Here is a 57671-nt window from a genome sequence, read left to right as displayed (position 1 = left end):
CCGTCCTCCACCAGCTCGCCGAAGGCCTTGATGCGGTGGCGGATGCCCTTGGTGTAGTCGAGCCGGTCGACGCCGAGCAGCACCGTCTTCGGGTTGCCGAGGCTCTCGCGGATCTCGCGCGCACGCTCCTGCACCTCGGGCTTGCGGGCGATCGCCTCGAAGCTCTCGGCGTCGATCGAGATCGGGAAGTGCCTGGCCTCGACGTGGCGGACCGTGATGCCCTTGCGGCTGCGCGGGGCTGCCGGGTCGTCCACCGGGACGTCGATCGTGGTGCCCTTGGTCGTGTAGCCCTTGATGTGGCGGACCGCTCGGAGGAAGTCGCTGGCGTCGTCGTGGCGCTGGAAGCCGATGACGTCGGCGCCGAGCAGCCCGTCGAGGATCTGCGCACGCCACGGCAGCTGCGCGTAGATGCCGACCGGCGGGAACGGGATGTGGTTGAAGAAGCCGATCGTCAGGTCGGGGCGCTTGGCGCGGAGCAGGGCCGGCACGAGCTGCAGCTGGTAGTCCTGCACCCAGACGATGCCGTCCTGCTCGACGATCTCGGCGATCTGCGCGGCGAAGCGCTCGTTCACGCGCTTGTACGCGTTCCACCAGTCGCGGTGGTAGCTCGGGTGCTCGATGACGTCGTGGTACAGCGGCCAGAGCGTGTCGTTGCTGAAGCCCTCGTAGTACTCCTCGACGTCGTCGTCGGAGAGCGGGACGGGGACGATGTGGATGCCCTCGTTGTCGAACGGTGCGACCTCGACCTCGGCCTGCCCCACCCAGCCGACCCAGGCTCCGTCGTTCGCGCGCATCACGGGTTCGAGGGCGGTCACGAGGCCGCCCGGCGAGTGCCGCCAGCCCTCGTTGCCGTCCTGGTCGACGACGCGGTCCACCGGGAGTCGGTTGGAGGCGACGACGAACGAGTAGCGGGTCTGTTCGGTGCGGTCTGCAGGCATGGGGTGGTGTGATCTCCGTTCCGCCCGGCCGGGGCCGGGTGCGTCGGGTGCGTCGGTGCGTCGGTGCGTCGGGTGCGACGGCCGGCGTGGTGCGCCGGGTGGTCCGGCGTGCTGCGCCGGGTGCGCTGCCGAAGTTACCAGCGTGGGGACAGCGTATTCACGGCGGATCGGCGGTTCCGCTACGCTGCAGGCACGTGTCGGGGGGACACGGGTGCTGGAGTGCGGCGCCGGCCTCCCGGTCGGAGAGGACCCCCAGCCGTGAGCGAGAACCCGCCCAACCAGCCCGTCCCGCCGTCGCAGCCCGGTCCGGGCCAGCCCGGTACCGGCCAGCCCGGATCGGGCCAGCCCGCTTCCGGCCAGCCCGCCTGGAACGGCCAGCCCGCTTCCGGCCAGCCTGCCTGGAACGGCCAGCCCGCCTGGCAGCAGCAGCCTGGAGGCCCGCAGCAGTGGTCGGGTCAGCCCGCCCCCGCCGCGCAGCCGTCCGATGCGTTCGGTCGCTTCCTGCGGTCCGTGTCCGGTCGCGACTGGCTGGCGGCCGTGCTCGCCGCCGTCGGCGGCTGGGTCGCGGCGTACGTCGTCGCCGGGCTCTCGCTGCTCATCACCGTCGGACTGCTCGCGTCGGGCGGCAGCGGGTCGGCCGCTCCGTCCACCGGGTCCGGCACCGACCTCGGCGCGGGCTCGGCCCCCGACGTGGAGTCCCTGCTGTCCGGCGTGAGCGTCCTGCTCGGCGCGCCGGCGCAGCTCGTGGCCCTCGCCGACCTCGGCCGACTGCACCTGTCCGGGTCGATCGGGTTCCTCGGTTCCGGCTCGGGCTCGCTCGCCGTGGTGCCCGCGCTGGTGCTCGCCGCGCAGGTCGTCCTGGCCGTCGTGCTCACCCGCCGGATCCGCACGCGTGGCCTCGGCCGCACGCAGGTGCTCGTCACCGCGGTGGTCTCCGGCCTCGTCACCACCGTGCTCACGAACGTCGCCGCCGGCCTCTTCGCGATCCGGTTCCCGTCGGTGTCCGGCGCGGTCATCGAGCCGGTGCACGCCGTCGGCGCCGGCAGCATCATCGGTGCGTTCGTCATCGGCGCCCTGGCGGCACTCCTCGCCCGGCCCTCCGTCCTCGCCGGGCGCAACGTCTTCACCGCCCGCCTGCTCGGCACGCTCCGGGTCGCCGCGTCGCAGCTCACGGTCCTCGTCGTGCTGGTCGCCCTCGTCGTCATCGTCGTCGCCCTGATCGCCCAGCCGTCCTACGGCTCCGCGTTGCCGCTCCTGCTCGGCAACGTCGCGATCGGGCTGACCGCGCTCGGGTTCTTCGGTGGTGTGGGGACGTCCGGCTTCGGGTCCGCCAGCGACACCGCCTCGGTGTTCGGCGGAGCCGGTGGCTGGACCTGGCTCGTCGTGCTGTTCGTCGTCGTCACCTCGGTCGCGGCCGGGCTCGCCCTCGCCGTCCGCCGCAACGACCGGATCCGCACCACGCTCGACTGGGTCGTCACGCCGCTGGTGTGGTTCGCACTCGGTCTGCTCTGCTTCGTCCTCGGCACCGGCGTCGTCTCGTACCAGGTGAGCAGCACGAGCTCCGTGGACGGCTCGGGGTCGATCGGCATCGCGCCGTGGACGCCGATCGTCTTCGCCCTGTGGGGCGGCGCGATCGAGGTCGTCGCCCGGTACCTCGCCCCGGTGCTCCTGCCCCGCCTCGGCGGAGCCGTGGTGCTCCGGACGTCCCGCCTGGTCGGAGCGGACCCCCGCCCCGTCGTGCCGCCGGCGTTCCCGGCCGGGCCCGCTGCCGGTCAGGGTGCTCCCGTCGCCGGTCAGGGCGCTCCCGTCGCGCCCACCGCGACGGTCGACCCGGCCGCGCCCGGTGCGCCCGGCGCTCCCGTTGCGCCCGGCGCGCCTGTCGCCGCGGACGCGCCGGCTGCCGCCGCGTGGAACACTCCCCCGGCCGCTGACCAGCACGTGCCGTACCCGTCGGCCGCGCCTGCCCAGGAGCCCGCGTACGGCGTGCAGTCGATCTCCGGCACGCAGCCGGCTGCCGGGTCGCAGCCGCCCTACGGCACGCTGCCCCCGTACGGCGCACAACCGGCCGACGGGTCGCAGCCGTTCATCGGCGGTGGTGCCCCCGCTCCGGCACCGATGTCCCCGCGGGCAAAGAAGATCCTGGTCCGTTCGCTCATCGCCGGTGGCGCCGTGATCGTCGTCGTCATCGCCGGTGCGGTCACGACGAGCGTCCTCCGCGCCAACGTCTGGGGTCCGGCACCGACCGTGAAGTCCTACGTGCAGGCCATCGCCAGCGGTGACGCCGACACCGCCGCCGACCTGAGCGAGATCCCCGACGACGCGGCGATGCTCGACTCGAAGGTGCTCGGGAGCGCGAAGGACCGCCCGTCGGACATCCGCGTCGGCCGGGTCGCCCGGACCGGTGACACCGCCATCGCCACCCTGAGCTACACCCAGGACGGCAAGAACCGCTCCGGCCAGGTGTCGCTGCGGCGCACGGGCACCTCGTTCCTGGTGAAGGACGAGTGGCGTGTCACGCAGCCGCTGGCGCAGCAGGTCACCCTGACGGCCTCGGACGTCCTCGAGGGCGCTCCGGTGACCGTCGGCGGCAAGGAGATCGGGGAGATCAGCGACGGCAAGTTCACGTCCCTCGCCTACCCCGGCACCTACCAGGTCTCGGTCGGCGGGACGAAGTACTTCACCGGCGGCACCGAGCAGGTCGCCGTGGGCGCGGTCACGTCGGGCTACGTCGACTTCGCGCCGAAGGCGACCAAGGCACTCGAACAGGACGCCGAGCAGTACGTGACCGACCTCATCGACGACTGCGCCGAGAAGACCGAGCTCCGGGCCCTGAGCGGCTGCCCCTGGTACGGGCCCTACGACGCCGACGGCGGCGTGCAGTACGACGTCACGTCGATGCCCGAGCTGGAGGTCGAGGCGTCCCGCGCCGGCACCGTGATGGTGACGAGCACGAAGGACGGGAGCGTCTCGTACGGCTACACCTCGTACCTGGGCGACAAGGAGCGCGGCGAGGACTCGTTCAGCGTGAACCAGTACCTGAAGGTGCAGGACGGCAAGCTCGTCTCCGCCTACTGAGCAGGAGCCGACCGAGCGGCTCCGCAGCACCACGACGGCCGACCCGGATCTCCGGGTCGGCCGTCTCAGTAGGCTGACGAGCATGGTCAGGACACGGGCGTGGTGCAAGGGCGACACGGTCGAACGGGACTTCCCCGTCGACCGGATCTCCGACCTCGTCGCCGATCCGGACACCTTCGTCTGGATCGACTACACCGACCCGACGTCGGCCGACCTCGAGCAGATCGAGGAGGAGCTCGGCATCCACGCACTCGCGGTCGAGGACGCCGTCGAGCACGGACAGCGGCCGAAGCTCGACCGGTACCGGGACAGCCTGTTCCTGGTCGTCTACGACGTGGGCGGCACGGACGACGAGGGTGACCTGATCACGCACGAGGTCAAGGCCTTCGTCACCGAACGGGCGCTCGTCACCATCCACGGGTCCGACGTCGACACCACCCCGATGGAACACCGGCTCACGGCGAACTCCGACATCGCCGAACACGGCGTGCCCTGGCTCGTCTGGGCGCTGCTCGACGCGGTCGTCGACCGTGCCACCGACACCGTCGAGGACCTCGAGCGGCAGATCGATGCGCTCGAGGACGACCTGTTCGAGCCGGGCGACCCCCGCGAGCAACAGATCCAGCGGCGGTCGTTCCGGCTCCGCAAGACCCTCGGGGTGCTCCGGCGGCTGGTCGTCCCGACGCGGGACAGCGTCGCCTCGTTGCTGCACGGTGACGCGGAGACGATCTCGAACGGCATCCGGCCGTACTTCCGCGACGTCGAGGACCACCTGGTCTCGATCGCCGACTCCGTCGAACAACTCCGTGACGCCGTGTCGAGCGTGCTCGACACGACCCTGAACCTGGCGTCGAACCGGCAGAACACCGTCATGAAGAAGGTCACGAGCTGGGCGGCGATCATCGCGATCCCGACCGGTGTCACGAGCTTCTTCGGGCAGAACGTGAAGTTCCCGGGCGAGGGCGCCTGGAGTGGTCTCTGGGCCTCGCTCGCGATCATCACCGCGTCGTCGCTCGTGCTCTACCGCGTCTTCAAGACCCGCGACTGGCTCTGACCGCGCACGGCACCGGCACCGCCTCGGCACCGGGCTCCGCCGACGTCAGAGCGCGAGCGCCAGGACCCCGGCGACGACGGTGAGCGGCGCGACGACGCACCCGAGCGCCATGTACCGGCCCCAGGACAGGTGCACGCCCTCGGCCGACAGCCGTGCGTGCCACAGCAGCGTCGCGAGCGAGGCCCACGGCGTGATGAGGCAGCCGGCGTTGACGCCGATGAGCAGCGCCGCGTACCGGACGGCCTCGTGCCCGGCGGCCGGTTCGAGCACCAGGTACGCCGGCAGGTTGTCGATGCCGTTCGCGGCGACCGCGCCCGCACCGCCGAGCAGCAGCAGCGGGCCGGTCCCGGTGCCGCCCTGCAGCGCGTGCACGATCGGGTCGGTGATGCCCGTCGTGTGCAGCGCCTCGACCACCACGAACAGCCCGGCGGCGAACAGCAGGGTCGACCACGGCACGCGGGACACCCGGAGTTCGGACGGTGACCGGAACGCCGCGACCACGACGAGCACCACGGCGGCCAGGACCGCGGCGATCCACACGGTCACCCCGGCCGTCAGGGCGACGACGAGCGCGACGAGCACCGCGGAGGCCGCCCAGAAGAACACCGGGTCCTTCGGCGTGCGGACGGACACCGGCGAGTAGCGGCCGAACAGCTTGCCGCGGAACACCACGAGCAGGACGACGCACGGCACGACCACCCCGGCGACCGCGGGCCAGGCCATCAGCCCGGCGAACGGCAGCGGGCCGCCGAGCCCCATCCGGTCGACGGCGAGCAGGTTCGTCAGGTTCGACACCGGCAGCAGCATCGAGGCCGTGTTCGCGAGCCAGACCGTGGTCAGGGCGAACGGCATCGGGGGCAGTCCCACACGCCGTGCGAGCGAGATCACGATGGGGGTGAGGAGCACCGCGGTGGTGTCGATCGACAGGAAGACGGTGCAGAGCACGGCGAGCACGACGACCGCACCCCAGAGCCCGATGGTGCGTCCGCCACCGACCCGGGCGGCGACGTCGGCGAGGCGGTCGAACACTCCGGCGTCCGCGGCCAGCTCGGCGACGATGGTCAGTCCGAGCACGAACCCGAGGACCGGCAGGACCCGGTCGGCGAGGACGGCGAGGTCGTCGAGGGGCAGCAGCCCGAACACGACGCAGACCGCGCCGACCACGAGCAGGGCCGCTCCGATGACCGCTTGACGCACGAACGCTCCTCCGGCAGACACCGCGGCAGGGTGACCGGCGGCGCTCCAATGTACGGGCCGGTAGCGTTGTGAGCACGACGACAGGAGGCCTCTGTGCGCAAGTTCATGTTCAACGGTGCGGTGTGGAGTTCGCTCATCAGCGGCTACAGCGTGCTGCAGACCACCCGCCAGGGACCGCGCGACTGGCGGCTCGCGCTGACCTGGGTCGCGTGGCTCGCCACGACGATCGTGGCGATCGGCACGGTCGTCGAGGACGACCGCGCGGTCAAGGCGCGCCAGTAGGTCCAGACGCGGCAGGCGGTTGCAGACGCGACCGGCCTGACGGACGGGAGGCACGGTGCCAGCTGGTACCGTGCCTCCCGTCCGTCGTCCGTCCCGTGCACGGCACGCGGTCACGTCACCGGGTCAACGCTCGGACTCCGGGATGCCGGACGTCTGGATCGGCCCGGTGAAGAGCGCGCCGCGCTCGTCGTCACCGAACAGCTGCGAGTCTCCCTCTGCCGGGCGTCCGCGGCGGCGCGGTGCCGCCGCACCCGGCTCGGTGAGCTGCACCCGCTGGACCGGCAGGGCGTCCGGATGGGTGCGCTGGATCCACTCGACCATCTCCTCGCGGACGTAGCAGCGGAGGTCGAACAGGCCTCCGGCGTCGGGTGCCGTCACGAGGATGCGGACCCGGACCAGTCCCCCGACGGCGTCCGTGACCTGGAGCACCTTGACCCGGCGGTCCCAGATCGTCGAGGTGTCGAGGATCCGGTCGAGCTCCGCCCGCATGTCGGCCGGGCTCACCCGCCAGTCGAGGTCGAACTCGACGGCACCGAGCAGTTCGCTGCCGGTCCGGGTCCAGTTCTCGAACGGCGTGCTCGTGAAGTACGTCGACGGCAGCACGAACCGACGGTCGTCCCACAGGTGCACGACGACGTAGGTCAGCGTGATCTCCTCGATCCGTCCCCACTGCTGCTCGACCACGACGACGTCGTCCACCCGGATCGACCCGGAGAACGCCAGCTGCATGCCGGCGAACACGTTGCCGAGCGTGGACTGCGCGGCGAGGCCCGCGACCACGGAGATGAGGCCGGCGCTGGCGAGCACGCTCGCGCCCGCGGCCTCGACCCCGTCGAAGGTCAGCAGGATCGCGCCGACCGCGATGATGACGAGCACGGCGACGGTGAGCCGCCGGATGATGAGCACCTGGGTGCGGATGCGACGCGCCTGCCGGTTGTCGGGCACGTCGATGCGGAAGCGGTGCAGCCCGAGGTCCTCGAGGAAGATCGCGACCTGGCACGCGAGCCAGCAACCGGTCGCGATCGTGACGATCAGGAAGGCGTGCGCGACCTCGTCGCGCCACGGGTAGGCGTCGGGGTTCCGCGGGATGCTCGACGTGAACGCGATCCAGAGCAGGACCACCAGCAGCACGGTGCGGAAGGGGTGCTTCGTCCGTCGCGAGAGCACGCCGGCCCAGCGTTCCCGGCGCGCGATCGCCCGGAGGACCAGGTGCAGGACGAGGGCGACGACGGCGGTGACGAGCAGGGCGAACCCGATCGCGACGAGGAGTCGGAGGAGGATGTCCATCCCTCCATGCAAGCAACGGACGACGGTCGTCGTTCAGGTTCGGGCCGCCGTCGGCTGTGCGGACGTTCAGTCGCTGCGGTTCGACCGAACCGGGTTTTGCGTGACGCCCCGGTCCGGTGCGCATGTAGGTTCTCTCGCATGACAGCGCAGAACGACACGGGTGGCAACCGAGCGCCGGCGAACGACTTCTCGCACGAGCAGGAGGGCTACCAGCACGGTCTGAAGCCCCGGCAACTGCAGATGATCGCGATCGGCGGCGCGATCGGCACCGGCCTCTTCCTCGGTGCCGGTGGACGCCTGCACACCGCGGGCCCCGCGCTCGCGCTGACCTACCTGGTCGCCGGGATCTTCGCCTTCTTCATCCTGCGGGCCCTGGGCGAGCTGGTGCTGCACCGCCCGTCCTCGGGGTCGTTCATCTCGTACGCCCGCGAGTTCTACGGCGAGAAGTTCGCGTACGCCGCCGGCTGGATGTACTTCCTGAACTGGGCGATGACCTCGATCGTCGACACCACCGCGGTCGCGATCTACCTGCAGTACTGGTCGGCCTTCACCGCGGCGCCGCAGTGGCTGCTGGCGCTGATCGCCCTGATCGTCGTCCTCGCGGCGAACATGGTCGCCGTGAAGGTGTTCGGCGAGCTCGAGTTCTGGTTCGCCCTGATCAAGGTCGCCGCGCTCGTGGCGTTCCTCGTCGTCGCGATCATCTGGCTCGTCTTCGCGTTCCCCGTCGAGGCCGGTGGCGAGGCCGTCCGCACCGGCTTCTCGATCTGGGGCGACAACGGCGGGCTGTTCCCGAACGGGCTGCTCCCCGCGGTCATCGTGATCCAGGGTGTCGTCTTCGCCTACGCCGCGATCGAGCTCGTCGGCACCGCATCGGGTGAGACGCAGAACGCCGAGAAGGTCATCCCGCGCGCGATCAACTCCGTCGTCTTCCGCATCGCGGTCTTCTACGTCGGGTCGATCGTCCTGCTCTCCCTGCTGCTGCCGTACACGGCCTACAAGGAGGGCGAGAGCCCCTTCGTGACGTTCTTCTCGTCGCTCGGCAACCCGCACGTCGGCGCGATCGTCGGCGGCATCATGAACTTCGTCGTGCTCACCGCCGCCCTGTCGTCCCTGAACGCCGGCCTGTACTCCACCGGACGCGCGCTCCACTCGATGGGCATGAACGGTTCGGCGCCGAAGTGGACCACGAAGATGTCGAAGGGCGGCGTCCCCTACGCCGGCATCCTGCTCACGGCGGCCTTCACCGTCGCGGGCGTCGTGCTGAACTACTTCGTCCCGAAGCAGGCGTTCGAGATCGCCCTGAACATCGCCAGCCTCGGCATCATCACCGCGTGGGGCACGATCATCCTGTGCCAGATGCGGCTGCGCCAGTGGGCCAAGCAGGGGCTCGCGAAGGAACCCTCGTTCAAGCTGCCCGGTGCTCCGGTCACCGCCTGGCTGACCCTGGCGTTCCTCGCCTCGGTCATCGTCCTGATGGCGATCGACTACCCCGTCGGCACGTACACCATCGCGTCGCTCGTCATCATCATCCCGCTGCTCATCGTCGGCTGGTTCCTGCAGCGTGACCGCATCCTGCGCATCGCCGCCCTGCGCGAGGGCGTCACGGGCCCCTACCCGATCGGCGTCCGCGACCCCGCCGCCTCGGTGCGACGCGACGGCGACGGGAGCTAGCGCTCCGCTTGTCCCCGGAACGCAAGGCCCCAGCGCCGAACACGAGCGGTCCGGCACCCGTCGCTACCATCAGCGGGTGCCGGACCGCTCTCCTTCTCCCACCCTCGACCTGCAGCTCAGCTGGCGAGGTGCCTACGGACGCCTCCGGGTGTTCGCGGATCGTCTCGAGGCCGAGACCGACTACCAGCGCGAGACCCGCACCGTGGTGCCGATGGACGCGGTGCAGGGGTGGCGCCTCGGACCGTGCGACGAGGACGCCGTCTGCGTAGAGTTCCTCGCCGGACAGGACACCTACCGGGTCCTGTTGGACAGCCCTGACGAGCAGCTCGCTGCGCTGGCGATCCGGAAGGTGCTCGGACCGCCGCTGGAGTCCTGAGGACGCCGGTGCCGGGCTCCGGGGCCCGCAGCCCCGTTGCCCGGGGCCCCGCTGCCCGGGTGCCCGGATGCCCGGCTCAGTCGTCGGTGTCGACGCGGTCGGTGACGACGTCACCGGAGCCGGCGTCGATGCGCACGCTGTGCTTGGTGCCGGACGAGTCGAGCACGTCGCCCTCCCAGACGACCGTGCCGACGTGGTCGTCGAGCCCGAGCTCGGTCACGGTCCCCGCGTGCAGGTCCTGGAAGGCGTCGACGGCCTGCTTGACGCTCAGGTCGGCGGCGGCGACGAAGCGCTCGTGCTCGGCCTTGTCGTCGGCGTCGGCGGCCTCGGTCTGCGGGGTGCCGGCGACCGTGGAACCGTCGGCGTTCGTGTGCACCTCGTGCTCGGTGCCGTCCTTCGTCACGACGAGGACCTCGTAGGCGGAGGCGCCCTGCTCCTGCTCGACCGAGATGACGGTGCCCGAGCCCACCTCACCGCGTGCGGTGGCGACGGCGGCGAGCAGGGCCGTGTTCGAGCCGGAGGACGCCGAGCCGGACGATGACGAGCCGGTGCCGGTGCCGGTGCCGGCCGAGTCCGTCGCCGACGAACCGACTGAGCCGGAGCCGGCCGAGCCGGTGTCGTCGTCGGAGTCGTCGCTGGCGCACCCGGTGAGTGCGAGCGCCGCGACGATCGGCAGGGCGGCGAACGCGGCGATGCGGCGGGCGGAGGGCTTCTGGTGCTGGGTACGGAAGTTCATGTGGACGAGCATCGCGTCGGGGTGCTGAAGCAGCCCTGAAGCCGCCTGTTCAGCCGCCGAGTGCGATGCGGACGACGAACCGTGCGCCACCGAGCGGGGACGCGACCACCGTCGTCTCGCCGCCGTGGGCCCGCACGGCGTCGCGGACGATGGCGAGGCCGAGCCCCGCGCCGCCGGCGTCCCGGCTGCGGGCCTCGTCGAGACGGACGAACCGTTCGAAGACCCGCTCGCGCTCGTCCTCGGGGACGCCGGTGCCGTCGTCGTCGACCGTGAGCACCGCGGACCCGTCGTGCTCGGTGAGCGACACGGCGACGCGTGTGCTCGCGTGCCGGACGGCGTTGTCGACGAGGTTCCGGACCACCCCAGCCAACACGCGCTCGTCGCCGAGGACCCGCGCTGCCGAGATCGCCGAGCCGTCCACCCGCACCACCGGGGCGTCGCCGTGCCGCTCGGGCGCGACACCCGCCGTCGACCGTGCCCGCGCGCGGGCCACCGCGTCGAGCGCGAGGTCGTCGAGGTCGACGGGGCGCCGCGTGCGGATCCCGCCCTCGTCGAGGCGGGAGAGCTCGAGCAGCCCGGTGACCAGGTCCTGCAGGCGCACCGCCTCGGACCGCACGACGTCGGCGAGGTCCGCCACCTCGGTCCGCTCCGGGTGCGCGACGGCGACCTCGGCGTGCTGCCGGATCGACGCGATCGGCGACCGGAGTTCGTGGGAGGCATCGGACACGAAGCGCCGCTGGCTCTCGGCGGAGCGTTCGAGGCGGTCGAGCATGGCGTTCATGGTGCTCGCGAGCCGGGCGACCTCGTCGCCGGTGTCCGGGACCTCCACCCGGGCGTCGGGACGGGCCGCCCGGATCGTCTCGACCTCGGTGCGCATCCGTTCCACCGGCCGCAGCGAGCGCCCGGTGACGGCCCAGGTGACCGCGACCAGCAGGAGCACCAGCACGGGCACCCCCACGGCGAGGAGCACGACGGCGGTGCGGACCGCGGTGTCGGCCTGGTCGAGCGTGGCGCCGTAGACGAGCGTCGCCTCACCGCCGCCGGGCAGGTCCACGTCGTCCGCCACGAGCAGCCAGCGTTCGCCGTCGTGGGTCCACCGGGACTCGTCGACGGTCGGGAGGGCGTCCCCGTCGGCGTCCTCGCCGTGCGCCAGGACCGCCCCGCCGTCGCCGATCACCTGCACCAGGACGTCCTCGTAGCCGGTCACCGCGGCCGCACCGTCCGCCTCGACCCGGGAGGACACCTGCTCGAGACCCGCCTCGGCGGAGGTCCGCACGCCGTCGAGCAGCACGAGCCGCAGCACGACGACGAAGGCGACGGCACCGATCACCAGCGCAGCGAGGACGACGACCCCGGCGCCGAGGGTGGTGCGGGCCCGGACCGACCGGGCGCGCCGTGGCCGGACCGGTGCGACTCCGCTCGCACCGGGCTTCGGCCGCTCAGCCACCGTCCGCCGCCAAGCGGTACCCGGCGCCACGGACCGTCTCGATCGCGGTACGCCCGAACGGTCGGTCGAGCTTCCGGCGGAGGTGCCCGACGTACACCTCGACGATGTTCGGGTCGCCCTCGAAGTCGACGTCCCAGACGTTCTCGATGACGTCGCGCTTCGACCGGACCTGTCCCGGGTGCCGTGCGAGGTACTCGAGCACGGCGAACTCGCGGCTGGTCAGTTCGACGGGGGTCTCGCCGCGGGCCACGGTACGCGCCGCGGGGTCGACCACCAGGTCGCCGAGGGTCAGCACGGTCGGGCGCTCACGGGCACCCCGCCGGACGAGTGCCCGGAGCCGTGCGACGAGCACCGGGTGCGAGAACGGCTTGGTGACGTAGTCGTCGGCCCCCGCGTCGAGCGCCTCGACCTGGTCCCACTCGCCGTCCTTGGCCGTCAACATGAGCACAGGGGTCCAGTCGCCGTCGGCGCGGAGCTGCGCGCACACGGCCCAGCCGCTCAGGCCGGGCATCATCAGGTCGAGCACGATCGCGTCGTAGCGGAACTCACGCGCGTGCCACAGCCCGTCCACGCCGTCGTTCGCGACGTCGACCGCCCACCCCTCGGCCTCGAGGCCGCGGCGCACGCCGTCGGCGAGCCGGACCTCGTCGTCGACCACCAGCACCCGCATGGGGTCGATCCTGCCGTGCCCCGCTGAAGCAGGGCTGAAGCGGCGGGCTCAGACCAGCAGCAGGATCCCGGCGATCACGGACGCGACGGCGATCGCCAGCGCGATGAGCAGGAGCACGAGGTGCACCGTGTAGAACGTCGTCGGCTTGCCGGCGGCGTCGCGGGCACGGGAGTCCTTCGCGACGCGCTGGAAGAAGCGCGGCCAGGTGACGACGTTGAAGACGGCGCCGATGAACAGGACGACTGCGGCGAAGACGAGCACGGGACGATCCTAGTGAACGTTCGCGGCGACGATACCGGTCCGGCGACGCCGGGCGGGTGGTGCTCGGCCGCCCCCAACGCGGCCGAGTCCCGACCCGGCAGGCCACAGGATCTGTAGCACTTGCTACAGACTGTACACGGCCTGTTCGGCAGCGTCGAGGGACTACGCCGTCTCGAGCGCGGCCTCGGCGTCGGCGAGGGCGGCACGCTCGGCGTCGGTCAGGGATGCCCGTGCACCCCGGACGCCGTCGTTGATCTCGACGATGCGGCGGCTGAGCCGGGTCGCGGGGTCGTCGGTCGGCGGGTAGGCGTTGTCCACGCCGATCCGTTCGTGCAGCGGTGCCAGGCGGCGGAGCGCATCGTCCACACGGCGGGCACGGCGGCGGCGGGAGATCCGGTGCCCGACGACGAGCAGGAGCATGCCGGACGCCACGCACAGCACGGCTCCCGGCGTCGTGATGTCGTAGGGCAGCGAGAGCGCGTGCGTGACGTCCAGGTCGCCGGCGACGTGGGCGACGTCCATCACGACGACCACGACCATGCGGACGACCCCGAGCACCCCACCGAGGACCAGGACCCACAGCCCCACCAGGTCGGTGGTCGTCCGGGCTTCGGGCAGCCGGAGCACGCAGATGAACCCCGTCGCGCCGAGCGCCACTCCGAGGTAGACGGTCTGCGCGATCGAGTAGACGGTGGCAGCCGGGTGCGAGCCGGCGTCGAGCATGAAGGTCGTCGTGGTCGCGGGCTTGTCGAGCACGGTGAACGCGACGACGACCACCACGACGACCACGGCGAAGGACACCACGACCGCGTTCCGGAGCCAGGGCCGCGCCGCGCCGACCGCCTTCGCCACGCCCCACAGCAGCGTGCTCGTGCCGGCCACCATGAGGCAGTCGCTGATGACGGTCACGACGTTGAACCCACCGAGCAGCGGGTCGAGCCACCGGTACAGCGGGTCGACGTTCGTCACGATGGTGGCGGCGAAGAGCAGGAACGTGAACGCCAGGGTGCGGTCCTGCCCGCGTTGCAGGACCAACAGCACGATCGTCCCGACGATGAGCAGCACCGCCTGGACGACGGCGATGATCACCCGAAGACCCCGCGGAAGGCGCTCGGGCGGCCGCGGTGCTGGCGGATCACGGTGGCCAGGCGGTCGGCGAAGACCTCGGCCTCGTGCTCGTAGGTGTTCGAGAACATCCCCCGGGCCAGCGCACGCTCGACCTTGTACTCGGGCAGGTCGGGGATGACGTCACGGATGTAGGCGCTCTGCGGGGCGTGCTCCTGGTGCCGGTGCAGGACGTGTCCGAGCTCGTGCCCGATCACGAACGACCGGAACGTCGGCGAGGTCGTCGGGGAGATCATCACGAGGTGCGCGTGCTCGAGGGTGGCCACGAAGCCGCACACGGGTTCGGCGGCCAGGAACGACTCCTCGCGCACCACGATCGGCTTGCCGACGACGTCAGCGGCGGCGGCGACGGCCTGGTCGACGTCCGACCACCCCTCGGCTGCACCACGAGCCCAGAACGCCTCGACGAGAGCGTCGGTCATGCGACGCTCCCCCGCTGTGATTCCTCCTCGAGCACCTCGGCGATGCGCCGCAGCGCGTCGGGTGAGAGTTCGCCGGGGAAGGTCCGGGCCGCGAAGCCGCTCACGCGGGCGGACCGCAGGGACCGGACGAGGGCGAGCTGGGCACCGATCCGTTCCGGTACCTCGCTGTCCTCGAGCAGGAAGCGTTCGTCGACCTCGAAGTACCCGGCCAGCAGGCGCAGGAGCTCGGTGTCGCGGTTGCGGCGGCCGTCGCCGGAGAGCATGTAGGTCCACTTCGCCCGCGACAGCGAACCGCCGTGCGCCGCGACGTACTCCTCGATCGAGGAGAACGGCACCGGTGCGCCACGCTGCGACTCCTCGAAGTCGAGGAGCAGGTTGAGGCGGCGCGCGAGCTCGGCGGCGTCGAGCGCCCCGCCCTTCAGATCACCCGTGTCCATCTCGGACTCCTCCCCAGCCGTGTCCGCGCGACCTGTGGGTCCGGCGCGTGGACGCCATGCTAGCGCGGGTGCCCGGCACGCGCGCCGCTACCCTCGTGGGCATGCCCCGCCGCTTCCCCGCCACCGTCGCGGCACCGGTCGAGCACGAGATCGTCATCACGAAGTCGCGGTTCATCACGACCGTCGCGCCGGTGTCCGGGGTCGAGGACGCCGACCGCGTGATCGCCGAGGTCCGCCGGCGGTACTGGGACGCCCGGCACAACTGCACGGCGATGGTCACCGGCGTGCTCGGCGACCAGGCCCGTTCCTCGGACGACGGGGAGCCCTCCGGCACCGCTGGCGTCCCGATGCTCGAGGTCCTGCGACGCCGCGGGCTGACCGACGTCGTCGCGGTCGTCACGCGGTACTTCGGCGGGGTCAAGCTCGGTGCCGGCGGACTGGTCCGGGCCTACTCGACTTCGGTGTCCGAGGCGCTCGACACGGCGGTCCTCGTCCGTCGCGAGGCCCTGACGCAGGTGCGCTTCGACGTCGACCACGCCGACGCCGGGCGGCTCGACAACGTGCTGCGCGACTGGGTCCGGCACCACCACGCGACGCTCGGCCCGACCGAGTACGGGCAGGCGGCGACCTTCGAGGTGTGGGTCCCCCACGAGGCGCTCGGCGCCCTGACGGCCGACCTCGCCGCCGCGTCGGCCGGTTCGCTCGAACCCGTCATCGGCGAGGAGCGGATCGTCGACGTCCGCGCCGGCTGACGTCCGCGCCGGCTGACGTCCCCGCGGACGCAATTCGCAGTTCCTGCACACCTCGGGCGTGTCTCCGCATCGGCGCAGAAACCTGCCGCGAACGCACGAACGCCCCGACTCGATGAGCCGGGGCGTTCGTCCTGCGGTGCACCCCCTCGGACTTGAACCGAGAACCCACTGATTAAGAGTCAGTTGCTCTGCCAATTGAGCTAGAGGTGCATGTTCCGGCTTCCGTGCCGCAACGGGAATCAACAATAGCATGGGTTTTGCGCGCCCACGACCACTCGCGGGCGCACGACGCGAACAGGAGCACCATGACCGACCGTCTCGTCCCCGGCGACACCGCCCCCGACTTCACGCTGCCCGACCAGGACGGCGTCGAGCACTCCCTCGCTGCCCTCCGCGGCAAGAAGGTCATCGTGTACTTCTACCCGGCGGCGTCCACCCCGGGCTGCACCACCGAGGCCTGCGACTTCCGCGACAACATGTCCTCGCTGCAGGCCGCCGGCTACGAGGTCCTCGGCGTCTCGAAGGACGAGCAGGCGAAGCTCAAGACGTTCCAGCACGAGCAGGCGCTGACCTTCCCGCTGCTGAGCGACCCCGACCTCGCCGTGCACAAGGCCTACGCGGCCTGGGGCGAGAAGAACAACTACGGCAAGATCGTCACCGGCACGATCCGGTCCACGATCGTGGTCGACGAGGACGGCACCGTCCAGCTGCCGCTCTACAACGTCAAGGCCACCGGGCACGTGGCGAGCCTGCGGAAGAAGCTCGGCCTGGTCTGAGGGCCGGCCATGCACTGGAGGCCCGGTGCCGGTTCCGAGAACCGGCACCGGGCCTCCAGTGCGTGGCGGACCAGACCGTCTACTCGGCCGGACGCGCGAGCGCGGCCGTCACCGACCGCGACAGCACCAGCGTGATGCCGAGCAGGGCCGGGACGAGCAGTACCCAGCCGACCGCGGCGACCCGGAAGACGCCCTGGAACGCCCCGATCGCGATGGCGCCCTGCAGGACCTGCCAGACGATGATGCCGGAGCGCACCCACGCCCGGCCCTGCCACAGGCCGTTCAGCAGCGCACCGAGCCAGAGCGCAGCGATGGCGACGAGGACCGTGAGGGCGATGCCGGAGGCGATGCTCGTGGCCGGGGCGACGACCAGTTCGACGACCAGGACGACGGTCACGACCACCAGCGCGAGGAACTCGAGGCCGACCACGGCGAGCAGCCCCAGCATCGCCGGCGACCGGCGCGCGACGGGTGCGGAGGGTTCGGTGTCGTTCGGGGTGTCGTCGTGCACAGTGATCCTCCAGCATCGGAACCCTTGATTTGGCCCTACCAGTATGGAACGATATTGGAGGTCGTTTGGACGGCACGATGTGGTGTGCGTCTCCCGTGGTTCATCGCTCCTCCCCCGAGCGTCTCGCGGGCGTCAGACACGCTTCCTGCGGACTCCTCCCCACAGTTGTCCCCTCCATGCCGCATGCATGGTCAGCGGTCCGATCCCCCGAACCACGGCCCCGGCCTGCCGTTCGAGCATCGACATCAAGGAGCACCACACATGGACTGGCGTGACAAGGCTGCCTGCCTCACCGCAGACCCCGAGCTCTTCTTCCCCGTCGGGAACACCGGGCCCGCCGTCGACCAGATCGAGAAGGCCAAGTCGGTCTGTGCGCGTTGCACGGTCACCGAGATGTGCCTGCAGTACGCACTCGAGAACAACCAGGACTCGGGTGTCTGGGGTGGTCTCAGCGAGGACGAGCGTCGTGCGCTGAAGCGTCGCGCCGCCCGCGCTCGCCGCGCGTCCTGACCCCGGTCGTCTGACACCACGACGCCCGTCGTCCCCTCGGGGGCGGCGGGCGTCGTCGTGCGTGCGGTGCGGGTTCTGCAGAACACCGGTGTTCACGCTTTGAACACCGGAACGCGGGTGTTCGACCGGTGAACACCGGTGTTTTGCGATCTCGAACCGCCGGGCGGCGTCAGGCGGCGGGGGCGGTCAGCCAGCGGAACGGGATGGTGATCGTCACCTCGGTGCCGCTGCCCGTCAGGGTGTGCCAGTCGATGGTGCCGCCGAGCTCGCCCTGGATGAGCGTGCGGACGATCTGCGTGCCGAGGCCCGAGCCGACCTTGCCCTCGGGGAGCCCGACGCCGTTGTCGCGGACCTCGATCTCCAGGTGGTCGTCGAAGCGGCGGGCGACGATCTCGACCTCGCCGTCACGGCCGTCCAGCCCGTGCTCGACGGCGTTCGTCACGAGTTCGGTGAGGCCGAGGGCGAGGGGCGTCGCGGCCTCCGACGGCAGCACCCCGAACTCGCCGGTCTTCTTCGGGTGCACGGTGGTGTTGTGCGACGCGGCGACCTCGGTCACCAGCTTGAGCACCGAGTCGAACACCTCGTCGAAGTCCACGGTCTGGCTGAGCCCGCTCGACAGGGTGTCGTGCACGACGGCGATGGCGGCGACGCGGCGCATCGCGTTCTGCAGCGAGGTCCGCGCTTCGTCCGAGTGCGTGCGACGCGCTTGGATCCGCAGCAGGGACGCCACCGTCTGCAGGTTGTTCTTCACGCGGTGGTGGATCTCGCGGATCGTGGCGTCCTTGGTGATGAGCTCGCGCTCCTGGTGCCGCAGCTCGGACACGTCGCGGCAGAGCACGATGGCACCGATGCGCTCACCGTGGTCGCGGAGCGGGATCGAGCGGAGCGACACCGTGACGCCCTTCGACTCGATGTCCGCCCGCCACGGTGCGCGGCCGGTGACGACGAGCGGCAGGGACTCGTCGACGTCGAGCTGGGCGCCGATGAGCTCGGTGGTGACCTCGGCGAGGGACTTCCGCTCGAGCTCGCCCTCGAAGCCCATGCGGTTGAACGCGCTCAGGCCGTTCGGGCTCGCGAACGTGACGATGCCGGCGGTGTCGAGACGCAGCAGGCCGTCGCTGGCACGGGGCGCACCACGACGGGGGCCCGCCGGTGCACCGAGGTCGGGGAAGTCACCGGTGGCGATCATGCCGAACAGGTCGTTCGCGCTCGCGGTGAAGTTGAGTTCCTGACGGCTCGGGGTCCGCATCTCGTCCTGGTTGGAGTGCCGGGTGACGACGGCGATCGGTCGCTCGGTGGTCTCGGCGCTCTTCGCGCTCAGGCGGCGGAGCACCGGGATCGCGCGGACACGGGTCGGGGTGTCCTCGTACCAGTCCGGTTCGGCGGAGTCGACGACCCGGGACCCGGCGAAGCTCTCGGTCACCTGGCCGCGCCACTCCTCGCGGATCTCCTGGCCGACGATGTCCCGGTAGAACAGCGTCGCCGCGGAGCTCGGCCGGGCGTGGGCGACGGCCACGAACGAGCCGTCCTCGGCGGTCGGGACCCAGAGCACCATGTCGGCGAAGGACAGGTCGGCGAGGAGCTGCCAGTCCCCCACGAGCAGGTGGAGCCACTCCACGTCTGCTTCCGAGGAACGGCCTTGCGCGAGGACGAGGTCACTGAGGGTCGACACCCAGCCAGTCTAGGTCCGCTGCCTTGTGGAGAACGTCGCCCTCTCCACAGGGTAGACCGGTGTGTATTTCGTATGTCGCACGCCCCATACGCTCGCTCCAACGACGGAAGGGGCAGGGGTGGCAGAGCAGGCACGCCGCATCGATCACGAGACGACGACGGCGCACCCACCGCCGCTGCGGATCGTCGAACCGGCGCCGGAGCCCGCCACGGTGACCGGTCCCCCGGACCCGGCGACGACCGCACGGGCGCTCGGGCTCTGCGTCGCCGAGGTGCTCACCGGCGCGCGGGAGGTCGACAGCATCGCCCGCTGGATCAGCGACGACGTGCAGCGCCACCTGCAGCAGCGCGCCGCGGTGGCAGCGCACGCCCGGGGCTCCGGTCGGCGGGCACGCGGACGCCCGGTGCTCCGGGTCGGCAGCGTGCTCGTCTGCCGCCCCGCGGCGGGCGTCGCCGAGGCGACGGTGGTCGTGCACGCGCGCAGTCACGCTCGAGCGGTCGCCATGCGGCTCGAAGAGCGACACGGACGGTGGCAGGCGACCGCGATCGGGGTCCTGTAGCCGGGGTGCGGACGGACGGGAGGCCCGGTGCCAGCTGGCACCGGGCCTCCCGTCCGTCGTCGGTCACGCTCGGTGAGCAGGAATGGTCGGGTCCCGAGACGGGACCCGACCATTCCTGCTCACGATGCGCTCGCGCGCGGACGCTAGTTCTTCTTGGCCGCCTGGCGACGCTCGGCGCGGTTGCTCGCCGCGGCCTGACCGGAGGCGGTGGCCGCGGTGCCGAACGCGGAGCCCTGCTCCGGCTCGGCGGCCGCTTCGGCCTCGGCCTGGGCGCGCTGCGCACGAGCGGTCGCGGCCTGCTCGAGGCGACCCTTCTCGTCGCGGACCTCGACCTCGCCGTCGATCGACGGTGCCGAGTACTCGAGGCCGGAGACCTCGTCCTCGCCGAGGCCCTTGGCCTCGATCACCGCGTTCTCGCCGTCGGACTGCACCTGGACCTCGAGGTTGAAGAGGTAGCCCACGGACTCCTCGCGGATCTGCCCCATCATCGTCTGGAACAGGGCGTAGCCCTCGCGCTGGTACTCGACCAGCGGGTCGCGCTGCGCCATCGCGCGGAGGCCGATGCCGTCCTTGAGGTAGTCCATCTCGTACAGGTGGTCGCGCCAGCGGCGGTCGATCACCGAGAGCACCACGCGACGCTCGAGCTCACGCATCGCCTCGTCGCCGAGGAGTTCCTCGCGCTGCTGGTAGGCCAGCTTGGCGTCGGAGAGGATCTCGCGGGCCAGGAAGTCACGCGACGCCTTGCCCTTCGAGCCGGCCTCGGTGATGACCTCGTCGATCGAGATCGAGATCGGGTAGAGCGTGCCGAGCTCGGTCCACATGGCGTCGAGGTCCCAGTCGTCCGGGGAGCCTTCGCCGGTGTGGCTGTCGATCACGTCGTCGATGACGGCCTTGAGGAACGACTGCGCGCGGTCGTGCAGGTCGTCGCCCTCGAGGATGTGGCGGCGGTCGCTGTAGATCGCTTCGCGCTGGCGGTTCAGGACGTCGTCGTACTTCAGGACGTTCTTGCGGATCTCGGCGTTGCGGCCCTCGACCTGCGCCTGGGCGGACCGGATCGCACGGCCGACGAGCTTGTTCTCGATCGCCAGGTCGTCCGGCACGTTCGAGCGGCCCATCAGGCTCTCGGCGGCACCGGAGTTGAACAGGCGCATCAGGTCGTCGGTCAGCGACAGGTAGAAGCGGCTCTCGCCCGGGTCACCCTGACGGCCGGAACGACCACGCAGCTGGTTGTCGATGCGGCGCGACTCGTGGCGCTCGGTGCCGAGCACGTACAGGCCGCCGACGGCGCGGACCTTGTCGCCCTCTTCCTCGACCTCGGCCTTGACGCGGGCGAACACGTCGTCCCACTCGGCCTCGTACTCGTCGGGGGTCTCGGTCGGCGACAGACCCTTGGCGTGCATCTCCTGCACGGCGAGGAACTCCGCGTTGCCACCGAGCATGATGTCGGTACCACGACCGGCCATGTTCGTCGCGACGGTCACGGCGCCGAAGCGACCGGCCTGGGCGACGATCGCGGCTTCACGTGCGTGGTTCTTCGCGTTGAGGACCTCGTGCTTGACGCCCTGCTTGGCGAGGAGCTTCGACAGGTACTCGGACTTCTCGACGCTCGTGGTGCCGACGAGGACGGGCTGGCCCTTCTCGTGGCGCTCCGCGATGTCCTCGGCGACCTGCTCGAACTTCGCCTTCTCGTTCTTGTAGACGAGGTCGGTCTGGTCGATGCGCTGCATCGGCTTGTTCGTCGGGATGGGCACGACGCCGAGCTTGTAGGTCGACATGAACTCGGCCGCCTCGGTCTCGGCGGTACCGGTCATGCCGGAGAGCTTCTGGTAGAGGCGGAAGTAGTTCTGCAGCGTGACGGTTGCGAGGGTCTGGTTCTCGGCCTTGACCTCGACACCTTCCTTCGCCTCGATCGCCTGGTGGATGCCCTCGTTGTAGCGGCGGCCCATCAGGATGCGGCCGGTGTGCTCGTCGACGATGAGCACCTCGCCGTTCATCACGACGTAGTCCTTGTCCTTCTTGAACAGGGCGACGGCCTTGATGGAGTTGTTCAGGAACGAGATGAGCGGGGTGTTCGCCGACTCGTACAGGTTCTCGATGCCGAGGTAGTCCTCGACCTTCTCGATGCCGGGCTCGAGGACACCGACGGTGCGCTTCTTCTCGTCGACCTCGTAGTCCTCGCCCGGGGTGAGGCGCTTGGCGATCGAGGCGAACTCGGTGAACCAGCGGTTGGCCTCGCCCGAGGACGGACCGGAGATGATGAGCGGCGTGCGGGCCTCGTCGATGAGGATCGAGTCGACCTCGTCCACGACGGCGAAGAAGTGGCCGCGCTGCACCATGTCGGAGGCCTGCCACGCCATGTTGTCGCGCAGGTAGTCGAAGCCGAACTCGTTGTTGGTGCCGTACGTGATGTCGGCGGCGTACTGCTCGCGGCGCTCGGCCGGGGTCTGGTTCGCGATGATGCAGCCGGTGGTCATGCCCAGCGCGCGGAAGACGCGGCCCATGATCTCGGACTGGTACGACGCCAGGTAGTCGTTGACCGTGATGACGTGCACGCCGCGCGACGGGATCGCGTTGAGGTACGCGGCGGTCGTCGCGACGAGGGTCTTGCCCTCACCGGTCTTCATCTCGGCGATGTTGCCGAGGTGCAGTGCCGCGCCACCCATGAGCTGCACGTCGAAGTGCCGCATGCCCAGGGTCCGCTTCGCGGCTTCACGCACGGCGGCGAACGCCTCGGGCAGGAGGTCGTCGAGGGTCTCGCCGTTGGCGTACCGCTCGCGCAGCTCCTTGGTCTCGTCGTGGAGTTCCTCGTCGGTGAGGCTCGAGAAGTCGTCCTCGAGGTCGTTGATGGCCGAGGCGTACGCCTTCAGCCGGCGGAGGGTTCGTCCTTCGCCGATGCGGAGGACCTTCTCCAGCACGTTTGCCACGTGAACTCCTTACGAGGTCGTCGCGCGCGACCTGCACGCCCGATCGACCAGTCATGCTAGCAACCCGCGAACCCACGGCGCTGTGAGCGGCGCGGCTGTCGCGGACACGGGTGTGCGCGGCCCGCGAACGGACCGCGCACACGGTGCGGGACCGGAGGCCCCGAGTCGGATCAGGCGATCGCGGCTGCGCGCTCCGCGTCGGTGTCGGCGTCGACCGCGGCCGGCGCCTGGCCGGCGGGCACCTCGTCGATGCCGATCACGCCGTAGTCCCAGCCCTTGCGTCGGTACACGACACTCGGACGGCGGGTCTCGGCGTCGAGGAACAGGTAGAAGTCGTGCCCGACGAGTTCCATGTAGTACAGGGCGTCGTCGACCGTCATCGGGGCGGCCTCGAAGACCTTGTGCCGGATGACGACCGGGCTGTAGACCTCGTTCTCGTCCTCGGCGGCCTCTTGATCGACGACCGGGACGGCACCGGTCGCGACGTCCTCGATGAGCTTGCCGTCGGCCGGGACGACGCCCATGCCGTCGAACCCGCTGCCGGCGGCCTCGGCGACGGAAGTGGGGCGGTGCCGGCCGTGGTGCACCTTGCGGCGGTCACGCGCCCGACGGAGGCGTTCCATGATCCGCGCGAAGGCGAGGTCGAAGGCGGCGTACTTGTCCGACGCCGCGGACTCGGCCCGTACGAGCGGCCCCGGTCCGATCAGCGTGAGCTCCACGCGGTCCTCGCCCTGGCTGCCGCTCGACTTCTCGTGGTGGCGGCTGATGCGCACCTCGAAGGCGAGGGCGCGGTCGGCGAGCACGTCGATCTTCTCGGACTTCTGTTCGACGTAGGTGCGGAAACGGTCGGTGACCCCGACGTTCCGGCCCGTGATCGTCACGTCCATGTGGCGGCTCCCATCCAGTGTCGGCGCGTCGCCTCCGTCCGGCGACCCGAACGCCTTGTCGCGAGGCTAGACCCGGCGCACCCTCGGCGTCACGGGGAGGCGGCGAGTCCGCCGGACACTCACCGGACACACAGCGGCCACCGGGTGTTCACCGAGCATCAGTCGTCGACGCTCGCCACGGCGACGCAGCGCACCACCCGACCGCCCGCCGCCCGCACCGCTCGGACGCCCTCGGCCATCGTGACGCCCGTCGTCACGACGTCGTCGACGAGCACGACGTCGCGGCCGTCGACACCGGTCGCCCGCAGGGTCCCGACGGTCGCGGCGACGCGTTCCACCGCCGACCGCTCCTTCTGCCCCGGTCCGGATCGCCGTCGTCCGGCAGGGGTCCGGCCGAGGCGCCCCGTGTGCCGGACACCACCACGGGCGAGCAGCAGCACCACCGGGTCGAACCCACGGCGTCGGGCACCCGCGCGGGACGGCGGCACCCGGAGCACCACGGTGCCGTCCGGGGCCGCGGCGAGCGCCGCGCGGACGAGGACACCGAAGCGGACGCCGAGCGGACGGGCGACGTCGACCCGGCCCCGGAGCTTGAGTTCGAGCACCAGGGTGCGGACCAGCCCCTCGTACTCGAAGGCCGCATCGAGCCGGACGCCGGCGACCAGCCGGACCCGCCGGGGCCGTGCGTCGAGCGCCGCGCGGCACGGTGGGCAGAGCGCGCGGTCCGGGCGGCCGCAGCCCAGGCAGGCGACGGGCAGGAAGAGCCCGAGCACGGCGAGCAGGGCGTCACGCCACGGGGTGGGGGCGTCGTCAGGGGGCATGCCCACGACTGTGGTGGTGACCGGACGACGGCGGTGGGCCGGCGTGCCGGACGGTGGACGGGCCTCCAGGCAGGGCGGGGTGTGGAGGACGGTGGCGTCAGCGCTGGACGCCGAGCACGTCGGCGGTGACGCCCGTCGAGTCCCAGCCGCCCCCGGTGGACTGCAGGACGTCGCCGCTCGACATCCGCAGCAGCAGCGCGCCGCCGCTGCCGCCGCTGATCGCGGTGGCGCGCCCGTCGGGCTTCGGCAGGGTGCTCGACTTGCCGCCGATGGTGGTGCGGACGATGTTCGGACCGGTCGGCGTCTGCCCGACCGAGGCGACGTCGGTGTCGTTCACCCACGTGGCGTCGACCGCGGTGCCGCTGGCGGCCTGCACCCGGACCGGGGCGCCGAACGAGGTCGGTGACCGGTCGGACCCGCGGATGATCGCCATCACGTACAGGCCGGGGCCGTCCGCGGTCTCGATGAGCGCGAGGGCCCTGGTGGAGTCGCGGGACACCTGGAACGACACGAGGTCGCCGCGCGGCAACGTGGTGCGCACCTGGTGGGGGTCGCCACCGAGGCCGTACGCGGTGATGTGACGGGTGTCGGACTGCTGCCCCACCCAGACGAAGCCGAGGTCGTCGACGGCGGGGGCGACGAGGTCCTCGCGGGCGTCGACGCGCAGGCGGTCCTTGCCGCGCACGACGACGACGCCGTCCCGGTTGCCGACGGCGGCGGTGGTGCCGGACGCCGACAGGGCGATCGAGGTCGGGTCGAGGCCGGCGATCGCGGCCCCGACGCCGCTGCCGAGCTCGGCGACCTTGCCGGTGCCCGAGGCGGCGTAGCCGACGACGCCGTCCTCGTCGACCAGGGGGCGGGGGTCGACGTCGGGGTTCTGCTGGGCGTCCGCTCCCCCGGAGTCCGGCACCGACAGCGTCGCTCCCTCGATCGTCATCGAGACCGACGAGATGGTGGCGACCGAGGCGAGGGACTTGCTGAGCTGTTCGCGCATCCGGACCTTGTCGACCGTGCTCGCACGCAGGGCGTCGCTCGACAGGTCGACCAGCGCGGTGCCGCTGTCGATCGTCACCGCGTTGAGGGACAGCTGGGTGCCCTCCGGGAACGACGAGACGACGGCGCCCTTCAGCCAGTCGGCGGGGCCGGCGAGCAGGGCGCTGGCGATGCGGGTGCTGGTGGAGGACCGAGCGAGGAACCAGCGCTGGTCGGGCACCAGGAAGCGGTAGGTCGGGTCGTAGAAGTACAGGGCGTGCGACTGGAACACCGACTCGAAGCTGACCGGCGAGAGGATGATGCCGTCCGGGGCGTAGGCGATGCGCCACTCGCCGTCCTCGCGGACGAACTGGAACGTCAGCGTCGACGAGGTCGGGCGGACCGCCTGGGTGTACTCCCCGTCGGAGTCGACCGTGGCACTGGCCGTCATCGTGTAGGTGAGCTCGCGGTCGTCGGCGCGCTCGACGGTGCCGCTGCCGTCCCGGATCGTGACGCCCTGCCGGGGGTTCCACCGCTGGGCGAAGTCGGCGGCCAGGAACTGCCGGGCGATCGCGTAGTTGTCCTGGGCGCCGGTGGCGGCGGCGATGAACCCGCGGAGGATCGCCGTCTGGTCGGACCCGGTGATCGGCTTGTCCGGCCGGAAGTCGACGCCCGAGAGCGACTCGTCCTTGATGGTCTGCCCGGTGCGCACGGCACCGTCGGTCGGGATGGCCGCACAGGCGGTGACCGCGAGCAGGCTGACCGCGGCGAGCGCGACGGCGAGGACGTGGCGGATCCGGTGGCGCATCAGGACTCCTCTCGCACGGCGCGGGGGCCGTCGTACGACTCGTCGAGCTCGGGCAGCGGGATGGCCGAGGTGGCGGTGGTGCCCTGCTCGTTGCGGGGCAGGGTGAGCACGAACGTCGATCCCTCGCCCGGTCGGGACCACACGTCGATGCGTCCGCCGTGGAGCTTCGCGTCGCCGAGGCTGATCGCGAGGCCGAGGCCGGTGCCACCGATGGTGCGCTTGCGGCTCGGGTCGGCCCGCCAGAAGCGGTCGAACACCCGTGCGGCGTCCTCCGGCGGCATGCCGACGCCCTGGTCGCGGACGGCGATGGCGACGGTGCGTGCGTCGCTGTCGACGACGACCTGCACGGGCTTCGCGTCGCCGTGCTCGATGGCGTTGCCGACGAGGTTGCGCAGGATCCGTCGGACCCGCTTGGCGTCGAGCCGCATCGTGGTGTGGCCGCCGGGGGTCGCGAGCTGCAGGTCGATGCCGGCGCGTTCGGCCAGCGGGCGGAACTCCTCGACGATGTCCGCGGCGAGGGAGGCCGGCACGACGGGTGCGGTGTCGAGCTGCACCGCCTGGGCGTCGTACCGGGAGATCTCGAGCAGGTCGGCGAGGAGCATCTCGAAGCGCTCCACCTGAGCGTGCAGGAGCTCGGCGGACCGGCCGACCGACGGTTCGAACGCGTGTCGGGAGTCGTAGAGCATGTCGCCGGCGAGCCGGATGGTGGTGAGCGGGGTCCGGAGCTCGTGCGACACGTCGGACACGAACCGCTGCTGCACGCGGGAGAGCTCGGCGAGCTGGGTGATCTGGCGGCTGACCGCCTCGGCCATCCCGTTGAAGCTCCGTGCCAGGGTCGCCAGGTCGTCCTGGCCGCGCACCGGGATGCGCTCGTCGAGGCGCCCCGCGGCGATCTTCCGGCTCGTCTCGGCGGCACCGCGGATCGGCACGACGACGAGCCGGACGACGAGCGAGGTGACCAGGGCGATGAGCACCATGAGCGCCACACCGCCGATCGAGAGCGTCTGGGAGACGAAGTCCAGGGTCTGCTGCGCGTCGGAGAGGTCGTAGACCAGGTAGAGCTCGTACTGGCCGGCGCTCGGGATCTGCAGCGTGGACCCGACGGCGAGCCCCGGCACCCGGCGCCCGTCGTCGTCGAGTTCGACGGGCTGCAGGCTGAGCCGACCGGTGTTCTGCGCGACCTCCTTGCGCAGGGCATCGGTGATCACCGCGTCCGGGAAGTCCTGGCTGGCGATGGTCTGCAGCGTCTGCGGCGTGGACTGGTCCGGGCTCCGCTCGATGGCGATGCTCGTGCCGCCCGGACTCGTCGTGTTCGACAGGATCGCCTGCTGCGCCTCGTTCTGCAGGGTCTCGAGCTCGGACTGGTTGTTGTCCTCGGCCGCCGTCGCCGCGTCGAAGATCCCCTGGGCGACGATGGTGGCCCGTGCGGACTCGGACTCGATCTGGTCGCGGCGCTGCGAGTAGACGTTCGTCGAGATGCTCACCATGACCGCGGTGCCGATGATCCCCACCGCGAGCCCGGTCGTCATCACGGTGATGGCGACCGAGCGGAACATGAGCGAGCGCCGCCACAGGTAGGCGATCGGACGCCAGGCGCGTCGGAGCCAGCGCCGCATCCGGCGACGGCTGCGGTCGACGACGCCGATCGAGACGGTGGTGCTGCCGGCCCCACCGGCACCGCCGGACCCACCGGCGCCGGTGGCCCGGCCGGCGCCGCCGACCCGGCCCGAGCGTGCCGAGCCCGGCGGGCGCGTCGAGGGCGGCACGGTGCTCAGGCTCCTCCGGCGCGGTACCCGACGCCGCGGACCGTGGTGACGGTCTTCGGGTTGTCCGGGTCGTGCTCGATCTTCGCGCGGAGCCGCTGCACGTGCACGTTCACCAGACGGGTGTCCGCCTTGTAGTGGTAGCCCCAGACCTGCTCGAGCAGCATCTCGCGGGTGAACACCTGGTTCGGCTTCTCGGCGAGCGCCCGGAGCAGGTCGAACTCGAGCGGCGTGAGCGCGATCACGGTGTCGCCGCGGCGCACCTCGTGCCCGGCGACGTCGACCGTGACGTCGCCGACGTGCAGCACGGTGGCGTCGGACGCGCTCGGCCGCAGGCGGGTCCGGATGCGCGCGACGAGCTCCTTCGGGTTGAAGGGCTTCACGACGTAGTCGTCGGCACCGTTCTCGAGCCCGAGGACGACGTCAGCGGTGTCGCTCTTCGCCGTGAGCATGATGATCGGCGTGCCGCTCTCGGCACGGATGCGCTTGCACACCTCGATGCCGTCGATGCCGGGCAGCATGACGTCGAGCAGGACGAGGTCCGGCTTGGTGGCGTGGAACGCGTCGACGGCGTCGTTGCCGTCGGCGCTGAACTCGGGTTCGTACCCCTCGGAGCGGAGCACGATGCCGATCATCTCGGAGAGGGCCTGGTCGTCGTCGACGACGAGGATGCGCGGTGTCATGTGATCTGGACTCCGGGTGGCGTGCGGGTGCCGTGGTCGGCACGTGTCCCCACACGATAGCCGAGGCCCCGCCGCGCCGGGTTTTCCGCCAGGATGGGTGTGGACCGTGCATCGCTGGCTCGGTCCGACACGACGAGGGGGCTGGAGTCATGTCCGATTGGCACACACCGGGCGGTGGGCAGCAGGGTGCGCCGACGCCGCCGGCGTCCGGACCGGCGCAGGGACCAGGACCCCAGCCTGGAGGCCCGCCCCGCTTCTCCGTGCCGCCGCAGCCCGCCCCGGGGCCGGGTCCGGGGCGACCGGGCGGTCCGTCCGGTGGCTCGCGTCCGGTGATCCCGCTGCGCCCGCTCGGTCTCGGGGACATCCTGGCCGGGGCGTTCACGGTCTTCCGCCGGAACGCCCGCGTGCTGCTGCTCTGGAGCGTGCTGCTGAGCGGTGTGCTCGGCCTGCTCTCGACGCTGGCCAGCACCTTCGGGCAGCAGGCGTTGCAGTCGCGGATGTTCTCGGCCCTCGACGGCGGCAGCGGTGCCGACTCGGTGGTCGCTGGCACGCTGACGCTCACGGCACTGCTCTCGGTCGTGCTGCCGTTCCTCGCCTACCTCGGTCGCGGGTTCCTGGTGGCGCCGGTCGCCGCGGACACCGGGCAGCGGGTCCTCGGCCGTCGCGCCACGTTCCGGGGGCTGTGGGCGCTGCTCGCCGGCCGCCGGTGGTCCGTCGTCGCGTGGATGCTCGTGCAGATCGGGGCCGGTGTGGTCCTCGCGCTCCTGGCCGGGCTCGTGTTCTTCGGGGTGTTCGCGGCCATGGGCGCCGCCGACTCCGGCACCGGGTGGTTCGTGCTGGCGCTCGTGCTGTTCGTGCTCGGCATCGGTGTCGTCGTCGTGTGGCTCGCCACGCGCTTCGTGCTCACCGTCCCGACCATCGCGCTCGAGGGCCGGCCGGTCTTCGCCGCGGCCGCCCAGTCGTGGCGCCTGACCCGCGGGGCCTTCTGGCGGACCTTCGGCATCCTGCTGCTCGTCCAACTCATGTTCGGGTTCGCGGCGTCCATCGCGTCGATCCCGCTCACCATCGGCGCCGTGCTCGTCGGGGGCACCTTCGACCCGCTCGGGCAGACGGGCGGCACGTCGGGAGCCGGCACCGGTGCGGTCATCGCCATCGTCGTCGGCAGCCTGCTCGCGATCGCGGTGCAGTGCATCACCGACGTGCTGAGCGCCTCGATCACGACGTTCCTCGCCATCGACCGGCGGATCCGCACCGAGGCGCTCGACCAGCGGATCGCGTCGCACCTGGACTCCGGGCAGCCGACCGACCCGTTCGCCCCGTCCGAGCCCGTCGCACGCCCGCCGTGGCCGCCGCAGCAGCAGTGGGGTGTCCAGCAGTGGCAGGCGCAGCAGCAGCAGTGGCCGGGGCAGCAGCAGTGGCAGCCGGCCCAGCAGCAGCCGTGGCAGCCCGGTCAGCAGCAGCAACCCTGGCAGCCCGGCCAGCAGCAGCAACCCTGGCAGCCCGGCCAGCAGCAGCCGTGGCAGCAGGGTCCGGGCCAGGCGCCGCCGAACGGCTCCGCGTGACGGCGGTCGACCCGGACGAAGCGCGTCGCCTGCTCGAGCGCGAACTCGAACGGTCCGCCTACGACGGCGCCCGGCCGACGTGGTGGGACCGTGCCTCGCGCTCCTTCCTCGACTGGCTCGGGTCGCTCCGCGCCGACGGCATCGACTCCCCCGCTGCGGCCCGCACCGCGCTGGTGATCGCGATCGTGGTCCTCGTCGCGGTCGTCGTGCTCGTCATCGTCGCCCGCGGACTCCCCCGCCGACGCGCGCGGGCCGGTGACGGTGACACCGGCGGGGTGTTCGACGCCGACGACCTGCGCTCCGCCCGGGAACTCCTCGAAGCGGCCCAGGCCGCCGTCCGTCGCGCCGACTGGTCGGCAGCGGTGCTCGACGGGTTCCGCGCGATCGCCAGGGGCCTCGGCGAGCGCGACCTGGTGCCCGACGTGCCCGGAGCCACCGCGCGGACGATCGCCGCACGGGGCGCCGTGCCGTTCCCCGCATCCGCCGGTGCACTCGATGCAGCAGCGACCGCCTTCGACGCGGTCCGGTACCTCGGTGCCGAGGCCGACGAAGCCGCGGCCCTGCGCGTGCTCGACACCGAGCGGACCGTCCGGCAGGCCCGGCCCGCCCGGGCCGAGGGACCGGTGGTGCCGGCATGACGACCGACACCGCCACGCGGACGAGCGCCGGACCGACTCCTGCTCGGGCTCCGGCTCCGGCTCCGGCTCCGGCCGAGGGACGCCGGTTCCGCATCGGGTTCTGGGTCGCGATCGTCCTGGTCGGCGTCCTGCTCGCCGCGCTGACCGCCCTCGTGCAGGGCACCGACCCGGACGCACCGCGCGCACTCGACCCGACCTCGACGACGGCCAGTGGTTCGGCCGCGCTCGTCCGGGTGCTCGAGCAGCGGGGCACCGCGGTCTCCGTCACCGACACCGTCGACGGCGTCGGCGGGATCGACGGCGGCACGGTGTTCATCGACGACGCCGACGGCGCGCTCGACCCCGCCGTCGCGGAACGCATCGCCCGCACGGCCCGGCACGTCGTGGTCGTCGGCGCGAGCGGCGCCGGCCTCGATGCGCTGCTCGGGTTCCCGGTCGACCCGCCCGCCCAGATCGACGGCGACGCCACCGTCTCGACGGCCTCGTGCGGGATCCCGGCGGCGGCCTCGGCGACGCGGGTGACGACCGCCGGCTCCGGGTACACCGTGGACGACGCGACCGCCGAACGGTGCGCGCCGACGGGCGAGGGCGGCTCCCGGGTCTGGGGCCTCGTGCGCACCACGACCCCGGGCGGTGACGTCACCCTGCTCGGCACGACCTCGGCGTTCCGGAACGACACGATCGCCACCGCCGGGAACGCCGCGCTCGCCCTCGGGCTGCTCGGCGCCGACGAGCGACTCGTCTGGTACACCCCGGCCGTCGGCACCCCCGACGCCGCACCGACCCTCGGCGAGCTCGCCCCGCCGTGGGTCCCGAGCGCACTCGCACTGCTCGCCCTCGTCGCCGTGGCGGCCGGTGTCTGGCGGGGCCGACGGCTCGGCCCGCTCGTCGTCGAGCGGTTGCCCGTCGTCGTCCGTGCTGCCGAGACCACCGAGGGTCGCGCCCGCATGTACGCCCGCACCCGTGACCGCACCCACGCCCTCGACACCCTGCGCGTCGCCGCCGTCCGCCGCATCGGCCGGATGCTCGGACTTCCCCGATCGGCACACGTCGACGAGGTCGTCCGGACCGCGGCCCAGGCCACCGGCATCCCGCACACCCGTGTCGGCGCCGTGCTCGTCGGTGGGACCACCGACGACGACCGTGCGCTCGTCGACGGCACCGCCGCGCTCGACGACCTCGAACGCGCCGTCCGCCGGGCGACCTCCGGTGACCGACCGACCTCCGACCCCGACCGACCAGGAGCACGACCGTGACCGACCTGCCCCCTGCCACCACCGAGCACACCGCACCGGAGCACGACCCCACGACCGCGGCCGGGTCCGACCTGCGCGACGCGTTCGGCCGGGTCCGCACCGAGGTCGCCAAGGCCGTCGTCGGCCAGGAGGGCGCGGTCTCCGGCATGATCGTCGGACTCCTCGCACAGGGGCACGTGCTGCTCGAGGGCGTCCCCGGTGTCGCGAAGACCCTGCTCGTCCGCAGCCTCGCCGCCGCGATGACGCTCGACACGAAGCGCATCCAGTTCACGCCGGACCTGATGCCCGGCGACGTCACCGGGTCGCTCGTCTACGACGCCTCGACCGGCACGTTCCCGTTCCGCGAGGGCCCCGTCTTCACGAACGTCCTGCTCGCCGACGAGGTCAACCGCACGCCGCCGAAGACCCAGTCGGCCCTGCTCGAGGCGATGGAGGAACGCCAGGTGAGCGTCGACGGCGACGCCCGGGCCCTGCCCGACCCCTTCTTCGTCGCCGCGACGATGAACCCGATCGAGTTCGAGGGCACCTACACGCTGCCCGAGGCGCAGCTCGACCGGTTCCTGATGAAGTTGACGCTCGACATCCCACCGCGCGACGTCGAGTGGCAGGTGCTCCGGCGCCACGCCGACGGGTTCGTCCCGCGCGACGTCCGGTCGGCCGGCATCACCCCGGTGGTCGGCGTCGACGAGGTCGTCCGTGCGCAGCGTGCCGTCCGCGGCGTCGGGGCCCGCGACGACGTGCTCGCGTACATCGTCGACCTCGCCCGGGCCACCCGGCAGGCACCGTCCGTCCGCGTCGGGGTGAGCCCCCGCGGAGCGACGGCACTGCTCGCGGCCGCCAAGGCCTGGGCCTGGCTCACCGGCTACGACGCGATCACCCCGGACCACGTGCAGGCCATGGCCCTGCCGGTCTGGCGGCACCGCCTGCGGGTCGCCGCCGACGCCGAGCTCGAGGGCGTCGGTGCCGACGGCGTGCTCCAGCAGGTGCTCGAGCAGGTGCGGGTGCCGATCTAGTGGCGGTCTCCGGCCGGTTCGTCGCGCTCCTCGCCGTCGCCCTCGTGCCCACCGTGCTGCTCGGCAGCGGGTGGGCCGGTCTGGCGTGGGTCGGGGTGGTGCTGCTCGCCGCGGCGCTCGACGTCGTGCTCGCCGCCGACCTGCGACGGGTCCGCGTGGAGCGGCGGATGCCCCGGCTCGCTCGACGCGACAGCACCGCGGACGGCACCCTCGTGCTCGCCAACGACGGCTCCCGGACGGTCCGCGGTGTGGTCCGTGACATGTGGGAGCCGTCGGCCGGCCACCGTCCCCGTCGGATCCGGATGACGGTCCCCGCCGGGGAGCGACGGACGGCCCGGATGCGCTTCACACCGTTCCGTCGTGGTCGACGCAGCAGCACCGGGGTCGCCGTGCGGTCCTTCGGTCCCCTGGGCCTCGCGGCACGGCAGCGGGTCGTCGCAGCACCGGGCGAACTCGTCGTGACGCCGCCGTTCCGCTCGCGGCGGCACCTGCCGTCACGGTTGGCACGGCTCCGCGAACTCGACGGCGAGACCACGCTGCAGCTCCGCGGGCACGGCACGGAGTTCGACTCGCTGCGCGACTACGTGCGCGGCGACGACGTGCGGTCCATCGACTGGCGCGCCACCGCGCGGCGGCAGGACCTCGTCGTCCGCACCTGGCGACCGGAACGCGACCGGCGCGTCGTCGTCGTGGTCGACGCGGGCCGGGCGGGTGCCGGCCGCGTCGCCGACGAACCCCGACTCGACACCTTCATCGAGTCGGCGCTGCTCCTCGGTGCCCTCGCTGCCGCCGCCGGTGACCGCGTCGACCTGGTGGTCCTCGACGACACGGCACACGATCGCGTGCACGGTGCCACCCGCACCGACGTCGTGCAGCGCTTCGGCGAGGCACTCGCGATGGCCGAACCCGGGCTCGCCGCGACCGACTGGGCATCCGTCCCCGCGCTCGTCGACTCGATCACGACCTCGCGCGCCATGGTCGTCCTCGCCTCGAGCCTCGACTCCGTCGGCGCCTCGGGCGACCTGCTCGCCGTACTCCCGCGGCTGTCCCGACGGCACGCGGTCGTCGTGACGAGCATCGAGGACCCGGCCGTCCAGCGGATGGCGCGCGGCGGGGTGGACCCGGCCACGGCGATCCGCACGGCGCGGGGCGGAAAGGTGCCGGGCCTCCCGACCGGCGCGGAGCGCGACGTCTACCGACGCGCGGCCGCCGAACGCACCCTGCTCGACGCGGACGGTGCGGCCGACGTCGCACGGCGCTCCGGCGCCGAGGTCGTGCGCGGCGCACCGGCGGACGTCCCGCCGCTCGTCGCGGACGCCTACATCCGGGCGAAGGCCACCGGCCGGCTCTGAACCGGGGCAGGCCCTAGCCGGCCACCAGGGCGGTGGAGCCGCGCTCGAACTCCTCGAGGTCGCCGCGCTCCCCCGCTCGGTACGCGCGGCCGCCGAGCACCCACTGGTAGGCGAGCACCGCGACCAGGGCGAGGGTGCCGATGCCGATCTTGATCGGCCACGGCCAGTCCTGCCGCGTCACCACGCCCTCGACGATGCCGGACAGCAGCAGGGTCAGGGTCAGACCGATCGCGATGGTGATGAGCGCACGGCCGTCCTCGGCGAGGGCCTGGGCGCGCGTGCGTCCGGGCCCCGGCGCCACCCACGACCAGAAGATCATCAGCCCCGCACCGCCAGCGAGGAACACCGAGTAGAGCTCGAGCTGCCCGTGCGGGGAGATGTAGAGGAAGAAGTCGGCCAGGCGCCCCTGGGAGTGCATGATCGCCGCGGAGACCCCGAGGCTGACGGCGTTCTGCATGATCGAGAACGGCACGAAGACCCCGGTGATGCCGAACGCCACCATCGTCGCGGCGATGTAGGCGTTGTTCGTCCAGACCTGCGCGGTGAAGGCCCCGAGGCCACGGTCGGAGTAGTAGTCGACGAAGTCCTGCGTGGCGTAGCGGCGCAGGGCCTCGTCGCTGCCGAACGTCGCCGTCGCACCGGGGGTGGTCGTGATCCAGACGGCGACGATCGCCCCGATCGCCACCGTGGCGAGCGCGACCCAGATCGTCACCCAGCGGATCCGGTAGAGCGCCGCGGGCAACTGCCGCGTGAAGAACAGGGCGACGGCGGTCAACGGGTCGACGGGCGTGCCGGTGAAGCGCAGACGGGCGCGGAACAGCGTCAGCGAGAGCCGGTCGCCGGTCACGGTGCGCGGTGCGGCGCCCCGGATGCGGGCGAGGTCGGTCGCGGCCTCCTGGTAGCCGGCGACGAGCCGATCGACGTCCGCGCCGGACCGGTGCCGGGCACGCGCCAGACGGTCGAGCTCCTGCCACCGGTCACGGTGCACCTCGGTGTAGGCATCCAGGTCCACGTGTTCCCCCTCAGGTCGCGCGATCTCCGACAGAATGATCCCATGCCGAAGCCCCGCACGCCGCGTGACCTCGCCGACGCCCGGTTCTCGCGCGACCTCGACGAGACCGCCGACGAGCTGGTGGTGGGCGAGGGCGTCGCGCTCGACGTCCAGCCCGCCGGACTCGTGCTGCGGCTCGCGGCCGCGCTGCTGGACGGCCTGTGCGTCCTCGTCCTGTTCGTGCTCGCGCTGTTCGGCGTCTGGCGGCTCTGGCCGAGGGGACTCGAGCCGGCCTGGGGTGCTGCGCTCAACATCGTGCTGCTCGTCGTCGTGCTCGTGCTGGTGCCCGCGGCGGTCGAGACCGTGACGAAGGGGCGGAGCGTCGGACGGTTCGCCACCGGCACCCGGGTCGTCCGGCTCGACGGCGGCGCGATCGGGTTCCGGCACGCCTTCACCCGGTCGCTCGTCGGCCTGTTCGAGCTCTGGATGACGTTCGGCTCGGTCGCCCTGCTCGTCGCGCTGTTCGGCAGTCGGCCGCGGCGCCTCGGCGACCTGCTGGCGGGCACGATCGTGCAGCACGAGCGCCTGCCGAAGCAGCGGGACCCCGAGGTGCTGCTGCCCCCGGAGCTGACGGCCTGGGCCGGCGTCGCGGACGTCTCGGCGCTGCCGCAGCGGTTGGAGAACCGCCTCGGTGCGTTCTTCCGCGGGGCTGCGCTGATGCGCCCAGAACTGCGCGAGGCGGCGGCGCAGACCCTGGCGGCCGAGGTGTCCGCGTTCGCGCACCCGGTGCCGCCCGTCCCGCCCGAGGTCTTCCTGGCCGGGGTCGTCGTGCTGCGGCGTCGTCGGGACGTCCGGGCGCTGGGTGCCCGCGCGGAGCTGCTGACCGCCGCGGGCGCGACCGCGGCGGCGCCCCCGCCGGGCTTCCCGCGCTGACGCGCACCGCGGCGCCCGGGCTGCTCGCAAGACACCGGTGTTCGCACTCCGAACACCCGCGTGCGGGGGTTCAACGTGCGAACACCGGTGTTCAGCGGAAGCGGGCAGCCCCGCCGCGCTCAGTAGCGGTAGTGGTCCGGCTTGAAGGGACCCCCGACGGGCACACCGATGTACGCCGCCTGCTCCGGACGCAGCGACGTCAGCTGCACCCCGAGGGCGTCGAGGTGCAGGCGCGCGACCTTCTCGTCCAGGTGCTTCGGCAGCACGTACACGCCGGTCGGGTACTCCTCGGGCCGGGTGTGCAGCTCGATCTGCGCGAGCACCTGGTTCGTGAACGAGTTGCTCATCACGAACGACGGGTGCCCGGTCGCGTTGCCGAGGTTCATGAGCCGGCCCTCGGACAGCACCAGCATCGACCGACCGGTCGGCAGCCGCCACTCGTGCACCTGCGGCTTGATCTCGACCTTCGAGATGCCGGGCAGCGCCTCGAGCCCCGCCATGTCGATCTCGTTGTCGAAGTGCCCCACGTTCGCCACGATCGCCAGGTGCTTCAGCCCGAGCATCTCGTCGACCCCGACCACGCCCAGGTTGCCGGTGCACGTGATGACCATGTCGACGGTGTCGACGACGTCCGCCAGGCGCGCGACCTGGTAGCCGTCCATCGCGGCCTGCAGCGCGCAGATCGGGTCGACCTCGCTGACGATGACGCGGGCGCCCTGCCCGCGGAGCGCCTCGGCCGCACCCTTGCCGACGTCGCCGTAGCCGACGACGAAGGCGACCTTGCCGCCGATGAGCACGTCGGTGGCCCGGTTCAGGCCGTCGGGCAGCGAGTGCCGGATGCCGTACTTGTTGTCGAACTTCGACTTCGTCACCGAGTCGTTGACGTTGATCGCCGGGAACTTCAGCTCGCCGTTCCGGAACAGCTCGTACAGACGGTGGACGCCCGTGGTGGTCTCCTCGGTGACGCCCTGGATGTCGGCCGCGATGCGGGTCCAGCGGTCCGACGAGGTCTCGAGCGACCGCGCGACGGTGTCGAGCACGATCTTCCACTCGGTGCTCGCGTCCGGCTCGGCGACCGGGGCGGCACCGGCCGCCTCGGCGTCGGCACCGGTGTGCACGAGCATCGTGGCGTCGCCGCCGTCGTCGAGGATCAGGTTCGGTCCGGTCCAGTCGGCACCCGCCGCGGCGGCCTCGTCGCTCCAGTCGAAGATGCGGCTGGTGCACCACCAGTACTCCTCGAGCGTCTCGCCCTTCCACGCGAACACCGGGACGCCGGCGGGGGCGTCCGGGCTGCCGGTGGGTCCGACGGCGACGGCGGCCGCGGCTTCGTCCTGGGTGGAGAAGATGTTGCAGCTGGCCCAGCGCACCTGCGCGCCGAGGGCGACGAGGGTCTCGATGAGCACCGCGGTCTGCACCGTCATGTGCAGGGACCCGGCGATGCGCGCGCCGGCGAGCGGCTGCGACGCGGCGAACTCGTCACGCAGGGACATCAGGCCCGGCATCTCGTTCTCGGCGAGGCGGATCTGGTGCCGGCCGGCCTCGGCGAGGGACAGGTCGGCGACGCGGAACGCAGCAGCGGTGCGGGTTTCGGTGGGCATGCCCACCAGTCTTCCATGCCGGGAGGCGCGGATCACCAGCCGATCCCGGTCACGTTCCCCGGGCCTCCAGACCGACCCCCGCACCCAGGTCGCGAACGTGAGCCGTCAGTCGGCGTCGCGCGGGAGCGGCTCGCGCCGCACCACCTGCCAGCCGCGCGGGACGCGCAGGGAGGCAGCGTGCCGGGCGCAGAGGTCGTAGCCGTGCGGCTCGACCCGGGTCGACAGCGGACCGACGACCACCATGGAGTCGCCGTAGTCGTACGTCAGGGTCGACGAAGCGCTGTTGGCACACGCCACCTTGCTGCAGATCCGCACGTCCATCTCGACAGGGAGCCTAGCGGAGCGTCCGGCGCGCACCCGTCCCCGCGTACGATGTGGGGATGCGTCGGAAGCCTCGCCTCGTCACCCCGGTCGACCGCGGTCGGGGGCGCTCCCGGCACGGCCGCGGTGGGCGCTCGAGCGTCACCGGGCCCGAGCTCGCGCCGATCATCACCCGCGCCGAGGCGTTCGACCGGATCGTCGGCGACAGCGCGCACTACCTGCTCGGTCTCTGGCCCGAGGAGCTCTCCGGCGTCGTGTTCCAGGTGGCGGACATGCCGAGCGACACGACCCTGCCGGACGAGATGCCGCGCTGGCGGATCGACCGTGACACCCGCCGCGTGACCGTCTTCCGGATCCCGGTCGAGCGGGTGAACCGGAGCCCCGAGAAGGACGACTCGGACCGCCGCATCATCATCGAGACCGCGGTGTTCCGCGCGGTCGGCGAGCTGATCGGCAAGGACCCCTGGGACCTGGCACCGGACCGCTACCGACACTGGTGAGCCGGGCGGACCGCGCCGGCCCGTCGTGCCGCCGGCGCCGGGCTGACCGCGCCCGGCGTCAGGGGTAGACGCGGACCGGGGTGGAGACGTCGGTCGCCGGACGCACCGGGAACCCGGCGATGCCGTCGGCCCCGCGGTAGGTCACGCCCGCGACGATGCCCTCCGTACCGGTCAGCGTGAGCTGCTTCGCGGTCTGCACCGGGAGCGTCACGGTCGCACCGGACAGGATCTTCAGCGTGCGCCGCTCGTCGCCCGACCGCACCGTGACGGAGCGGTCCTGGCGGGTGGGGTTCACGAAGTTCAGCCGCACGCCCTCGCCCGGGGCGATGGCGGTGATCGTCCGGTCGCCCAGCGGCTCGGCCGAGGCGAACCACCCGAGGTCGGTGCCGCTGCTGGCACCGTCGGTCGGCGTCGTGGTGCGTGCACCGGTGACGACCGGCTCGGTCGAGGTGACGGTGAACGAGTACCGGCCGTCCGGGAAGTCGTCGAGCGCGACGTCGGTGACGACCCCGGGCTCGGCGGTGGCGTTGACGGTCGTGCCGCCGCCGTCGGCCGTGCTGATGCCGAGGGTGACGCGGGCCGACTTCGTGCCGGGGACGAACAGCCGGACGATCGGCGCCGCGTCGGCCGTGTCGTCGCCGCGCTGGGCGGCCTGCGCGTCGGCGAGGGCGACGGCGGGGATCACCTGCGAGCGGGACGGGGCCGCTCCACCGGAGACGATGTCGTAGCCGCCCGGGGTGAGGGTGCGGACGACGGACTCCTGCATGTGCGCGACGATCTGGCCGCCGGACGACGTGACGTGCACGACCGTCGAGGCGGCGTCGGACACGAAGCCCGACAGCGGGACGACCTTCTGCGTGTTCGGCGCGACGACGATGCCGGTGGTCCCGGGCGCGCTGACCGTCCCCGAGCCGTCGAAGATCGTCAGGTCGACCGTGGCGTTCACGTCGGTCGGGTTCGAGAGCGTGACGAGGCTCGTCCGACCGGTCTCAGTCGAGCCGCCGACGAGCCACGTGGACTGGGTCGGGTCGTCGCACGAGGCGGCGCCCGCCCCCACCAGGTCGCCGCTCGAGACACTCTGGAAGCTGCTGCCCGCGACCTGCGGCGTCGTCTCACCAGCGGGGGCCGTCAGGAGCCGGGGGTCGCTGCCGCCGGTGGTCGAGGAGTCGAGCGAGGACCGCTCGACCGTCGAACCGGTCGTCGCCGTCGCGACGGTCGCGGTGCCGACGGTGCTCGCCTGCGTCGCGTCGTTGCCGGCGTCGTCGGACAGGCGCAGCGCACTGCCGGCGCAGACACGCTCGGCGGCCGCGGGGACCGGCGTGACGGTGCGCCCGGCCGGTCGACCCGGTTCGGACTCGGTGCCGATGGCGTGCGCCGCGGTGACGGCACCCGCGGCGACGACGACGGCGACGGCCGTGGCGGTGCCGCGGACGATCCAGCGCCGGACCGAGGAGGGGTTGGTGCTCATTCGTCGCGCTCCTCGTCGAAGGTGGTGGCGGGTTCCTCGGCCTCGATGACGTTCGAGGTGGCACGGCGGCGGCGCGGGGCCGTCGGGACCGCGAGGAGTGCTGCGGCGCCGAAGACCACGCCGAGCACGACGAGGTACAGCACGTGGGTGGCCTGGGTCGCCGCGGAGCCGGAGCGGGTGCGGTCGACCTCGCCCTCGTAGTGGAACAGCTGGCCGTTCGTGGTCTCGCCGATGCTCGTGAAGAGCGCGTTCTGACCGATCGCGCCGGCGGCCCGGTCGTGCACCGTCTGCGCCTCGGGGTCGTCACCGGCGTCGTCGATGAGCACGAAGCTCACGCCGAGCTCGCGGAGCGCCGGCCGGGGGTCGTACCCGCTGCGGCTCGCCAGGTTGCCGGCGAGCGTCGTCAGCCGTGCGCCGGACTCGCTCAGCCGGAGTGCGGTGGCGTCGAGCGTCGACTGGTCGTCGAGGGTGGAACCCTGCCCGCGCTCGAGCGTGACGGCGAGCGAACCGTCGTCCTGCGGGACGACCACGAGCGTGCCGACGTCGGGGTTCGCCTGGGCCTCGGCGTTCACGTACGCGCTGAGCACCCGGCCGGTGGTCGGCTCGATCGTGGCGGTGCCGAGGTAGAACGCCGCGAAGGCCGGAGCCACGGCCACGCCGGCGAGCACGGTCGCGACGAGCCCGGTGACCGGGGCGGCCTTCGGCAGCACGTCGATGCCGATGCAGGCCGCGACCACGAGGGCGAGCCAGTACACGGACAGACCGCTGCCGGGCCAGACGATGGTGGTGGTCGAACCGACACCGGTGACCGTGACGTGGGTGGCGGCGAAGGCCGTGGCGAAGCCGAGGAGCGCGATGACGAGCGCCGAGCCCGCGACCGCCCAGCGGTGGCCGAGCATCGCCCCGATCGCGGCGGCGGCCACGGGGAGCGCGAGGACGGCCATCACGATCGGCAGGACCGTGGCGACCAGCGCGAGTCCGGACGTCGCGGGGAGCCAGCCGCTCCAGTCGGGCAGGGGCTGTCCGATGGCCAGCTGGAGTGCGGACGGCGCCCGGGTCGCGGACGGCGCACCCGGGTCCGCGAACACCGCGAGCAGGTTGCCGCGTGCGGCCTGCGCCAGGATCAGCGGCAGGAAGAGCACCGCGGTCGGCACCGGGATGAACAGACGACGGTGGGCCCGGCGCCAGCCGACCAGGAGCGCCACGAGCCAGCCGACCAGCAGGACCGGCAGCAGCGACGGCGCCGAGGCGGCGACGACGGCGAACAGGAGCGACGCTCCCGAGGCCCAGGCCCACGAGCGGTGCGCCTCGAGCACGGCGACGAACAGCCACGGCAGCACCAGGTGCGCGATCACGGCGCCGAGGTGTCCGGTCGTCACGGCTCCGACGAGCGACGGGGCGATCGCGTAGAGCGACGCACCGATGACCGGCACCCAGGTGCGGGTCGTGACCTTGCGGACCGCGAACCAGGCCCCCAGTGCGGACAGCGGGAACGCGACGAGCATGACGAGCACGACCGCGGTGGACGGCGACCAGAACACGATCGAGCCGAGCACGGCGAGCACCGCGGCGAAGGGGTCGGACGGGCCGGTGAAGCCCGTGCCGAGCGAGTGGAAGCCGTACCCGACGTTCTGCCAGAGCTGTCCAGGCGTCGCGGAGAGCGGCAGGAGTCCCCCGCCGGTCAGGGCCGGCGACCCGAGCAGCGGGTAGAGCGTCACGACGCTGAGGACCGCCGCGGCCAGGACCACCCAGATGCCGCCGTCGCTGAGGAACGACGCCCGGGCGATCGGGGCGTCCTCCGCCCGGGCGAGTTCGACGTCCCGCGAGGTCGTGCGGTGCTCGTGCACCCGACGCCAGCTCACGCGGAGCGGTTCGACGGCGGCCCAGCCGAGCTTCTTCGTGCGGGCGAGGTTCTTGCGCGCCCGCCCCGTGCCGCCGCCGAACGCGACGGCGAACGCGGCGGAGAGCTCGGGGACCACGGCAGCGGGGTGCTTCGCGACCAGGTGTCCGAGCGCGCGGCCGATCGCGAACGGCACGAGCGTGAGCCAGTGCAGCCAGACCAGCGCGGCGGGCGCGTACGTCATCCGGCGGTGCAGCTGCGCCTGCCGGTGCATCCGGACGCGCCGCGCTTCGGACACGCGCTTGCGGCCGAACTCCTCGATCGGTCCGGCGCTGGTGACCTTGGCCTCCGGCACGAGGGCGACGCGGTGCCCGGCGAGGCGGACCCGCACCGAGAAGTCGAGGGCCGCGTCGACGTCCGGCAGCGCCGGATCGAAGCCGCCGAGTTCGTTCCAGACCGAGCGGCGCACGAGCATGCCACCCGCGGCGACACCGAGCACGTCGGTGTTGCGGTCGTGCTGGCCCTGGTCGAGCTCGTCCTGCACCAGCACGATCGACCGGCCGAAGCGGGTCATGCTCTCGCCGAAGGCGCGGATGAGCGAGGGGTCGTCGTCGGCGACGAGCTTCGGACCGGCGACGACGACCGACGGCGCGATCTCGACGGCGGACAGCAGGTCGGCGAGCGCGGTCGGTGCCGGCGCGTTGTCGTGGCCGAGGACCCACAGCCACTCGTCGACCGGCTCGTCGGTCGCGGCGGGCGGCGCGCTGCGCTCGCCCTGGCGGACGGCGTCACCGAACGCGGTACCGGCTGGAAGCCGGACGAGCTGCGCGGACCCGCCGAAGGACAGTTCGGCGGTCGATCCGTCGGTCGTGCCGACATCGACGACCACCAGGTTCTCGGGGTGGCGGGTCTGGGCGGCGAGCGCGTCCAGGGTCCGGTCGAGGTGGGCCGCCCCGTTGGCGGCGACGAGGATCGCGGTGACTCTGGGCTGCATGACGGGCGTCACTCTACGGTCTGGAGGCGCGGTGTCGGCTGCGGACGGCGGCGCGCCGTGAACCTGTGGGCGCGCTCACTGCGCGGTGCGGGACGGGCGGAGGTGGTCGCCTTCCGGCGCCTTCGTCGCAGGCTCCTCAGGGGCGCAGTCGCACGGCGCTGGCGCGCCGTGAACGCTCCTACGCCCTTTTCCGCAACTTGCGGCGTTCCCGCTCGGAGAGGCCACCCCAGATGCCGAAGCGTTCGTCGTTCTCGAGCGCGTACTCGAGGCACTGTGCCCGGACCTCGCAGGAGGTGCAGATCTTCTTCGCCTCGCGCGTGGAGCCGCCCTTCTCGGGGAAGAACGCCTCGGGGTCGGTCTGCGCGCAGAGCGAGTCGACCTGCCAGGCGAGCGGGTTCTCCTCGTCGTCGGTCTCCGGACGTCGGACACCCGGGACGCCGAGCGCCACGGGATCGACGTGCCAGTCCTCCGGAACTCCGGCGTGGAACTCGGAACCGTTCACCCTGATCACCCCTGCCGCCTCGACAACGAACCCCAACTCTTGCGGTCGTTGCCTGTAATTACAGCGGTGTCATTCGCCTGAGTCAAGTCGCGGATCATAGAAGGCACTGACCGCTCCAGCGTGTCATGTCCCCCGTTTGGGCGTGTCGCAGCGCTCGGGTGGGCCTTCCGGGGGACAACTGACTCGTCCTCAGGCGCTCAAGAGGCGCTGCGACGGGCCTCCCAGGCGCTCGACACCATCTCGTCCAGGGAGTGCCGCATGGCCCACTCGAGGTCACGGGCGGCGGCTTCGCCGGTCGCGACGATGCGGGCCGGGTCGCCGGGGCGCCGCGGTGCGATCTCGGGGTCGAAGGCGATCCCGGTGCCCGACGCCATCGCGTCCATGATCTGCCGGACGCTCACGCCGTCGCCGCTGCCGAGGTTGTAGGCACGCTCGAGCGGCTCCCCCGCCTCGAGCTTCCGCGCGGCGACCGCGTGCGAGTGCGCCAGGTCGGCCACGTGCACGTAGTCGCGGACGCAGGTGCCGTCCGGGGTGGCGTAGTCGTCGCCGTTGATCCGCGGGGTCCGGCCGGCGAGCAGCGCGTCGAAGACCAGCGGGAACAGGTTGTGCGGGCTGGCGTCGTACAGGTCGGGCTCCCCCGAACCGACGACGTTGAAGTACCGGAGCGACGTGGTGGTGAAGCCCGCGGCGACCTCCATGTCGCGCAGCAGCCACTCGCCGATGAGCTTCGACTCGCCGTACGGCGACTCCGGGTTCTTCGGGGTGGACTCGACCACGGTCTCGACGTCCGGCGTGCCGTAGACCGCCGCGCTGGACGAGAAGACCGCCTTGGTGACGCCGGTCTCGGCCATCGCGCGCAGCAGGGTCGCCATGCCGGTGACGTTCTGCTCGTAGGTGTGCAGCGGGCGCTCGACCGAGACGCCGGCGTACTTGAAACCCGCGACGTGGACCACGCCGGTGACCGCGTGCTCGCGCAGCGTGCGTGCGACGAGCTCGCCGTCGAGGATCGTGCCCTCGACGAACGGCACGTCGTCCGGGACGAACGCGCGGAAGCCGCTCGACAGATCGTCGAACGCGACCGTGTCGATGCCGGCCGAGCGCAGCGCTCGGACGACGTGGGACCCGATGTACCCGGCACCGCCGGTGACCAGCCAACTCATGCTCGCCACGCTAGCGGACGTCGGCGACGCCCCGGTGGCGGTGTGCGGGTCCACGCCACGGCGTGCGGCCCCGCGCCGGTCCCGGTGCCGGTCCGGCCCCTAGGCGCCGGTGGCGATGAACACGGTCGACGTGATGCCGTCGGAGGAGTCCGCCTCGACCGTCACGTCGCCCTCGTCCGGGGTGATGAAGCACGACTCGCCCTTGCGGAGCAGGGTCGCCGACTGCGCGCCGACGAGCGTGACGACGCCCTCGGTGCAGATCGCGATCGACGGCCCCACGAGCGGGGCGACCCCGCCGGTGCTCAAGCCCACCGGGCGACCGTCACCGTCCACCCGCAGCAGCGCGAAGCCGACGCCGTCCGGCGCGAACCGGTCGACGCCCTGGGCGATGCGCTCGGGCTCGAGGACCGGTGCCGGGTACGCGGTGAAGTCGAGCACCCGCAGGAGCTCCGGCACGTCGACGTGCTTCGGCGTGAGCCCGCCGCGCAGCACGTTGTCCGACGGCGCCATCAGCTCGATGCCGAGTCCGTCGAGGTACGCGTGGATGTTGCCGGCGGGCAGGTACATGGCCTGCCCCGCGGTGAGCGTCACCCGGTGCATGAGCAGGGAGACGACGATGCCGGGGTCGCCGGGCCAGCTGGTCGCCAGGTCGCGGACGGTCGCGGTGTTCGGGGTGAGCAGGTCGTCGTCGAGCGAGACGGCCAGGTCGCTCGCGGCCTGCACCACGGCGAGCGCGGACTCGTCGGCGGTCTCGAGCCAGCGGACGGTGTCCTCGAGCCCGTGCAGCAGGTGCACCTCGAGCGGACCGAGGCGGCCGGTACCGGCGTCGAGCACGCGGACCTCGGCCAGGGTCTCCTCGACCGGGCGGAAGCCGCTCAGCGCCTCGAACCGCTCGCTCAGCGCGACGACGAGCTCGGGCTTCGGGAACGGGTCCTTGTAGTTGCGGGCCGGGTCGTCGAGCGGGATCCCCTCGCGCTCCTCGCGGGCGAAACCCTCTTCTGCTTGCTCCGGGGTCGGGTGCGCCTGCAGCGAGAGCGGTGCCGCAGCGGCGAGCACCTTGAGCAGGAAGGGCAGGCCGGTGCGGTCCGGACCGAGTGCGGTCTCCGGCTCGTCGGCGATCCAGTCGCGGAGCGTGTCGGCCCCGCCGACCATGGCCGGGTTGACCACGACACTGGGGCTGCCGGCGTGGGCGCCGAGCCAGAGCTCCGCCTGCGGGGCACCCGTGACGGTGCGGCCGAGGAGCTCCGGGATCGCGGTGACCGAGCCCCAGGCGTAGTCGCGGGGGGTGTTCGTGATGCCGAGGAACATGGGCCAGAGCCTACCGGCGCTGCCGGTGGAGTCCTGCGGACGGCGACCGGCCGGTAGCCTGGCGTCGTGACGAACACCTGGCCACTGGCGCGCGGGACCGTACCGGAGCGCGAGGCGTTCGCCTTCGGAGCGACGACCCTGTTCGTGCTGTTCGCGGGCGACGCCGTGCCGAACACCCTGACCTGGGTCGGGGCCGGCGTCCTCTGGGCCCTCGTCGCGGCGTGGGGCATCACGATCCTGGTCCGGGCGAGGCCACCGCTCGTCCGCACTCCCTGGGCGCTCTGGGCGTTCCTCGGCTGGTGCCTGGTGACCCTGGTGTGGTCGCACTGGCGCTTCGCGACGATCTCGAGCCTGACCGTGCAGGTGATCTGCGCGGCCGTCGCGTTCACGATCGCCTCGACCCTGACGTGGCGCCGGATCACCGACGCCCTGAGCCTCGCGCTCCGCTGGGTCCTCATGCTCTCGCTCCTGTTCGAGGCCGCCGTCGCGGTGTTCGTCCGGCACCCGATCGCCCCGATCTGGACGGACTACGGCGACCGCGACGTCCCCGACGCCTTCTACTTCTCGCGCGCCGAGCTCTTCACCGGGGGCCGGATCCAGGGGCTACCCGGCAACGCCAACCTGCTCGCGATGGTGGCCCTGCTGGTCGCGATCGTGGTCGCCGTGCAGTTCGCCGAGGGCCGGATCCGCCGGAACCAGGCGATCGGCTGGCTCGTCGTCGCGGCACTCGGCTTCGTCCTCACCCGCTCGTCGACGGTCATCGCCGCCGCACTCGTGGTGGCCGTGGTCGCACTCGCCGCCGTCTGGATGCGCCGTGTCCCGACCGAGCGCCGCACCCCGCGCTACCTGCTGCTGGCGGTGGGTGCCGTCGTCGTCGCCGTCGCCGCGTTCGTGCTGCGCGGCCCGGTGTCCGAGCTGCTCGGCAAGGGCTCGGACGCCACCGGACGCGGGGAGATCTGGGCCAAGGTGCTCGGCCTGATCGACCAGCACCCCGTGGGCGGCTGGGGCTGGATCGGGTACTGGTGGCCGGGCATCCCGACGCTCGCCGACCTGGCGCAACGCAAGGGCGTCACGTACCTGCAGGCCCACGACGCCTACCTGGACGTCTGGATGCAGACCGGCATCATCGGCCTGGTGCTCTTCGCGATCTACGTGGTCACGACGCTGTCCCGCTCGTGGGCCTGCGCGACCCGCATCGGGTACGACGCCGCGCTGCGTCCGCGAGCCTTCGACCCGGTGTCGCTCCTGCCGCTCCTGGTCGTCGTCGCCCTGCTCGTGCAGTCCGTCGCCGAGTCTCGCCTGCTCTACCAGGGGAACTGGGTGCTCTTCGCCCTGCTCGCGATCAAGACGCGCATCGTGCTGACCGGCGAGGAACCGGTGTCCACCGGCGACGGTCCGCGCACGCCGCCCGCCAAGCGCGAGTTCCGCTGGGCCGGCACGCGCTGACCCGCACGCTCCCTCAGCGCGACAGCCACGAGCACGACACCGGGGACGACCACGGGTTCGACTTCACCCGGGCGACCTCGAGCGTCGGGTCCGCGTCGCACGCCGCCACCGCCGCCGGCAGTTGCCCCGCCCACACCGGCCCGTCGCTCCGCCGCGTGTCCGTCGGCGCGACGTGCAGGACCGCCGACGCGACGACGGCGGTGACCACGCACCAACCGGCCAGCGCGCCGACGAGGCGACCAGGGCCTCCCGTCCGTCCTGCAGCACGCGACCAGCTGCGGGCGTCCACGAGCGTGGCGGCGGCGACCACCGCGGCGCTCACCAGCAGCAGGCCGGCGGCCGCGGCGTAGCGCTGCGGCGGCACGGCGGCCATCGCGGCGACCGGCGCCGACCAGCGGAGGCCGTCACCGCCGTTGGCGAGCAGGGCCACCCACCACACCGCGACGGAGCCGACGGCGAGGGCTGCGACCATCCACCGGGTGCGCGCCGGCCCGACCACGACGGCCGCCACCAGGACGACGAGCAGCAGGGCCGCCGGCACCACGACGACCGCCCATCCGTGCTCGACCACCGCCGTCAGGACCGCGCCGAGGTCCGGGTCCCAGGCACCCGCCACGGGACGCAGCAGGTACCCCGCGAGCACGTCGCGCACCGCCGGCGACCCCGTGGCGAGGGCACGCGGACTCGTCAGGGTCGTGATGCCCTGCACCGCCAGGGCGACGACCACGACGAGCGTGACCGGCAGCGCGGTCCACCGGCCGGCCGGTCCGGGCGTCCGGCCACGGGGCGTCCAGGCGAGGAGCAGCAGGGGCGCGAACAGCGCGGTGAGCGGTTCGGTGAGCACGGCCGCACCCGCGACCACGGCGAGTGCCCCGGCCGCCCACCACGACCGCGCACGCCACGCGAAGACCCACGGCACCAGGACGAGCAGGAACCAGTGCAGGTTCGCCGCGTTGCCGCTGATCTCGTACGGGGCGAGCGGCAGGACGACGGGGACGGCGGCGAGCACCAGCCGCAACGGCCACGGGCGGACGACGTCGCGGGACAGCACGAACACCAGGGCGCAGACCCCGCCGACGACCGTGCACGCGGCGAGCGCCACCACCTGCGCGTACCGCTCGGGCGGCAGCGCGTACCCGAGGTCGACGATGAGGCGCGGCAGCAGGTGCACGTACCCGGCGTAGGGGTGCAGCAGGGTGTCGACGGGACCCATCGCGATCCGTTCGCGCAGGAACACGCCACCGTCCTCGGCCCAGACGGTGTTCCGCGGCACCGGGCCGAGCCGGTACCAGGCCAGGGCGGTCGTGAGCAGGCCGACGACGACCGCGACGAGGGGGACGCCGGCGACCCTGCGCGCGAGGTCCATCCGGTGAGGATAGTTCGGTCATCGCGCATCGTCGATACAGCCACACCGCGATGCGGTGTGCTCGTCACGAGGTCGTGCGCCAAGATGGACGCGTGACGGACGGCCGGGTGAGCAGACAGGTGCTCGGGCGCCGGTACCTCTCCGCCTGGATCGGCTTCTCGGCCGGTGGACGGTTCAGCCAGGCGCTCGCGACGGTCATCGTGCTGTTCGGGTTCGGCCAGCCCACCGTCGAGGCCCTGGTCGGCCGGGCGGGGACCTGGGCGGTGCTCGTGACGCTGTTCGTGCTCGCGGGGCTGAGCCTGCTCGGCCAGCGCTACCGGATCGAGTGGCACGGGGTCCTCCCCCTCTCGCTGCTGGCCTTCGTCGGCTACTGCGCATTGAGCGTGCTCTGGAGCGAGTACTCTTGGGTGGCGCTCCGCGGACTGGTGCAGACCGTGTGCTTCATCGGCCTCGGGCTGTACCTGGCCCTCGGCCGCGACCTGGTGCAGGTGATCCGGGCCTCGGGCGACGCCTTCCGGATCCTGCTCGTGACGGCCCTCGGACTCGAGGTCCTGTCCGGCCTGGTCCTCGACGTCCCGTTCCCGGCGTTCGGCATCCGCGGCGACATCGCGTACGGCGGCCCGATCCAGGGCATCGGCGGCACCCGCAACTTCATGGGCTTCATCGCCGCGATGGCCCTGGTCACCTTCGTGGTCGAGTTCCTCACCCGCTCGGTCACGGTCTGGCGTGCGATCGCCTCGACCTCGCTCGCCGTGATCGCCCTGATGCTCGTGCAGTCCCCCATCACCGGGCTCGCGATGATCGCGCTCGCCGTCACCGCGCTGGCGCTCTGGTCACTCCGGCACGCACGACCGGCGACCAGACCGGTGGTCAACGGCGTCCTCGGCGCGGTCGTCCTGCTGACGCTCGCCGTCGGGGTGCTCGCCCGGCACCGCCTGCTCGCCGAGATCGGGGCGGCCGGCGGCACGGCCACCCGGACGGACCTGTGGTCGCAGATCCGGGTCCTGGTCGAGCGCTACCCGATCCAGGGCTGGGGCTGGGTGGGCACGTGGCCGACCGAGCCCGTCGTGCCCTACGTCACGCTCATCGACCCCGCCGGCGTCCGGTTCACCTCGGGCCTGAACGCCTTCGTGGACGCCTGGCTGCAGATCGGGTTCGCGGGCACGCTCATCCTCGGCATCACCGCGTTGCTCGCGTTCGCGCGCGCCTGGGTGACGGCGACGACGTTCCCCGGGGTGGCGTACGTGTGGCCGGCCGCCGTGCTCGTGCTGCTCGCCGTCACCAGCACGGCGGAGAGCTACCTGCTGCACGGCGCGGGGCTGATGTTCTTCGTGACGGTCCTCGTGATCGCCGCGCGGCGCCGCTCGTGGCGCCGGCACCTGCCGCGCGTGTAGCGGCGGTACGGCGCGACCCACGGCCGGCCTGGAGGCCCGTGGCGGCCCCGCACCGCGCCTCCAGGCCGTCGCGCCCAGCGTTCCGGGCGCGCGCGCTACGGACGCGTGCGGCGACCGAGGCGGCGCTGCACGCCCCACTGGGTGACGCGGAGCATCGCCTCGAGGACGATGGACCGGCTCATCTTGGAGACGCCGTGCACGCGGTCGCGGAAGCGGATGGGCACCTCGACGATGCGGCCACCGAGGGCGTCCACGCGCAGCGTCATGTCCACCTGGAAGCAGTACCCCTTCGAGTCCACCGACCCGAGGTCCATCCGCGCGATCGCCGACGAGCGGTACACGCGGTAGCCGGCGGTGATGTCCCGCACGTCGAGCCCGAGCACCAGGCGGGCGTAGGTGTTGGCCCCGCGGCTGAGCGCCTGGCGCCGGAGCGGCCAGTCGACGACCGACCCACCGGGGACCCAGCGGGACCCGATGGCGAGCAGGACGTCGTCGGACGCGGTCACGGCGTCGACCAGGGCCGGCAACCGGTCGGCCGGGTGCGAGCCGTCGGCGTCCATCTCGACCAGCAGCGGGTACCCGCGCTCCAGACCCCACCGGAACCCGGCGACGTACGCCGTGCCGAGCCCGAGCTTGCCGGAGCGCTGCAGCAGGTGCACGCGGTCGTCCGCGGCCGCCAGGGACCGCACGATGTCCCCGGTGCCGTCCGGGCTGCCGTCGTCGACGACGAGCAGGTGGGCACCGGGCACCGCCGCCAGCACGGCGGCGGTGATCGCACGGATGTTCTCGGCCTCGTCGTACGTCGGGACGATGACGAGGGCGGTGGTCTCCCCCGGGGTCACCGGTTCAGGCGCCGCTTCACCTTGCCGGCGACGCTCCGGGGTCCCTCGGTGCGCAGGTAGTGCACGGCACGGCCGAGGTCGTAGCGGACGCCGGAGAGCTTCTTGCGCTCCGGGACGCGGACACGCATCTTGTGCGGCTCGATCGACGACGCGGTGTCGCGCACCGACTTGTCCGCAGCGCGGATCGGGTTCCGGCAGAACTCGACGAGCGGGGCGAGGACGTTCTCCCACGTGAACTGCTCGCGCACGCGGTCGACGTTGCCGATGAACTCGGTGCGGGCCTTCTTGTCGAAGAGCGCCGTCTCGAGCGCGGTGGCCAGACCGTCGATGTCCTGCTCGTGCACCGCGATGCCGAGCTTCTCTTCTGCGACGAGGTCACCGAACGAGTCGCCTGCCGTCGTGACGATCGGCAGACGCGCCCACAGGTAGTCGAGGATGCGGGTCCGGAACGAGAAGGTGGTCTCGAGGTGCTCGTAGTGCGTCGAGACGCCGGCGTCGGCCTCGAGCAGGTAGGCACCGCGCTCCTCGTACGGGATCCACTGGTCGTTGAAGAACACGTGCTTGCCGGTGAGACCGAGGGCGTCGGCCTCGGCGCGGACCTTCGCGACGATGTCCATCTCGGGGACGTCGGGGTTCGGGTGCTGCACGCCCATGAAGAAGAGCTTCACCGACGGACGGCGCTCGGCGAGCTGGGCGATCGAGCGGACCAGGGTGATCGGGTCGAACCAGTCGTAGATCCCACCGCCCCAGACGACGAGCTTGTCGTTCTTGCCGATGCCCGGCACGACGCCCTTGACGCGCTGCTGGTCGTGGACCGGCGGCGTCGAGGACAGGCCGAACGGCACGACGCCGATGAGCGAGCGCAGGTCGGCGTCGCGCGAGTACGTGCGGGCGTTCACACGGCCGGAGCCGGCGAGCTGCCCGAGCCAGAACATGCGCTGGCGCTCGGAGGCACAGATGAAGTAGTCGCCGAGCTCGAGCTGGTGGTTCAGCGTGTCCGAGGCGTCGAGGATCTGGCGGTTCCACTTGTCGACGTCGTCGCTGCGGCCCTGTTCGAGCTGCTCGAGGTGCAGCGGGTCGTAGACGTCGACGACCAGGATCTTGCTGGTCGACTCGAGCACCGGGAACAGCCGGAGCGCGTGGCCCTGCACGATGATGACGTCGGCCCAGCCCTCGTGCTCGACCATCTGGCGCGGGTGACGGTGCGGGACCGTGACGACCTCGTACGACGGGTCGATCGGCGACGAGCGGGTCAGGCTGACCACGCGGACGTCGTGCTCGGACGCCAGCTGCTTGGCCATCTGGGTGGCACGGATCGCCGGACCGGCCATCTTCGCGCCGATCGAGTCGCCCGTGATGATGAGGACGCGGCGACGGGTGCCGACCTCGAGCACGCCGAGGGAGTGCACGATCTTGTCGTAGCCGGCCAGGTAGTTCTCGATCGGGTAGGCGGGCTCGTCGCGGTTGCCGAACAGGCGGAGGAGCTCACGGTCGGACCGGACGCGGGTCGCCTGGATCTGGCGGCGGGACTCGGTCATCGACGGCAGCTGCTCGACGAACTGGTCGACACCGTAGATGCCCGCCATGCTCGTCTTCGGCACCGGGATCGTCGGGACGCTGTCGTCGCCGGGGTTGCGCAGGTCGAGCTCGGTGGAGTCGAGCTCCCCGCGGCCCACGGCACGACGGACGGCGAGCGCCAGGGAACCGGGCAGCGCCGCGGCGAGCTGCTCGTCACCGAGGTTCTTGTAGAGCGTGAACAGCGCGTTCCGCTCGAGCAGGTAGGTCTCGCGGAAGTCGCCGAACTTGTTCATCGACGCGTGGTGCTTGTGGAACGCGACCGACTTCGGCTGGTACCGGAAGCGCCAGCCGAGCAGGTTGAGCCGCCAGCCGAGGTCGACGTCCTCGTAGAACATGAAGTAGCGGTCGTCGAAGCCGTCGAGCTGCTCGAAGAGCTCCGCGCGGATGAACATCGCGGCGCCGGTGCCGAACAGGACGTCGGTCTCGCTCTCCCACCGGCCGGTGTCCGGCGACCCGGCGAAGGGCTTGTAGCCCATGCCGTACCAGGTCATCGCGGCCTCGGTGAAGTCGACGTTGACGCCTTCCCAGTCGAGGACCTTCGAGGCGACGGCGCCGATGTCGGCACCGGAGGCGAAGGTGGCCATCGCCTCGCGCACCCAACCGGTGTCCGGGCGGGCGTCGTTGTTGAGGAACGCCACGACCTCGCCGGAGGACTTCTCGACGCCGAGGTTGCACCCGCCGGTGAACCCGAGGTTCGCGCCCGCGTCGATCAGGGTGAAGTCGAGGCTCGAGGCCTTCAGACGCCCGAGGTGCTCGGGGCCCGAACCGTTCTCGACGACGATCACCTCGAGCTTGTCCTGCGGCCAGTCCTGCTTGCGGAGTTCCGCGATGCTCGTCAGGGTGTCGTCCGTGCCCTTGTAGTTCACGAGGATGACGGACACGACTCCCGGCTTGCGCTCTGTCACGCGAGTTCCTCCAGCAGCTGCCGCGCACCGGGCGCGGGTCGATGGGTCGGCCAACGGGGTGCCGCGGGCCGATGACACCCTACAAGGCGCGCCCAGGGACTCCCTGCCGCCGCTGCGGATTCGTGCAGAATGGCGTGCGTGACCGCAGTGATCCCGAGCACCCCCATGTCCTCTCCCCTCCGCGAGGACTACGCGGCCCTCGCGGCCGACGAGCACGCCGAGGGCCCCCGCGGCACGATCCGCTTCGCGGTGTCGACCGCCGACCCGACCGAGGGCAAGGGCGACCTGTTCGTCGCGCTCGGGCTGGCACGGGCACTCCGGGCCGAGGGCTGGGGCGTCGCGATGTGGCCGCTCGAGCGCTGGGGCGAGGAGCTCCCCGCCGACACCGCCGTCGTGGTCAGCATGATCGAGTCCTTCGTGCCCGGGTACGTCCCAGCCGGCACCGCCCTGGTGGCGTGGGTGCGGAACTGGACCGCCAAGTGGGCAGCCCTGCCGTACCTCGACGAGTTCGACGCGGTCTGGACGTCGTCCGGGATCGCCCGCGACGCGATCGCGGCCGCGTACTCCGGCCCCGTCGAAGTGGTGCCGATCGGCGTCGACACCGAGCTGTTCACGACCGACGCCCCCGCACCGCGCGAGCGCACGGACCGCGCCGTGACCACGGTCAACTTCTGGGGCGTCCGCCGCCGCGTGCAGGACGTCCTCGCCGAGGTCGCCCCGGCCGAACCGATCGTCTGGTTCGCCGCGAACGTCGACCACGTCGAGGCCTCCGCGGGCGTCGAGCTCCGCCCGGCCGTGTCCTACTTCGCCCTGCCCGAGGTCTACCGCGCCGCCGGCTTCGTGGTCGACGACGTCATCGAGCCGGCCGCCGAGTACGGCACCCTGAACTCCCGCCTGTACGAGTCGCTCGCGTCCGGGGCGCTGCCGGTCACCGACTGCGCGCTCGGGCTCGACGAGCTCGGCCTGTCCGACGTGCCGGTGTTCGACGACGCCGACTCGCTCGAGCGCGTGCTCGCGATGCCCCGCGACGAGCGCACCGCCCTGGTCGCCCGGCTCCGCGCCGTCGTGGTCGAGCGGCACTCGTTCCGCAGCCGCGCCGAACAGGTCGGTCCGTCGCTCGACGCCGCCGTCGCCGCCGCCTCGGGCCGGAGCGGCGAGCGTGGCGCGTTCCTGCGGTGGGCCACCGCCCAGCGCGAGACGCTCCGGCAGACCGAGCACGACCGCGACGTCCACCTGGCCGGCGTGCACGACATCAACGAGCGCCTGGTCGAGTCGGAGCAGAAGGTCGGCGCGTACGACACCGCCCGCCGCCTGGCCGAGGCGGAGCGCGACCAGATCGCGGCCCGCCTCGAGGGCCTCACGCGCTCCCCCGAGTACCGGCTGCTGCACGGCGTGGGCCTGATGGCGCGGCGCGTGCGCCGCTGACGGCGGTCGACGCGACCCACGACGGACGGGAGGCCCGGTACCAGCTGGTACCGGGCCTCCCGTCCGTCGTGTGGTGCCCGTCTACTGCACGGTGACGGTCTTCGTGCCGAAGCTCTTGTAGGTGCCGCTCGGCAGGTCCTGGAAGTAGACGCGCACGGTGTGCGTGCCCTTCTTCACCCCGGTGAGCTTCCGCGACAGGCCGACGTCCGAACCCCAGTCCGGGTGCACGGCCTGCACGTCGGTGCGGGTCGCGTTGACGGTGCCCGGCGAGACGGCGACGCCGTCCAGGTGGATCTTGTACTTGACCGGGTCCCAGACGTCCGGGTCGATCGCCCAGCCGGCCACGGTGATGGTGCCCGTGCCGCCGGTGACGGACTCGTACAGGCCCTTGACCGAGCCGGTCTTGCCCGTCTTGCCGGTGGTCGGCGGGTCGGTGACCGTCACGCTCTTCGTGCCGAAGCTCTTGTACGTGCCGCTCGGCAGCTCCCGGAAGTACACGCGCACGGTGTGCGTGCCGGCGGTCAGCCCGGGGATCTTCAGCGAGAGGCCGACGTCGGAGCCCCACGCGGGGTGCACGGCCTCGACGTCGGTCCGCTTCGCGTTCGCGGTCCCGGGGGCGATGGCGACACCGTCGACGTGGATCTTGTAGGCGACCGGGTCCCAGACGTCGGGGTCGATCGCCCAGCCGCGCACCGTGGCGCTGTTCACGCCACCGACCACGGACTCGAACGCACCCTTGAGCGAGCCGGTCTTGCCCGTCTTGCCGGTCGTCCCCGACGCGTCGGGTTCGGCGGTCGACGCGGCGGTCACGGTCACGGACTTGGTGCCGAAGCTGACGTACTTGCCGCCCTGCAGGTCCTGGAAGTAGACGCGCACGGTGTGCTTGCCCGCCTTCAGGCCGGTGAGCCGGAGCGTCAGGCCGACGTCGGAGCCCCACGTCGGGTGCGTCGCCTCGACGTCGGTGCGGGTGGCGTCCGCGACTCCGCTGTTCGTACTCACCCCGTCGACGTGGATCTTGTACTTGACCGGGTCCCACACGTCCGGGTCGATCGCCCAGCCCCGCACGGTGGCCGTGCCGACGCCGCCGGTGACGGAGTCGTACGACCCGCGCACGGCACCGGTCTTGCCGGTCTTGCCGGTGGTCGGGGCGTCCACGACGACCGACTTCGACGCGACCTTCACGTACTTCGTGCCGGGCTTGTCCATCACGTACAGCGTCACCGCGCGCGAGCCCGCGCTGATGCCGCCGATCGTCTTCGAGAAGCCGAGGGTGCTGCCGACGCCCGGGTAGACCTTCGCCACGTCGGTGCGGGTCTTGTCCGCCGTGCCGGTCGCCTTGCTCACGCCGTCGACGAGGATCTTCCACGAGCCGGGCTTGGACGAGTCGGGGTCGAGGACCCAGCCGGTGGCCGAGATCGTGCCGACGCCGCCGGTCACCGAGTCGAGGACGCCCTTGGGGGCCGCGCTCGTGATGGTCCGGGTGTAGCAGCCGAGCAGGGTGTTCGCCCCGCGGCCCTGGTTGATGGCGTAGCTGCAGACGGAGTGCTTGCCGAGGCTCAGCCCGGTCAGTTCGGCCGAGAACCCGTGCCGGGTGTTGTTCGCGCCGAGGGTGCCGGCCAGGTCGCTCCGGGTCTTGTCCGCGGTGACGGTCTTCGCGCCGGCACCGTCGACGTAGAACGCGACGCGCAGGGCGTTGGTGGTGTCCGGGTCGGCCGCCCAGCCGGTGACCGTGATCGACGAGGTGGAGGTCGCGGTCACGGAGTCGACGTCGCCGTAGGGGTTGCCGCCGCCGGCCGCAGCACCGAACCAGTCGGTGTACATGCGCCAGAAGTTGCGGTTGCCGTAGGCGGAGCAGCTGTCACCGGAGCCGTAGAGGTTCGACATGGCCGCGGCGTTCGGGGTGTACGGGGTGTAGATGTACAGGCTCGCGGTGGCCTGGTTCTGGATGTAGACGGACTTCCGACCGCAGGCCGCGTTCGGGTTGAGCAGGATCGAGTTCGTCCGGCCCGCCTGGTACGCCCACGAGGTCGGCGACGCCTGGTACCGCTTGAACTGCAGGGCCGCTGCGTAGACCTGCTGGCCGAAGCCGAAGTACGCCGGGTCGCACGGGGCGGTGTCCGGGCACGCGAAGCCTGTGGCGTGCAGGTACATGTAGGACGTCGGCGAGGACGTCGTGACGATGCCCTGCTCCTTCTGCAGGAGCACGAGGAGCACCTTCTGGCTGATGCCGCACGCGGCACCGACCTGGGCGATCATCGTCGCGGCCGACTTGGTGCCGCCGGCGATCGCGCTGCACCGGCCGGAGACGGCGCCGATCGCGCTCATCTTCTGCGAGAAGTCCTTGAGGCAGGCGGGGCCGCTCGACGACTTCCGGCAGTTCGGCGCGACGCTCGTCAGGAACGACTGCACGGCGGCGGCGTTCATCGCCGAGCCGTTGTAGAAGTTCGCGTCGCTGATGATGTTGCCCGGGTCGAAGTCCGAGGCGACCGCGGCCGAGGCCGACTGGGTCGTGGTCTGCTCCGCGAGCACCGTGCCGAAGGTCAGGCCGCTCACCGCGACGGCGAAGGCCGCCACCAGGGCGAGGGAGCTCCGGAGGGAACGGCGGGAGCGGGATGCTCTGGGGGCATCCCGCTCCCGCCGTTCCCTCCGGAGCTCCCTCGCCC

49 protein-coding genes and 1 tRNA gene (1 of these 50 running past the window's edge) are annotated in these 57671 nt (G+C 72.1%); 19 read left to right on the top strand and 31 right to left on the bottom strand.

What is annotated here, in order from left to right; translation table 11 throughout:
• Positions 1 to 938, bottom strand: partial view of an alpha,alpha-trehalose-phosphate synthase (UDP-forming) gene (gene otsA / locus DEJ09_RS15700; protein ID WP_071405817.1) — the 5' portion only. It extends 655 nt beyond the left edge of the window; 938 of the gene's 1593 nt are visible here — the first part of the coding sequence; its start codon is at positions 936 to 938; its stop codon lies beyond the left edge, outside the window.
• Between the two features lie 258 nt (positions 939 to 1196).
• On the opposite strand from otsA, the gene DEJ09_RS15695 reads away from it, so the two are divergent.
• Both DEJ09_RS15695 and DEJ09_RS15690 read left to right on the top strand, forming a co-directional pair.
• On the top strand, positions 1197 to 4013 hold the full coding sequence (locus DEJ09_RS15695) for a hypothetical protein (RefSeq protein ID WP_111089175.1): 2817 nt from the start codon (positions 1197 to 1199) through the stop codon (positions 4011 to 4013).
• A gap of 82 nt (positions 4014 to 4095) precedes the next feature.
• Positions 4096 to 5067, top strand: coding sequence for a magnesium transporter CorA family protein (locus DEJ09_RS15690; RefSeq protein ID WP_111089174.1), 972 nt, complete (start codon positions 4096 to 4098; stop codon positions 5065 to 5067).
• A 45-nt stretch (positions 5068 to 5112) separates the two neighbouring features.
• On the opposite strand, the gene DEJ09_RS15685 is transcribed toward DEJ09_RS15690, so the two are convergent.
• On the bottom strand, positions 5113 to 6264 hold the full coding sequence (locus DEJ09_RS15685) for an SLC13 family permease (RefSeq protein ID WP_111089173.1): 1152 nt from the start codon (positions 6262 to 6264) through the stop codon (positions 5113 to 5115).
• 93 nt (positions 6265 to 6357) lie between these two features.
• Here DEJ09_RS15685 and DEJ09_RS15680 point away from each other — a divergent pair, with 93 nt between their 5' ends.
• Positions 6358 to 6546 carry a hypothetical protein gene (locus tag DEJ09_RS15680; protein WP_027466522.1) on the top strand — a complete coding sequence of 63 codons (189 nt, stop codon included), beginning with the start codon at positions 6358 to 6360 and terminating at the stop codon, positions 6544 to 6546.
• 123 nt (positions 6547 to 6669) lie between these two features.
• Here DEJ09_RS15680 and DEJ09_RS15675 read toward each other — a convergent pair whose 3' ends face one another.
• A complete protein-coding gene (locus DEJ09_RS15675) occupies positions 6670 to 7833 on the bottom strand; it encodes a mechanosensitive ion channel family protein (protein WP_111039907.1) in 1164 nt (387 codons plus the stop codon).
• 138 nt (positions 7834 to 7971) lie between these two features.
• Here DEJ09_RS15675 and DEJ09_RS15670 point away from each other — a divergent pair, with 138 nt between their 5' ends.
• Positions 7972 to 9504, top strand: coding sequence for an amino acid permease (locus DEJ09_RS15670; RefSeq protein ID WP_111089172.1), 1533 nt, complete (start codon positions 7972 to 7974; stop codon positions 9502 to 9504).
• 76 nt (positions 9505 to 9580) lie between these two features.
• Positions 9581 to 9880, top strand: a complete 300-nt coding sequence (locus DEJ09_RS15665; protein WP_146245744.1) for a hypothetical protein — start codon at positions 9581 to 9583, stop codon at positions 9878 to 9880.
• A 76-nt stretch (positions 9881 to 9956) separates the two neighbouring features.
• On the opposite strand, the gene DEJ09_RS15660 is transcribed toward DEJ09_RS15665, so the two are convergent.
• From DEJ09_RS15660 to DEJ09_RS15630, 7 genes are all read right to left on the bottom strand, one after another.
• Entirely contained in the window at positions 9957 to 10616 is a 660-nt protein-coding gene (locus DEJ09_RS15660; protein ID WP_146245743.1) for a PepSY domain-containing protein, read from the bottom strand.
• Between the two features lie 49 nt (positions 10617 to 10665).
• A complete protein-coding gene (locus DEJ09_RS15655) occupies positions 10666 to 12063 on the bottom strand; it encodes a cell wall metabolism sensor histidine kinase WalK (RefSeq protein ID WP_111089169.1) in 1398 nt (465 codons plus the stop codon).
• Positions 12056 to 12733, bottom strand: a complete 678-nt coding sequence (locus tag DEJ09_RS15650; protein ID WP_111089168.1) for a response regulator transcription factor — start codon at positions 12731 to 12733, stop codon at positions 12056 to 12058. Before DEJ09_RS15650 ends, DEJ09_RS15655 begins: the two co-directional genes overlap by 8 nt.
• A gap of 48 nt (positions 12734 to 12781) precedes the next feature.
• The gene (locus tag DEJ09_RS15645) at positions 12782 to 12994 is read right to left on the bottom strand and encodes an SCO4848 family membrane protein (protein WP_027466517.1); all 213 of its coding nucleotides are present in this window, start codon (positions 12992 to 12994) and stop codon (positions 12782 to 12784) included.
• Positions 12995 to 13156: 162 nt separating this feature from the next.
• Complete coding sequence (locus tag DEJ09_RS15640; protein WP_111089167.1) at positions 13157 to 14083, bottom strand: hypothetical protein; 927 nt, start codon at positions 14081 to 14083, stop codon at positions 13157 to 13159.
• A complete protein-coding gene (locus DEJ09_RS15635) occupies positions 14080 to 14541 on the bottom strand; it encodes an ImmA/IrrE family metallo-endopeptidase (protein ID WP_071405780.1) in 462 nt (153 codons plus the stop codon). Before DEJ09_RS15635 ends, DEJ09_RS15640 begins: the two co-directional genes overlap by 4 nt.
• Positions 14538 to 14978: a hypothetical protein gene (locus tag DEJ09_RS15630; protein WP_051596928.1), complete on the bottom strand. Its 441-nt coding sequence runs from the start codon at positions 14976 to 14978 to the stop codon at positions 14538 to 14540. The genes DEJ09_RS15635 and DEJ09_RS15630 overlap by 4 nt, the downstream gene beginning before the upstream one ends.
• A gap of 101 nt (positions 14979 to 15079) precedes the next feature.
• On the opposite strand from DEJ09_RS15630, the gene DEJ09_RS15625 reads away from it, so the two are divergent.
• Entirely contained in the window at positions 15080 to 15730 is a 651-nt protein-coding gene (locus tag DEJ09_RS15625; RefSeq protein WP_071405779.1) for a YigZ family protein, read from the top strand.
• 137 nt (positions 15731 to 15867) lie between these two features.
• On the opposite strand, the gene DEJ09_RS15620 is transcribed toward DEJ09_RS15625, so the two are convergent.
• A tRNA-Lys gene (locus DEJ09_RS15620) sits at positions 15868 to 15940 on the bottom strand.
• A gap of 95 nt (positions 15941 to 16035) precedes the next feature.
• On the opposite strand from DEJ09_RS15620, the gene bcp reads away from it, so the two are divergent.
• Positions 16036 to 16506: a thioredoxin-dependent thiol peroxidase gene (bcp, locus tag DEJ09_RS15615; RefSeq protein ID WP_027466512.1), complete on the top strand. Its 471-nt coding sequence runs from the start codon at positions 16036 to 16038 to the stop codon at positions 16504 to 16506.
• 79 nt (positions 16507 to 16585) lie between these two features.
• Here bcp and DEJ09_RS15610 read toward each other — a convergent pair whose 3' ends face one another.
• Positions 16586 to 17017, bottom strand: a complete 432-nt coding sequence (locus DEJ09_RS15610) for a hypothetical protein (protein ID WP_084741237.1) — start codon at positions 17015 to 17017, stop codon at positions 16586 to 16588.
• Between the two features lie 261 nt (positions 17018 to 17278).
• Between DEJ09_RS15610 and DEJ09_RS15605 the strand changes: the two genes are divergently transcribed.
• Positions 17279 to 17527: a WhiB family transcriptional regulator gene (locus tag DEJ09_RS15605; RefSeq protein WP_017888820.1), complete on the top strand. Its 249-nt coding sequence runs from the start codon at positions 17279 to 17281 to the stop codon at positions 17525 to 17527.
• A gap of 169 nt (positions 17528 to 17696) precedes the next feature.
• On the opposite strand, the gene DEJ09_RS15600 is transcribed toward DEJ09_RS15605, so the two are convergent.
• Positions 17697 to 19199, bottom strand: a complete 1503-nt coding sequence (locus DEJ09_RS15600) for a sensor histidine kinase (RefSeq protein WP_110865382.1) — start codon at positions 19197 to 19199, stop codon at positions 17697 to 17699.
• Between the two features lie 118 nt (positions 19200 to 19317).
• On the opposite strand from DEJ09_RS15600, the gene DEJ09_RS15595 reads away from it, so the two are divergent.
• The gene (locus tag DEJ09_RS15595; protein ID WP_110865381.1) at positions 19318 to 19758 is read left to right on the top strand and encodes an Rv3235 family protein; all 441 of its coding nucleotides are present in this window, start codon (positions 19318 to 19320) and stop codon (positions 19756 to 19758) included.
• A 143-nt stretch (positions 19759 to 19901) separates the two neighbouring features.
• On the opposite strand, the gene secA is transcribed toward DEJ09_RS15595, so the two are convergent.
• The 6 genes from secA to mtrA all read right to left on the bottom strand — a co-directional run bounded on the left by secA (position 19902) and on the right by mtrA (position 28616).
• The gene (gene secA, locus DEJ09_RS15590) at positions 19902 to 22682 is read right to left on the bottom strand and encodes a preprotein translocase subunit SecA (protein WP_111089166.1); all 2781 of its coding nucleotides are present in this window, start codon (positions 22680 to 22682) and stop codon (positions 19902 to 19904) included.
• Between the two features lie 170 nt (positions 22683 to 22852).
• Positions 22853 to 23569, bottom strand: a complete 717-nt coding sequence (hpf, locus tag DEJ09_RS15585; RefSeq protein WP_111029492.1) for a ribosome hibernation-promoting factor, HPF/YfiA family — start codon at positions 23567 to 23569, stop codon at positions 22853 to 22855.
• Between the two features lie 158 nt (positions 23570 to 23727).
• The gene (locus DEJ09_RS15580) at positions 23728 to 24390 is read right to left on the bottom strand and encodes a ComF family protein (RefSeq protein WP_146243542.1); all 663 of its coding nucleotides are present in this window, start codon (positions 24388 to 24390) and stop codon (positions 23728 to 23730) included.
• Positions 24391 to 24487: 97 nt separating this feature from the next.
• On the bottom strand, positions 24488 to 26170 hold the full coding sequence (locus DEJ09_RS15575; RefSeq protein ID WP_111047600.1) for a GerMN domain-containing protein: 1683 nt from the start codon (positions 26168 to 26170) through the stop codon (positions 24488 to 24490).
• The gene (gene mtrB / locus DEJ09_RS15570) at positions 26170 to 27936 is read right to left on the bottom strand and encodes an MtrAB system histidine kinase MtrB (RefSeq protein WP_258373926.1); all 1767 of its coding nucleotides are present in this window, start codon (positions 27934 to 27936) and stop codon (positions 26170 to 26172) included. Before mtrB ends, DEJ09_RS15575 begins: the two co-directional genes overlap by 1 nt.
• A 5-nt stretch (positions 27937 to 27941) precedes the next feature.
• On the bottom strand, positions 27942 to 28616 hold the full coding sequence (gene mtrA, locus DEJ09_RS15565; protein ID WP_017888813.1) for an MtrAB system response regulator MtrA: 675 nt from the start codon (positions 28614 to 28616) through the stop codon (positions 27942 to 27944).
• A 329-nt stretch (positions 28617 to 28945) separates the two neighbouring features.
• On the opposite strand from mtrA, the gene DEJ09_RS15560 reads away from it, so the two are divergent.
• The 5 genes from DEJ09_RS15560 to DEJ09_RS15540 are packed head-to-tail and all read left to right on the top strand — an operon-like array spanning position 28946 to position 34437.
• On the top strand, positions 28946 to 30178 hold the full coding sequence (locus tag DEJ09_RS15560) for a glycerophosphoryl diester phosphodiesterase membrane domain-containing protein (protein ID WP_181433382.1): 1233 nt from the start codon (positions 28946 to 28948) through the stop codon (positions 30176 to 30178).
• The gene (locus DEJ09_RS15555; RefSeq protein ID WP_146245742.1) at positions 30133 to 30816 is read left to right on the top strand and encodes a DUF4129 domain-containing protein; all 684 of its coding nucleotides are present in this window, start codon (positions 30133 to 30135) and stop codon (positions 30814 to 30816) included. Before DEJ09_RS15560 ends, DEJ09_RS15555 begins: the two co-directional genes overlap by 46 nt.
• A complete protein-coding gene (locus DEJ09_RS15550) occupies positions 30813 to 32072 on the top strand; it encodes a DUF4350 domain-containing protein (protein WP_111089162.1) in 1260 nt (419 codons plus the stop codon). Before DEJ09_RS15555 ends, DEJ09_RS15550 begins: the two co-directional genes overlap by 4 nt.
• 5 nt (positions 32073 to 32077) lie before the next feature.
• Positions 32078 to 33085, top strand: coding sequence for an AAA family ATPase (locus DEJ09_RS15545; protein WP_372440167.1), 1008 nt, complete (start codon positions 32078 to 32080; stop codon positions 33083 to 33085).
• Positions 33085 to 34437: a DUF58 domain-containing protein gene (locus tag DEJ09_RS15540; protein WP_111089161.1), complete on the top strand. Its 1353-nt coding sequence runs from the start codon at positions 33085 to 33087 to the stop codon at positions 34435 to 34437. Before DEJ09_RS15545 ends, DEJ09_RS15540 begins: the two co-directional genes overlap by 1 nt.
• Before the next feature lie 13 nt (positions 34438 to 34450).
• Here the strand turns inward: DEJ09_RS15540 and DEJ09_RS15535 are convergent, their stop codons facing one another.
• On the bottom strand, positions 34451 to 35449 hold the full coding sequence (locus DEJ09_RS15535) for a stage II sporulation protein M (protein WP_111024356.1): 999 nt from the start codon (positions 35447 to 35449) through the stop codon (positions 34451 to 34453).
• A gap of 42 nt (positions 35450 to 35491) precedes the next feature.
• Between DEJ09_RS15535 and DEJ09_RS15530 the strand changes: the two genes are divergently transcribed.
• Positions 35492 to 36361, top strand: coding sequence for an RDD family protein (locus tag DEJ09_RS15530; RefSeq protein ID WP_111039894.1), 870 nt, complete (start codon positions 35492 to 35494; stop codon positions 36359 to 36361).
• Positions 36362 to 36480: 119 nt separating this feature from the next.
• Here DEJ09_RS15530 and ahcY read toward each other — a convergent pair whose 3' ends face one another.
• Both ahcY and DEJ09_RS15520 read right to left on the bottom strand, forming a co-directional pair.
• Entirely contained in the window at positions 36481 to 37959 is a 1479-nt protein-coding gene (gene ahcY / locus DEJ09_RS15525) for an adenosylhomocysteinase (protein ID WP_111089179.1), read from the bottom strand.
• A 105-nt stretch (positions 37960 to 38064) separates the two neighbouring features.
• Positions 38065 to 38280, bottom strand: coding sequence for a DUF3499 family protein (locus DEJ09_RS15520; protein ID WP_111024354.1), 216 nt, complete (start codon positions 38278 to 38280; stop codon positions 38065 to 38067).
• 59 nt (positions 38281 to 38339) lie between these two features.
• Between DEJ09_RS15520 and DEJ09_RS15515 the strand changes: the two genes are divergently transcribed.
• Positions 38340 to 38780, top strand: coding sequence for a metallopeptidase family protein (locus tag DEJ09_RS15515; protein ID WP_071405768.1), 441 nt, complete (start codon positions 38340 to 38342; stop codon positions 38778 to 38780).
• Positions 38781 to 38838: 58 nt separating this feature from the next.
• On the opposite strand, the gene DEJ09_RS15510 is transcribed toward DEJ09_RS15515, so the two are convergent.
• From DEJ09_RS15510 to manA, 5 genes are all read right to left on the bottom strand, one after another.
• Positions 38839 to 40248, bottom strand: coding sequence for a DUF5719 family protein (locus DEJ09_RS15510; RefSeq protein ID WP_071405767.1), 1410 nt, complete (start codon positions 40246 to 40248; stop codon positions 38839 to 38841).
• A complete protein-coding gene (locus DEJ09_RS15505; RefSeq protein WP_111039892.1) occupies positions 40245 to 43082 on the bottom strand; it encodes a glycosyltransferase family 2 protein in 2838 nt (945 codons plus the stop codon). The genes DEJ09_RS15510 and DEJ09_RS15505 overlap by 4 nt, the downstream gene beginning before the upstream one ends.
• Positions 43083 to 43260: 178 nt before the next feature.
• Positions 43261 to 43593 carry a WhiB family transcriptional regulator gene (locus tag DEJ09_RS15500; RefSeq protein WP_081827389.1) on the bottom strand — a complete coding sequence of 111 codons (333 nt, stop codon included), beginning with the start codon at positions 43591 to 43593 and terminating at the stop codon, positions 43261 to 43263.
• 188 nt (positions 43594 to 43781) lie between these two features.
• Entirely contained in the window at positions 43782 to 44744 is a 963-nt protein-coding gene (gene galE, locus DEJ09_RS15495; protein WP_111089178.1) for a UDP-glucose 4-epimerase GalE, read from the bottom strand.
• 99 nt (positions 44745 to 44843) lie between these two features.
• Positions 44844 to 46052 (bottom strand): mannose-6-phosphate isomerase, class I, encoded by a 1209-nt coding sequence (gene manA / locus DEJ09_RS15490; protein WP_111055275.1) that lies wholly within the window; start codon positions 46050 to 46052, stop codon positions 44844 to 44846.
• A gap of 66 nt (positions 46053 to 46118) precedes the next feature.
• Here manA and DEJ09_RS15485 point away from each other — a divergent pair, with 66 nt between their 5' ends.
• The gene (locus DEJ09_RS15485; RefSeq protein ID WP_111089160.1) at positions 46119 to 47498 is read left to right on the top strand and encodes an O-antigen ligase; all 1380 of its coding nucleotides are present in this window, start codon (positions 46119 to 46121) and stop codon (positions 47496 to 47498) included.
• A 13-nt stretch (positions 47499 to 47511) separates the two neighbouring features.
• Here the strand turns inward: DEJ09_RS15485 and DEJ09_RS15480 are convergent, their stop codons facing one another.
• The gene (locus DEJ09_RS15480) at positions 47512 to 48864 is read right to left on the bottom strand and encodes a hypothetical protein (protein WP_111089159.1); all 1353 of its coding nucleotides are present in this window, start codon (positions 48862 to 48864) and stop codon (positions 47512 to 47514) included.
• Between the two features lie 92 nt (positions 48865 to 48956).
• Between DEJ09_RS15480 and DEJ09_RS15475 the strand changes: the two genes are divergently transcribed.
• The gene (locus tag DEJ09_RS15475) at positions 48957 to 50258 is read left to right on the top strand and encodes an O-antigen ligase (RefSeq protein WP_146243540.1); all 1302 of its coding nucleotides are present in this window, start codon (positions 48957 to 48959) and stop codon (positions 50256 to 50258) included.
• Positions 50259 to 50353: 95 nt separating this feature from the next.
• Here the strand turns inward: DEJ09_RS15475 and DEJ09_RS15470 are convergent, their stop codons facing one another.
• Positions 50354 to 51100: a polyprenol monophosphomannose synthase gene (locus DEJ09_RS15470; protein WP_111029478.1), complete on the bottom strand. Its 747-nt coding sequence runs from the start codon at positions 51098 to 51100 to the stop codon at positions 50354 to 50356.
• Positions 51097 to 53583 carry a glycosyltransferase gene (locus DEJ09_RS15465; RefSeq protein ID WP_071405761.1) on the bottom strand — a complete coding sequence of 829 codons (2487 nt, stop codon included), beginning with the start codon at positions 53581 to 53583 and terminating at the stop codon, positions 51097 to 51099. The genes DEJ09_RS15470 and DEJ09_RS15465 overlap by 4 nt, the downstream gene beginning before the upstream one ends.
• Positions 53584 to 53721: 138 nt before the next feature.
• Here DEJ09_RS15465 and DEJ09_RS15460 point away from each other — a divergent pair, with 138 nt between their 5' ends.
• A complete protein-coding gene (locus DEJ09_RS15460) occupies positions 53722 to 55008 on the top strand; it encodes a glycosyltransferase (protein ID WP_181433381.1) in 1287 nt (428 codons plus the stop codon).
• Between the two features lie 81 nt (positions 55009 to 55089).
• Here DEJ09_RS15460 and DEJ09_RS15455 read toward each other — a convergent pair whose 3' ends face one another.
• Positions 55090 to 57582 carry a hypothetical protein gene (locus DEJ09_RS15455; protein WP_111089157.1) on the bottom strand — a complete coding sequence of 831 codons (2493 nt, stop codon included), beginning with the start codon at positions 57580 to 57582 and terminating at the stop codon, positions 55090 to 55092.
• Positions 57583 to 57671: the final 89 nt, after the last annotated feature.

Source organism: Curtobacterium sp. MCLR17_055 (assembly GCF_003234305.1).
Taxonomy (GTDB): domain Bacteria; phylum Actinomycetota; class Actinomycetes; order Actinomycetales; family Microbacteriaceae; genus Curtobacterium; species Curtobacterium flaccumfaciens.
This window is presented reverse-complemented; position numbering and strand designations above follow the sequence as displayed.

Bases quoted from the DNA above. Each gene is read 5' to 3' on its own strand.
- DEJ09_RS15690 (WP_111089174.1), top strand. From the start codon at position 4,096: ATGGTCAGGACACGGGCGTGGTGCAAGGGCGACACGGTCGAACGGGAC.
- DEJ09_RS15675 (WP_111039907.1), bottom strand. From the start codon at position 7,833: ATGGACATCCTCCTCCGACTCCTCGTCGCGATCGGGTTCGCCCTGCTC.
- DEJ09_RS15670 (WP_111089172.1), top strand. From the start codon at position 7,972: ATGACAGCGCAGAACGACACGGGTGGCAACCGAGCGCCGGCGAACGAC.
- DEJ09_RS15660 (WP_146245743.1), bottom strand. From the start codon at position 10,616: ATGAACTTCCGTACCCAGCACCAGAAGCCCTCCGCCCGCCGCATCGCC.
- DEJ09_RS15650 (WP_111089168.1), bottom strand. From the start codon at position 12,733: ATGCGGGTGCTGGTGGTCGACGACGAGGTCCGGCTCGCCGACGGCGTG.
- DEJ09_RS15635 (WP_071405780.1), bottom strand. From the start codon at position 14,541: ATGACCGACGCTCTCGTCGAGGCGTTCTGGGCTCGTGGTGCAGCCGAG.
- DEJ09_RS15630 (WP_051596928.1), bottom strand. From the start codon at position 14,978: ATGGACACGGGTGATCTGAAGGGCGGGGCGCTCGACGCCGCCGAGCTC.
- DEJ09_RS15625 (WP_071405779.1), top strand. From the start codon at position 15,080: ATGCCCCGCCGCTTCCCCGCCACCGTCGCGGCACCGGTCGAGCACGAG.
- bcp (WP_027466512.1), top strand. From the start codon at position 16,036: ATGACCGACCGTCTCGTCCCCGGCGACACCGCCCCCGACTTCACGCTG.
- DEJ09_RS15605 (WP_017888820.1), top strand. From the start codon at position 17,279: ATGGACTGGCGTGACAAGGCTGCCTGCCTCACCGCAGACCCCGAGCTC.
- hpf (WP_111029492.1), bottom strand. From the start codon at position 23,569: ATGGACGTGACGATCACGGGCCGGAACGTCGGGGTCACCGACCGTTTC.
- DEJ09_RS15580 (WP_146243542.1), bottom strand. From the start codon at position 24,390: ATGCCCCCTGACGACGCCCCCACCCCGTGGCGTGACGCCCTGCTCGCC.
- DEJ09_RS15575 (WP_111047600.1), bottom strand. From the start codon at position 26,170: ATGCGCCACCGGATCCGCCACGTCCTCGCCGTCGCGCTCGCCGCGGTC.
- mtrA (WP_017888813.1), bottom strand. From the start codon at position 28,616: ATGACACCGCGCATCCTCGTCGTCGACGACGACCAGGCCCTCTCCGAG.
- DEJ09_RS15550 (WP_111089162.1), top strand. From the start codon at position 30,813: ATGACGACCGACACCGCCACGCGGACGAGCGCCGGACCGACTCCTGCT.
- DEJ09_RS15530 (WP_111039894.1), top strand. From the start codon at position 35,492: ATGCCGAAGCCCCGCACGCCGCGTGACCTCGCCGACGCCCGGTTCTCG.
- ahcY (WP_111089179.1), bottom strand. From the start codon at position 37,959: ATGCCCACCGAAACCCGCACCGCTGCTGCGTTCCGCGTCGCCGACCTG.
- DEJ09_RS15520 (WP_111024354.1), bottom strand. From the start codon at position 38,280: ATGGACGTGCGGATCTGCAGCAAGGTGGCGTGTGCCAACAGCGCTTCG.
- DEJ09_RS15515 (WP_071405768.1), top strand. From the start codon at position 38,340: ATGCGTCGGAAGCCTCGCCTCGTCACCCCGGTCGACCGCGGTCGGGGG.
- DEJ09_RS15510 (WP_071405767.1), bottom strand. From the start codon at position 40,248: ATGAGCACCAACCCCTCCTCGGTCCGGCGCTGGATCGTCCGCGGCACC.
- DEJ09_RS15505 (WP_111039892.1), bottom strand. From the start codon at position 43,082: ATGCAGCCCAGAGTCACCGCGATCCTCGTCGCCGCCAACGGGGCGGCC.
- galE (WP_111089178.1), bottom strand. From the start codon at position 44,744: ATGAGTTGGCTGGTCACCGGCGGTGCCGGGTACATCGGGTCCCACGTC.
- manA (WP_111055275.1), bottom strand. From the start codon at position 46,052: ATGTTCCTCGGCATCACGAACACCCCCCGCGACTACGCCTGGGGCTCG.
- DEJ09_RS15480 (WP_111089159.1), bottom strand. From the start codon at position 48,864: ATGGACCTCGCGCGCAGGGTCGCCGGCGTCCCCCTCGTCGCGGTCGTC.